The organism is Bacteroides sp. AM32-11AC (genome assembly GCF_003603515.1).
GTDB classification, from domain to species: Bacteria; Bacteroidota; Bacteroidia; order Bacteroidales; family Bacteroidaceae; genus Bacteroides; species Bacteroides uniformis.
On sequence record NZ_QTNH01000004.1, the window covers coordinates 173,015 to 224,990 of the forward strand.

General features: G+C 45.8%; 41 protein-coding genes (1 of these 41 only partly in view). 7 read left to right on the plus strand and 34 right to left on the minus strand.

Translation table 11 applies throughout. From position 1 onward, the window contains the following. Positions 1–227, minus strand: partial view of a DUF6377 domain-containing protein gene (locus tag DW800_RS05895; RefSeq protein WP_008664452.1) — the beginning only. 1,432 nt of this gene lie to the left of the window's left edge; only the first 227 of its 1,659 coding nucleotides appear in the window; its start codon is at positions 225–227; its stop codon lies off the left edge, out of view. 206 nt (positions 228–433) lie between these two features. On the opposite strand from DW800_RS05895, the gene DW800_RS05900 reads away from it, so the two are divergent. The 3 genes from DW800_RS05900 to DW800_RS05910 all read left to right on the plus strand — a co-directional run bounded on the left by DW800_RS05900 (position 434) and on the right by DW800_RS05910 (position 2,928). After that, entirely contained in the window at positions 434–1,735 is a 1,302-nt protein-coding gene (locus DW800_RS05900; RefSeq protein ID WP_117703285.1) for a GNAT family N-acetyltransferase, read from the plus strand. A 35-nt stretch (positions 1,736–1,770) separates the two neighbouring features. Beyond that, positions 1,771–2,238 (plus strand): hypothetical protein, encoded by a 468-nt coding sequence (locus DW800_RS05905; protein WP_008664449.1) that lies wholly within the window; start codon positions 1,771–1,773, stop codon positions 2,236–2,238. Positions 2,239–2,484: 246 nt separating this feature from the next. Then, positions 2,485–2,928, plus strand: a complete 444-nt coding sequence (locus DW800_RS05910) for an Hsp20/alpha crystallin family protein (protein ID WP_005827646.1) — start codon at positions 2,485–2,487, stop codon at positions 2,926–2,928. Between the two features lie 80 nt (positions 2,929–3,008). On the opposite strand, the gene DW800_RS05915 is transcribed toward DW800_RS05910, so the two are convergent. The 6 genes from DW800_RS05915 to DW800_RS05940 form a co-directional block, all read right to left on the minus strand. Continuing rightward, positions 3,009–4,145 (minus strand): acyltransferase family protein, encoded by a 1,137-nt coding sequence (locus DW800_RS05915; protein WP_117703284.1) that lies wholly within the window; start codon positions 4,143–4,145, stop codon positions 3,009–3,011. Positions 4,146–4,458: 313 nt separating this feature from the next. Beyond that, positions 4,459–5,574 (minus strand): ABC transporter permease, encoded by a 1,116-nt coding sequence (locus DW800_RS05920; protein ID WP_119957896.1) that lies wholly within the window; start codon positions 5,572–5,574, stop codon positions 4,459–4,461. Positions 5,575–5,686: 112 nt separating this feature from the next. Then, positions 5,687–6,790, minus strand: a complete 1,104-nt coding sequence (locus DW800_RS05925) for an ABC transporter permease (RefSeq protein WP_008664442.1) — start codon at positions 6,788–6,790, stop codon at positions 5,687–5,689. A 47-nt stretch (positions 6,791–6,837) separates the two neighbouring features. Further along, positions 6,838–8,295, minus strand: coding sequence for an ATP-binding cassette domain-containing protein (locus DW800_RS05930; RefSeq protein WP_016273870.1), 1,458 nt, complete (start codon positions 8,293–8,295; stop codon positions 6,838–6,840). Beyond that, positions 8,273–9,163 (minus strand): HlyD family secretion protein, encoded by an 891-nt coding sequence (locus tag DW800_RS05935; RefSeq protein ID WP_009038348.1) that lies wholly within the window; start codon positions 9,161–9,163, stop codon positions 8,273–8,275. Before DW800_RS05935 ends, DW800_RS05930 begins: the two co-directional genes overlap by 23 nt. 34 nt (positions 9,164–9,197) lie before the next feature. Then, a complete protein-coding gene (locus tag DW800_RS05940) occupies positions 9,198–10,460 on the minus strand; it encodes a TolC family protein (RefSeq protein WP_035448616.1) in 1,263 nt (420 codons plus the stop codon). Positions 10,461–10,651: 191 nt separating this feature from the next. On the opposite strand from DW800_RS05940, the gene DW800_RS05945 reads away from it, so the two are divergent. Then, positions 10,652–11,545 carry a helix-turn-helix domain-containing protein gene (locus DW800_RS05945; RefSeq protein WP_044468007.1) on the plus strand — a complete coding sequence of 298 codons (894 nt, stop codon included), beginning with the start codon at positions 10,652–10,654 and terminating at the stop codon, positions 11,543–11,545. Positions 11,546–11,547: 2 nt separating this feature from the next. Here the strand turns inward: DW800_RS05945 and DW800_RS05950 are convergent, their stop codons facing one another. The 5 genes from DW800_RS05950 to glmS all read right to left on the minus strand — a co-directional run bounded on the left by DW800_RS05950 (position 11,548) and on the right by glmS (position 20,547). Next, the gene (locus DW800_RS05950; protein WP_005827626.1) at positions 11,548–12,096 is read right to left on the minus strand and encodes a methylated-DNA--[protein]-cysteine S-methyltransferase; all 549 of its coding nucleotides are present in this window, start codon (positions 12,094–12,096) and stop codon (positions 11,548–11,550) included. 37 nt (positions 12,097–12,133) lie between these two features. Then, the gene (carB, locus tag DW800_RS05955; protein ID WP_034529837.1) at positions 12,134–15,370 is read right to left on the minus strand and encodes a carbamoyl-phosphate synthase (glutamine-hydrolyzing) large subunit; all 3,237 of its coding nucleotides are present in this window, start codon (positions 15,368–15,370) and stop codon (positions 12,134–12,136) included. 217 nt (positions 15,371–15,587) lie between these two features. After that, a complete protein-coding gene (gene carA, locus DW800_RS05960) occupies positions 15,588–16,664 on the minus strand; it encodes a glutamine-hydrolyzing carbamoyl-phosphate synthase small subunit (protein WP_117990779.1) in 1,077 nt (358 codons plus the stop codon). 8 nt (positions 16,665–16,672) lie between these two features. Next, on the minus strand, positions 16,673–18,556 hold the full coding sequence (locus tag DW800_RS05965) for an amidophosphoribosyltransferase (RefSeq protein ID WP_005837255.1): 1,884 nt from the start codon (positions 18,554–18,556) through the stop codon (positions 16,673–16,675). 146 nt (positions 18,557–18,702) lie between these two features. Beyond that, on the minus strand, positions 18,703–20,547 hold the full coding sequence (gene glmS / locus DW800_RS05970; RefSeq protein ID WP_055288634.1) for a glutamine--fructose-6-phosphate transaminase (isomerizing): 1,845 nt from the start codon (positions 20,545–20,547) through the stop codon (positions 18,703–18,705). A 365-nt stretch (positions 20,548–20,912) separates the two neighbouring features. Here glmS and gltB point away from each other — a divergent pair, with 365 nt between their 5' ends. The 3 genes from gltB to asnB all read left to right on the plus strand — a co-directional run bounded on the left by gltB (position 20,913) and on the right by asnB (position 28,678). Continuing rightward, a complete protein-coding gene (gene gltB, locus DW800_RS05975) occupies positions 20,913–25,466 on the plus strand; it encodes a glutamate synthase large subunit (RefSeq protein WP_373176924.1) in 4,554 nt (1,517 codons plus the stop codon). Positions 25,467–25,550: 84 nt separating this feature from the next. Then, positions 25,551–26,909 (plus strand): glutamate synthase subunit beta, encoded by a 1,359-nt coding sequence (locus tag DW800_RS05980; protein WP_035449289.1) that lies wholly within the window; start codon positions 25,551–25,553, stop codon positions 26,907–26,909. Positions 26,910–26,950: 41 nt separating this feature from the next. Then, positions 26,951–28,678, plus strand: a complete 1,728-nt coding sequence (gene asnB / locus DW800_RS05985; protein WP_117703281.1) for an asparagine synthase B — start codon at positions 26,951–26,953, stop codon at positions 28,676–28,678. A gap of 68 nt (positions 28,679–28,746) precedes the next feature. Here the strand turns inward: asnB and DW800_RS19600 are convergent, their stop codons facing one another. From DW800_RS19600 to DW800_RS19905, 22 genes are all read right to left on the minus strand, one after another. Further along, complete coding sequence (locus DW800_RS19600) at positions 28,747–28,839, minus strand: smalltalk protein (RefSeq protein ID WP_005837261.1); 93 nt, start codon at positions 28,837–28,839, stop codon at positions 28,747–28,749. Between the two features lie 40 nt (positions 28,840–28,879). Further along, positions 28,880–29,383 (minus strand): HU family DNA-binding protein, encoded by a 504-nt coding sequence (locus DW800_RS05990; RefSeq protein ID WP_005827604.1) that lies wholly within the window; start codon positions 29,381–29,383, stop codon positions 28,880–28,882. Between the two features lie 209 nt (positions 29,384–29,592). Next, entirely contained in the window at positions 29,593–30,936 is a 1,344-nt protein-coding gene (locus DW800_RS05995) for a nucleotide sugar dehydrogenase (RefSeq protein ID WP_117703280.1), read from the minus strand. A gap of 35 nt (positions 30,937–30,971) precedes the next feature. Then, positions 30,972–32,018, minus strand: coding sequence for an NAD-dependent epimerase/dehydratase family protein (locus tag DW800_RS06000; RefSeq protein WP_008664416.1), 1,047 nt, complete (start codon positions 32,016–32,018; stop codon positions 30,972–30,974). Between the two features lie 40 nt (positions 32,019–32,058). Then, positions 32,059–33,309: a DegT/DnrJ/EryC1/StrS family aminotransferase gene (locus DW800_RS06005; protein ID WP_117589588.1), complete on the minus strand. Its 1,251-nt coding sequence runs from the start codon at positions 33,307–33,309 to the stop codon at positions 32,059–32,061. Positions 33,310–33,329: 20 nt separating this feature from the next. Further along, on the minus strand, positions 33,330–33,920 hold the full coding sequence (locus tag DW800_RS06010) for an acetyltransferase (RefSeq protein ID WP_119957897.1): 591 nt from the start codon (positions 33,918–33,920) through the stop codon (positions 33,330–33,332). Between the two features lie 9 nt (positions 33,921–33,929). After that, on the minus strand, positions 33,930–34,538 hold the full coding sequence (locus DW800_RS06015) for a sugar transferase (protein WP_117589590.1): 609 nt from the start codon (positions 34,536–34,538) through the stop codon (positions 33,930–33,932). A gap of 12 nt (positions 34,539–34,550) precedes the next feature. After that, positions 34,551–35,642 carry a glycosyltransferase family 4 protein gene (locus DW800_RS06020; protein WP_119957898.1) on the minus strand — a complete coding sequence of 364 codons (1,092 nt, stop codon included), beginning with the start codon at positions 35,640–35,642 and terminating at the stop codon, positions 34,551–34,553. 247 nt (positions 35,643–35,889) lie between these two features. Further along, the gene (locus tag DW800_RS19895; protein ID WP_158589291.1) at positions 35,890–37,032 is read right to left on the minus strand and encodes a CDP-glycerol glycerophosphotransferase family protein; all 1,143 of its coding nucleotides are present in this window, start codon (positions 37,030–37,032) and stop codon (positions 35,890–35,892) included. A 343-nt stretch (positions 37,033–37,375) separates the two neighbouring features. Continuing rightward, positions 37,376–38,563: a hypothetical protein gene (locus DW800_RS06035; RefSeq protein ID WP_117881019.1), complete on the minus strand. Its 1,188-nt coding sequence runs from the start codon at positions 38,561–38,563 to the stop codon at positions 37,376–37,378. 580 nt (positions 38,564–39,143) lie between these two features. Further along, positions 39,144–39,566, minus strand: a complete 423-nt coding sequence (locus DW800_RS19900; RefSeq protein WP_243634907.1) for an acyltransferase family protein — start codon at positions 39,564–39,566, stop codon at positions 39,144–39,146. A gap of 8 nt (positions 39,567–39,574) precedes the next feature. Continuing rightward, positions 39,575–40,315, minus strand: a complete 741-nt coding sequence (locus tag DW800_RS06045) for a DUF6564 domain-containing protein (RefSeq protein ID WP_005836616.1) — start codon at positions 40,313–40,315, stop codon at positions 39,575–39,577. Next, positions 40,312–41,307, minus strand: a complete 996-nt coding sequence (locus DW800_RS06050; RefSeq protein WP_005829455.1) for an NAD-dependent epimerase/dehydratase family protein — start codon at positions 41,305–41,307, stop codon at positions 40,312–40,314. Before DW800_RS06050 ends, DW800_RS06045 begins: the two co-directional genes overlap by 4 nt. Beyond that, the gene (locus tag DW800_RS19605; protein WP_005829457.1) at positions 41,308–42,036 is read right to left on the minus strand and encodes a metallophosphoesterase family protein; all 729 of its coding nucleotides are present in this window, start codon (positions 42,034–42,036) and stop codon (positions 41,308–41,310) included. It lies immediately after the preceding gene. 3 nt (positions 42,037–42,039) lie between these two features. Then, positions 42,040–43,167, minus strand: coding sequence for a phosphonopyruvate decarboxylase (gene aepY, locus DW800_RS19610; RefSeq protein ID WP_005829459.1), 1,128 nt, complete (start codon positions 43,165–43,167; stop codon positions 42,040–42,042). 34 nt (positions 43,168–43,201) lie between these two features. Continuing rightward, complete coding sequence (gene aepX / locus DW800_RS06060) at positions 43,202–44,512, minus strand: phosphoenolpyruvate mutase (protein ID WP_005829461.1); 1,311 nt, start codon at positions 44,510–44,512, stop codon at positions 43,202–43,204. A gap of 682 nt (positions 44,513–45,194) precedes the next feature. Next, positions 45,195–46,361 carry a glycosyltransferase gene (locus DW800_RS06065; RefSeq protein WP_117881022.1) on the minus strand — a complete coding sequence of 389 codons (1,167 nt, stop codon included), beginning with the start codon at positions 46,359–46,361 and terminating at the stop codon, positions 45,195–45,197. A 20-nt stretch (positions 46,362–46,381) separates the two neighbouring features. Beyond that, positions 46,382–47,656 (minus strand): hypothetical protein, encoded by a 1,275-nt coding sequence (locus DW800_RS06070; protein ID WP_117881025.1) that lies wholly within the window; start codon positions 47,654–47,656, stop codon positions 46,382–46,384. A 21-nt stretch (positions 47,657–47,677) separates the two neighbouring features. Continuing rightward, positions 47,678–48,892, minus strand: coding sequence for a glycosyltransferase family 4 protein (locus tag DW800_RS06075; RefSeq protein ID WP_117881028.1), 1,215 nt, complete (start codon positions 48,890–48,892; stop codon positions 47,678–47,680). A gap of 4 nt (positions 48,893–48,896) precedes the next feature. Next, positions 48,897–50,024 (minus strand): UDP-galactopyranose mutase, encoded by a 1,128-nt coding sequence (gene glf / locus DW800_RS06080; RefSeq protein ID WP_117881031.1) that lies wholly within the window; start codon positions 50,022–50,024, stop codon positions 48,897–48,899. An 8-nt stretch (positions 50,025–50,032) separates the two neighbouring features. Next, the gene (locus tag DW800_RS06085; RefSeq protein WP_117881034.1) at positions 50,033–51,454 is read right to left on the minus strand and encodes a flippase; all 1,422 of its coding nucleotides are present in this window, start codon (positions 51,452–51,454) and stop codon (positions 50,033–50,035) included. Positions 51,455–51,583: 129 nt separating this feature from the next. After that, positions 51,584–51,976, minus strand: a 393-nt coding sequence (locus DW800_RS19905; protein WP_243634908.1) for an IS66 family transposase, incomplete at its 5' end; no start/stop codon positions are given.

Genomic DNA, 51,976 nt, shown 5'->3' on the forward strand with positions numbered 1-51,976 from the left:
TCCAGCAATGTGCCAAGAATGGCAAAACGTTCTTCATCCGGTATCTGTCGATGCAACTGTCTTTTCAGTTCCACCAGTTTCAGCTCTTTCTGCTCCATATATATGGGACGCTCCTTTATCGCCTGGTCCAGTTTCAGCAGCAAAGAATCCGCCCGGCTGCTGTCTGCAGCATGAAGGCGGCACATACAGATGGTACAAAGACACAAGAATATGATTATATTTTTCATCCGGCTTTCCGATTAGTTAAAGGCAATACTTTTTGAGAATCCTCATGCAAAAGTAATTAAAATACCATAAAAACCTATTCTACTATCATTAAAAGCTCGAAAGCAGAGTGATAAAAAGGCATACTGCAAGCAAAAGAATCAAAATATTGAATTACCTTTACGGAAAATCCAAAGAAAGACCATATCATAAATATCATCCGAGCATCATGGATATACACACATTTATTGCCAATTATCAGGAAGCTTTCGGCCAACACGCCGAACTCCCCATCGCCTTTTGGTATTCAGACCGAATGGAGGCATCTACAGAGAAAGTAACCGGTTGTCTCTTCAAATGCATGAAACAAGTCAGAGACGGCAAAACCGTCAGTCTCAGCAACAAAACAATTACCTGCGGAGGAGGCAAGTTCTATACCGGATTTACAGAAATGCCCGAGCGCGTCCCGGGGTTTGTCTCTTTGAAAGAGAAATACAAGAAGACTCCCGAAATGGTGGTAGATTTTGTCAATGAGCTACAGATTTCCAGAACTGACAAAGCCTATCTGCATTTTGCCCGCATAGACAAGATACCTTCCTTTGATGAAGTGGAAGGACTGCTGTTCCTGCCAACTCCCGACATTCTATCCGGACTGGCGACATGGACCTTCTTCGACAACAATGCATCGGATGCCGTAGCAGCCCCATTCGGCTCCGGCTGCTGTTCCGTCATTACCCAAACCATCATTGAAAACCGGAAACAAGGGAAACGTACTTTCCTGGGATTCTTCGACCCCTCCGTCCGCCCATACTTCGAAGCGGACTTATTGAGCTTCACTATCCCCATGTCCCGATTCAAGGAAATGTATCACACCATGCGCGAAAGCTGTCTGTTCGATACACATGCCTGGGGAAAAATCAAGGAAAGGATACAGCTTTCCCAATCAAGAGACGTACATATCCTCCCCTCTCCCATTTCCTTCCCCATCCTTCCGGACATTTATCTGCAGGAAATCAGAATGGAAGAGGCCGCAGCCATCTACCATGCCATCGACACACACCGGGATTACTTAAGAACATGGCTGCCATTTGTGGATAATATGCGCACAACAGCTGATGAAGAAGCTTTTTTACGTCAGGTACTATCTGCTCCTGCCGAACGAAATGAACCTATATTCGGTATTTGGAACCAGCAGCATGAAATCTGCGGACTGATAGGTTTCCATTTCTCCGATTTCGACAACCACCGTACAGAACTCGGCTATTGGCTACTGCCGGAATACCAGCACCGGGGCATCATTACTGAAAGTGTCCGCAAGCTGTGTCTGTGGGCCGTACAAGAAAAAGAGATAAAGCGGATACAAATTCGCTGTGCCGTGGGCAATGCAGCCAGCAACGCAGTACCGGTTCGCCTCGGTTTCATCCATGAGGGAACAGAACGTTGCGGAGAACTGCTGGCTTCTGGAGAATATACAGACATACATATATACAGCATCTTGAAAGAAGAAGTGCTGGCCAACCTCAAACGATAAAATATCAAATTATATATCAACTATTGAAATTATACATGGAACAACAACCTCATCTCAATGACCACAACAAGCAGGAGTACCCTCCTATGCATACAACGGAGCACATCATCAACCAAACCATGATAAGGTTATTCGGTTGCGGCCGCTCCATATCAGCACACATAGAACGGAAGAAAAGCAAGCTGGACTACCGTCTTGCCGCCTGCCCCACGGAAGAAGAAATAAAGAAGCTGGAAGAGGCCGTAAACGAGGTAATCGCCCGACAGCTGCCCATCACAACAGAATTCATTACGCAAGAGGAAGCGCAAGGACGTTTCGACTTGGAACGCCTGCCCGATGGTGCTTCGGAAACGGTACGTGTCGTGAAAGTAGGCGATTACGACGAATGCCTCTGCATCGGAGTACATGTGGAGAATACATCAGAAATCGGAACCTTCAAAATCATCAGTCACGATTGGAACGAAGAAGCCAAGCGTTGGAGAATGCGTTTTAAATTAGTCTGAAAATCTATCAATTTTAAATAAATAAGATAGCAAAATGGCATTAAACAAGCAAATAAGTCAGTTCTTCAATGACAAATAGTCAATAGAGTCAGCAAAGACCGGTTGGCATAAGGTTTGCAATATAGTTAGCGAACGACGGTTCAAGAAACGGACGGTGAAAAAAACAAAAGGCAGACACCCGAAGACAAAGAACCGGAGTTCAAAACTAAATAGCATGTTTAACTTAAACAATAGGAGACTATAACTATGATGCCTGTAAGAAGAAACCAAAATTGGTTACCGAGTATTTTTAATGATTTCTTTGACAATGATTGGATGGTAAAAGCAAATGCCACCGCCCCTGCCATCAACGTATTCGAAACAGCAAAAGAGTACAAAGTTGAATTGGCTGCTCCCGGTATGACAAAAGAAGACTTCAACGTTCACATCGACGAAGAAAACAACCTGGTCATCAGCATGGAAAAGAAAACAGAAAGCAAGGAAGAGAACAACAAGGACGAAAAGAAGGAAGGCCGCTACTTACGCCGCGAATTCTCATACACCAAGTTCCAGCAAACCATGATTCTTCCGGACGATGTCGATAAGGAAAAGATTGGTGCCCATGTAGAAAACGGCGTGTTGAACATTACATTGCCTAAGTTTACAGAAGCAGAAAAAGAAAAGGCCAAGAAATTCATCGACGTAAAATAACGCCCGACCATTAAAAAGAAAATCTCCCGCTGCACAAGATAATGCAACGGGAGATTTTTTATATCCATAGCTATGCGGAACTATTTCTTTTTCCCTTTCAGAAAACGGTCTGTCAGCCACTTGCGCACCGGTTCGTCGTACAGTTTCAAACAAGCATAAGCAAGAACAAAGGCTCCAACGAAAGTAAGTATCATATAAGGGATACCTTCCACCATTGTAGCGTTATTGTTGCATACCCAAGCCGTATAAGTATATACCAACGGATAATGGGTAATATAAATCGGATAGGAAATATCTCCCAGGAACTTGCATACGGCAGTAGAGCGCTTACCGGTCACCTTGCCGCCCGCTCCCATTGAAACAATGACCGGGAAGATGCAGATAATACAGAAAGCCTCGTAAAGCCCGTTCATCCAGTAACCATCCTCACCTCCGATACGGGGAATGGAAAGAACCACCACAATCAGCAGGCTGCACCACCAGAAAGCACGCTTTTCAAGCCGTATCAGCCAGCCGAGGCGTGACAGAAGCAATCCGCCGAAGAACGGATACATCAGCCGGACCATACCCACATACTGCTGTTCCCAGTTCAAGGCCCAACCACCCACAATATCGCCGGCAGGAGCAGTCAGACAACGGTATACCGTAAAACACCCTGCCACAAATACCAGCACCGACAGGGCCACCTTATTGAACTTGCGTACAAACAACGCATACAGAATATTACCGATATATTCATAATAGAGCGACCATGCCGGGCCATTCAACGGATGCATTTCCGTCCAGCCGCGAATGTCGAACTTCAGCGGAAGAGGAAGCAAGGTACAGCCCAGCAACATCACCAGCAGCATTGTTCCGATGGACGTATTCTCGATAGGTGGAAAACAAGGCGACTCCTGAAAATAGAAAAAGGCAGCGCCCACAATGCTTCCCATAATCACCATAGGATGCAGGCGGATGATACGGCGTTTGAAGAAAGTGCCCACGGTCATCCGGTTCCAACGGTCATCATAAGCATAGCCGATAACAAAACCGGAAAGCATGAAGAAGAAATCCACTGCCAGATAACCATGATTGATAATTTGAGTAAGATGGCTGCCACCTGCATGTGCTTCAAAAAGATGGAAGATAATAACCATGACAGCCGCCACGCCACGAAGTCCGTCAAGAATCTCATAATGCGGTTTCGAGGCAAGATAAGTAGTCTGTGTATTCATTTTGGTATAAGATATTTATTTATTCGCGTGCAAAGATAAGAGTTTTTTCCAATAAGGGAACTGATAAATATCATATAAACTCTATCAATCAATTACTAAGCAAAACAGATATTTTTCATCATTAGATACATATCACTATTTGCACCCTTTTTTCCGCACAAAAAACAGCTTTTATTATCCATAATAAAAGGGCTACACCTTTTCCTCCTCATGGTGTAGCCTTAAACACAAAAGGGTGTAGCTATCCAAGGCAAATGGTGTAGCCCTTCTTCAAAAAAGAGAGCCAAATAGGATAATAATAAAGAAAAATCAGTTAACTACTTTTCTTATAACTTTTTACCGCCCACAGATTGAAGACCAATGCAAAGACCAACACGGCTCCCAGTTGCGGAAGCAGTTCGGCAAATCCGCCACCACGGAGATAGATGGTACGCATCACCTCCACAAAATAGCGTAGCGGATTGATGCACGTAATCCATTGCGCCCACTCAGGCATACTGTGGATAGGGGTGAAAAGACCACTCATCAGAATAAGGATAAGCATGAAGAACCACATGACAAACATGGCCTGCTGCAACGTGGTCGAATGATTGGATATGACCAGCCCGAACCCCGACACCACCGGTAGAGAAAACAGCGCCATGCCGTAGATAGTGAGGAAATGTCCCGCCGGCAGAATGCCGTAAAGTACCCATGCCAGAACGAAACAGATGGTCAGCACCACAAAACCTATCAGCCAGTAAGGTATCAGCTTGGCGGCAATGAAAGTGAACTTGCCGACGGGGGTGACATTTATCTGCTCGATGGTGCCCGCCTCCTTCTCGCCCACCACATTGAGGGCAGGGAGAAAACCGCAAATCAGCGTCAGCAGCATTACCATGAGGGCAGGAATCATGAAAAGCTTGTAGTTCAGCGTGGGGTTGTAAAGATTCTGCGTAGTGATGTCCACCCGGGGAAGCGGCTTCCCGGCAAGCCCTTGCGAAGACGACTCCGAACCCAGTTCACGGGTATAGTCACTGATGATGGAAGACAAGTAGGATCCTCCCAGACTGCCCTTCGTGCCGTTCACGGCATTGGCCGCCACCAGCAGACGAGGCGCCTCTCCCTTCACCCAATCCTTTTCGAAATCACGGGGAATCTCCAGCACGACATCTGCCGAACCTGCTTCAATGGCCAGCAAAGCCTCATCGTATGTATCGGGAAGCGCTGTCAGGCAGAAATAAGTGGATGCACCGATTTTATCTACCAGACGGCGAGACAAGACGCTGTGGTCATTGTCCACTATATTCAGATTGATGTTCTTTATCTCCAGATTGGCGGCCCAGGGCATCAGTATCATAATCATGCACGGGAAAATGAAAATCAGCTTGGGCAGGAAGGAGTTGCGGAACAACTGCTTGAATTCCTTTTCAATGAGAAACTTTATCATAAGACGATATTTTAAAGATTTTAGACACAAGAACAAAAGAACAGATTTCCCGTATCCTTTTGTCCTTATGTTCTTCTGCCTGAATAATTAATACAAAATTCATATCCGCTCTTTACTCAAGCCGATGCTTGAATTTCTTGAAACTCACCGTTATCAGCAATACCGCCATCGTGGCAAGTATGCCGACCTCCATCAGCACAAGCGAAACATCCACTCCCTCAATCATCAGCTTACGCACCGCCTGGATATACCAGCGTGCAGGAAGCACAGCTGAAATGGCCTGCAGGATAACGGGCATACTCTCAATGGGGAATATCATGCCCGAAAGCAACATGGTGGGCATCATCAGCATCAGTCCGGACACCAGCATGGCGGCAACCTGCGTCCGGGTGACCGTAGAAATCAGCAGCCCCAGCGCCAGGGAGACAAAGATGAATAGCAGCGACACCACCACCAGCCAGAACAAGCTGCCCGCCACGGGAACATCGAGCACATAGACCGAAAGCAGAAGAATGGTGGTCAAGTTGACAAACGACAGCACAAAATAGGGCACCGCCTTTGCCAGAATGATGAAAAGCGGTTTGACGGGAGAAACCAGCAGGACCTCCATCGTCCCCGTCTCCTTCTCGCGCACAATGGAGATGGAGGTCATCATGGCGCAAATCAGCATCAGAATAAGCCCCATGACACCCGGCACGAAGTTGTAGGCACTCTTCATCTGCGGATTGTACAGCAGCTTGAGCTGGGGTACGATGGCAGCGGCATGCACTCCCGGCAGAAGCATCTCCTGCCCGGCAGAGGAGATGATGTTTGCGGCATAGCCTGCCTGCATAGTCGCCATATTGGGGTCTGTGGCGTCGGAGACAAGCTGCACGCGCGCCTCGCCGGTATAAAGCTTGTCCGAGAAACGCTCGCTGAAAACAAGCGCCATGTCAATCTCCCCTCTTCCGAAAGAAGCCTCCATATCGGCGGGAGAATGCAGGCGGCGGATGACGGTGAAGTATTCGCTTGCATCCATGCGGTCGATGATACGGCGGGTAACTACGTCATTCGACGGGTCGAGCACCGCCACACGCACGTTCTTCACCTCGGTGGTGATGGCAAAACCGAAAAGGATTATCTGCACGATGGGCATGCCCAGCAGAATCAGCATCGTGCGCCGGTCGCGGAAGATATGGAAGAACTCTTTTCGGATGAAAGATATGAATTGTTTCATTGTCTATATTTATATTTAGGCTCGGATAATGCGGATTTCACGGATTTTCAGTCGGCGGTTCGCACGGCTTGACGAGCCAGTTGTTGGAATACATCGTCCATCGTAGTGGCATTGAACTGCCGTTTCAGCTCCCCGGGAGTGTCGAGTGCACGGATGACGCCGTCTACCATGATGGAGATGCGGTCGCAATACTCCGCCTCGTCCATAAAGTGGGTGGTGACAAAGACGGTGATGCCCTCGTCGGCAGCCTGGTAAATCAGCTCCCAGAACTGGCGGCGCGTGGCAGGGTCCACCCCACCCGTAGGCTCATCCAGAAAGACAATCTTGGGACGGTGGAAGATGGAGACGGAGAAGGCCAGCTTCTGCTTCCAGCCCAGCGGAAGGCTTTTCACCAGTGTATCCCGTTCCTTTTCCAGCCCGAGGCGGAGGAGCAGCTCATCCGTCTTGGGGGCAATCTCCGCTTCGGGGATGCCGTAGATACCGGCAAAGAGGCGGATATTCTCCCACACCTTGAGGTCTTCGTAAAGGGAAAATTTCTGGCTCATGTAGCCGATGTTCTTCTTCACTTCTTCGGGTTGGGAAGCCACATCGAAACCTGCCACACATGCCTTGCCGCCGGTGGGGCGGCTAAGTCCCGTAAGCATGCGCATGGCGGTGGTCTTGCCTGCCCCGTTGGCTCCCAGGAAACCGAAAATCTCGCCCCGATGGACTTGGAAGGAGATGTGGTCTACAGCGGTGAAATTACCGAACCGCTTGGTCAACCCTTCCACCTCAATCACCTTGTTTTCGTGGTTTTCCACCCGTTCGTGCTGCAAGCCCGGAGGGCAGAGGATGCCCGCAAAGCGTGTCAGGATACGGTCGGGGGTATCGATGCCTTTTATCTCTCCTTCGTTGATGAAGGCGATGCGGTCGCATTGGCGCGCTTCGTCGATGATGGGGGTGGAAGCAATGATGGTGATACCCTGCTCCTTCAGTCGGCGAAGCATTCCCCAGAATTCCTTGCGGGACACGGGGTCGACGCCCGTAGTGGGTTCGTCCAGAAAGAGGACATCCGGTTTATGGATAAGGGCACAGCTAAGGGCGAGTTTCTGCTTCATGCCGCCGGACAACGCTCCGGCGCGGCGCTTGCGGAAAGGTTCTATCTGCCGGTAAATGTCGCGCACCAAATCATAATTCTCCTCGATGGTGGTGTGGAAGACGGTGGCGAAGAAATTGAGATTCTCCTCCACCGTCAAGTCCGGATAGAGGGAGAAGCGTCCGGGCATATACCCCACCCGCCTGCGGATGGCTTTGTAGTCCTTCACCACATCCAGACCGCAGACCGAAGCCGAGCCTCCGTCGGCAAGCAGCAAAGTGGTGAGGATGCGGAAAAGCGATGTCTTGCCCGCACCGTCCGGCCCGATGATGCCGAAAAGCTCACCGGGAGCCACTGACAGAGAGACACCCCGCAGGGCTTCCACGCTGCCGTAACGTTTGGAGATATTAGTTAAAGTTACAGCCTCCATACATTCCTATTTTCAGCATCCCGTCATTCTTCACGGCAATCTTTACAGCATAGACCAGATTGGCGCGCTCGTCTTTCGTCAGGATAGTTTTTGGAGTGAACTCGGACGTATCGGAAATCCAGGTGACGATGCCGGGGTATTCTTTCCGCACTTCCTTTCCATAATCCGCATAAACCTTCACTTGCTGCCCCAGCTTGATTTCGGCAAGCTGCTCGGAGGTGATGTAGGCACGGAGGTAAATCTGCTCCATATCCGCCACTTTGAAAAGAGGGGTGCCGGGAGCAGCCAGTTCTCCGGCTTCGGCATATTGGGCAAGGACGGTTCCCGTCAGCGGAGAGGTGATGTGGCATTTGCGCAACTGGTCTTCTATCTGCGCCACCTGGATGCCGACAGAGGAACTTTGCCACGTCAGGCTCCGGTCACTGTTGCGCAGGGTGGAGTTCTGTGCGTCGAGCTGCTTGCGGAGGACTTCGAGAAGGGACTCGGCATCATCCAGTTGCTTCTGGTTGGCGGCACCCACACGGAGCAGGTTGGACACACGGTCGCGCTCGCGCCGTGCCTGCACAATCTGTTCCTGAGTGGCGGCTACTTGCTTCAGGATATCAGGCCGCTGGCCTTCCACGGACTTGACACTGGCCTCCAACTGGAGTTTCTTCAGATAGAGTTGGACGGTATCTATAATGCCTACCTCCTGCCCGTCTTTCAGTGTCGTGCCTTCCTCGATGTCGAAACTCAGCAATTTTCCAGACGCCTCGGCAGAAACGATGACTTCGGTAGCCTCGAACGTTCCCGTCGCATCATATTTCGGAGTACCGCCGGTACAGGCGGCAAGGAGAAATAAAAAAGGAAATAATTTCAATGATTTCATACTATTTCAAGTTATAAATTACGGATTATAGTCATTAATTGTTCAGCGTATATTTCAGCTGCCAGATGTTCATCAGCAACTGCACCTCATGCAATGCCTTGGTCTGTCGTGCCATACTTTCGTTGGTAATCTCCCGCAGCATATCGGTCACGGTCATTGTCCCGTTCTGCACCTTGGCCTCGGCTGCACGGCGGATATTCCCACGCAGACGGATAATCTCGTCATCATCCGCCATCTGGCGGCGCATGGATACAATGCCCGCATCCTGCTGCGTAGCCTGCAGGCGAATGTTGAAAAGGAACACATCCCGGCCGGTCTCTATCTGTTGGCGGGTATTGTCTATCCTGCGGCGGTCGTTCTTCAACGTATACAGACTGCCGAAATTCCAGGACATGCGCACCCCCGCCATGTAATAGGCGTTGAATTCATCTTTCAGCATATTCAATCCCGGATTGCCGTATGCCCCTTGTACAAAAAGGCCGAAACGCGGCATCAACCGGGTGTTCAAGGCTGCCTCCTGCTGGTGGAGTTGCTCTCCCTGCGCATCGTACCAACGAAGTTCGGGACGGTTGTTCATCTGCCGGTCTATGTTTTCTTCGGCAGCCGGTTTCAATAAAACCGTTTCGGAAGAGAGGTCCTTGCCCGTAAAGGCAGCAAGCATGCTGAGGTATGCACGGCGGGTGGTCTCCAATTCCACACGGTGCTGCCTGGTGTTCAGTTGCTCTACGCTGACTGCATCCAGGTCGCTCAGGGTGGCGATGCCATTGGCTATATAGTCGGCTACCTGCTTGTGGGTTCTTCCTAAATCTTCTTGCAAGAGGCTGTTCTGTTTCAGCTGTTCGTCCAACAGCAGGATGCCGAAAAAGAGCTGGTTCACCCGGTCAGTCAAGGCATACATGTCTACATGCTGTTTTTCCAGTTCCACTTCCGAGGCGGCACGCGTCAATCGTTTTCTGGAACGTATATCCCCACCATCCCAGAGGGTCTGCTGCACTTCGAGCATCACCTGGTACTGGTCTTTCGAAGCAGTCTTGATGTCGAGATTAGGGATTTCGACCGGTAGCCGGGTGATGTCACTCTGGTACGTGGCCTTGCCGGATAGGGAAAACTGGGGCAAGTAACCTTTTCCGGCATTGGAGAGGTCGTACCCGCGTGCCTTTTCTATCAGTCCGTATTGCCTGACCAACGGATAATTGTCTTGCGCCCGGCGCTGGCACTCTTCCAACGTGAGCTGGGCATGTGCCAGCATGGCGGCAAGAGAAAGGGTAAAAAAGAAAACGGTTCGTTTCATATCCATTCTGTTTCTTGTTTATTCTACATGGTTTTGTTCTATACACATGCAAAGATAAAGGCATAACCCTATAACCTTACAATCCATTTGTGCGCAAAGATGTTCTAATAGTACGACATTTCGTAGAAAAAGACAAATAATAGGAACACTTTATTATCTTTGCGGTGGAAATATACATTATTCATAAAGGGAAAGATATGGAAAAGAACAAACCGATAAGCGTCGCATTCGAGGACATCCGCAACAATCCGGATTTTATAGAACATTCCGAATACAGATTTATAAACGACGATTTGGGAATGGTCATCAGTTTTCAAGCAATGGGATTCAGGCTATTCCGCACCCAGCAACCTTATCGTGCCAAAGAAGGAAGGATTGTACGCATCATGCAAGGTAAGGGCCGAATCTCCATCAATCTTATCGAATATGAAGCTACAGCCCACGATATTATTATCATCCCTGACAATTCGCTGATAGAAATATCGGAAGTCAGTCCCGACTACGAATTCCAAGTCATCATGCCCACTGCCAATTTTCTGCCCGTACTACAGAATTCCATTCTTTCGGAAGCTTATACACGAAACGGAATCCGCCTTTCATGCAACAACGAGGAATGGGCACACATCAGCAGCTTCTTCTCTTTATTGTGGAATATACTACATTGTTTGCCCTACCGCCGCGGAGCTGTACAGCACTTGATTGTCTCACTTCTCTATAACCTTAAGTATATCCACGAGCACACATGCAAGTCAACTCCGGCACGCCTTTCACGCCAGGAAGAGCTATTCCGCCGCTTCATCGCTTTGGTGAACCAACACAGCAAGCACGAACGCAACGTCAACTTCTATGCCGACAAGCTATGCCTGACACCGCACTATCTGAGTTCGGTGATACGTGAAACAAGCGGACAAACCGTGATGCAATGGATTAATCAAGCAGTTATCCTCGAAGCCAAAGTATTGCTGAAACACAGTAATCTACTGGTGTTTCAAATATCAGACGAACTGAACTTTCCCAATCCGTCGTTCTTCTCGAAGTTCTTCAAACGTATGACGGGGATGACACCGGCGGAATACCAGAAACAAACCTGACCTCAAAACAGCTGTCCTATACGGGAGCCTGACGGTCCGTCGCAAGAGTCCGCTTCCAATGCCAGCATCCCTTGTTTGGCTGCCAGTCCACCGGCATAGCCTATCAGCGTATGGTTGCTGCCCACCACACGATGGCAGGGGATGAGTATGGAGAGGGCATTTGCCCCATTGGCAGCCGCCACCGCACGTACGGCTTTCGGATTGCCCAGCTTTCGTGAAAGCTCGCCGTAGGACACTGTTTTTCCGTAAGGGATGTTCTGCAACTCCTGCCACACCGTCCGCTGGAATTCTGTTCCGACTGCAAGCAGTGGAACATCGAATATGGTCCGCTTACAGGCAAAATACTCATCCAACTGAATGATTGCCCTTGCAATCACTTCCGAAGTGCCTTCCTCATAATCGGCATGCAGCGCCTGCCGTATGCGCTTATCAACGGTTACTCTACGTTTCTCGTTCAGCATCCAGTCGCATAGGCAGAGTTTATCGCCGAAAGAGCCGAGGAGCAACTCGCCATAAGGAGATTGATAGTATTGGGTCAAAATTGTTTCCATCGAACTTAGTTTTCAGCAAAGATAGCAAATTAAATTATCATTTGTACTCCGCCCACGACTTGATAGCCAAATCATCCGGCGTCATCGTGCAGAATGCATTGATGAACGCACTTGCCAGACGGGCATTCGTTATCAACGGAATATTGAGGTCGATGGCGGCACGGCGTATCTTGTAGCCGTTATCCAACTCGCCTGCGGTGAGGTTCTTCGGAATATTGACCACCATGTCTATCTCCTTGCGGTGCAGCATGTCGAGTGCCTGCGGCTGGCGTTCGGGTTCGCTGGGCCAGTAGACGCGCGTATTCTCCACACCGTTCTCCGTAAGGAAGTTGCTGGAACCACCCGTGGCAAATATCTTATACCCCTTCTTCTGAAGCATACGCGCGGCAGAAAGCATGTCCACTTTCTGCTTCGGAGTACCGGTAGAAAGCAGGATATTTTTCTCTGGAATACGATATCCCACGGAGAGCATCGCCTTGAGAATGGCGCAGGAAGTATCGCTGCCGATGCAACCCACCTCGCCCGTGCTTGCCATATCCACACCCAGTACCGGGTCGGCCTTCTGCAGACGGTTGAAGGAGAACTGGCTCGCCTTGATGCCTACGTAATCCAAATCGAACAGATTCTTGTCCGGCTTCTGTACCGGAATGCCGAGCATCACCTTCGTGGCAAGTTCAATAAGGTTTATCTTCAGCACCTTGCTGACAAACGGGAACGAACGGCTGGCACGGAGGTTGCACTCAATCACCTTGATGTCGTTCTCGCGTGCCAGATACTGGATATTGAACGGACCGGAGATGTTCAGCTCACGGGCAATCTCGCGGCTGATGCGCTTGATGCGGCGCACCGTCTCCACATACAACTTTTGTGGCGGGAACTGGATAGTGGCGTCACCGGAATGCACTCCGGCAAACTCGATATGCTCGCTGATGGCATATGCGATAATCTCTCCATCTTGCGCCACAGCATCCATCTCCACCTCCTTGGCATGCTCAATGAACTGGCTCACCACTACGGGATGTTTCTTGCTGACATTCGCCGCCAGCTTCAGGAAGCGTTCCAGCTCCTCCCGGTTGGAACAGACGTTCATCGCAGCGCCGGACAATACGTAGGAAGGACGGACCAATACCGGGAAGCCCACCTTATCCACAAAGGCGTTGATGTCCTCCAGGGAGGTCAGCGCCCGCCATTCGGGTTGGTCTACACCAATGCGGTCGAGCATGGCGGAGAACTTGTCACGGTCCTCGGCATTGTCGATGCTCCTGGCGCTTGTGCCGAGAATAGGTACCTTCTGCGCATCGAGGCGCAGGGCAAGGTTATTCGGTATCTGACCACCGGTAGAGACAATCACCCCGTGGGGATTCTCCAGTTCGAGAATATCCATCACGCGCTCGAAGGTGAGCTCGTCGAAGTAAAGACGGTCGCACATGTCATAGTCCGTAGACACGGTTTCGGGGTTGTAGTTTATCATGACACTGCGGTAGCCTTCCTGGCGGATGGTGTTCAGGGCCTGCACGCCGCACCAGTCGAACTCTACGGAAGAACCGATGCGGTAGGCGCCGGAGCCCAATACGACAATGGACTTGCGGTCGCCGAGGTAACGGACATCATTTGCCGTGCCACTATACGTTAGGTAGAGATAGTTGGTCTGTGCGGGATATTCGGCGGCAAGGGTATCTATCTGCTTCACTACGGGCAGAATGCCTGCACTCTTGCGGAAATTGCGGACGGCAAGGATGGCTTCTTCGCCGTCCATTGCTTGTTCCAAGCCGAGGGCACGGGCTATCTGGAAATCAGAGAAGCCTTGTACTTTGGCTTTACGCAACAAGTCCACGGGAATCATTGGCAACTCTCCATCAGCCATAAAAGAGTGCAGTTCCCTGCTGGTATCCATGATGTTCATCAACTTCTCCAGGAACCAACGGTCTATCTTGGTCAATTCGTGCACCTGGTCCACCGTATACCCGGCACGGAAGGCTTTGGAGATGACAAAGATACGTTTGTCGGTAGGTTCGCGCAGAGCCTTGTCCAAATCGGCAATCACCAGTTCCTTGTTCTCTACGAAGCCGTGCATGCCCTGGCCTATCATGCGAAGCCCCTTCTGGATGGCTTCCTCGAAAGTACGGCCGATAGCCATCACCTCGCCTACCGACTTCATGCTCGAACCCAGCTCTTTGTCCACCCCGTGGAACTTGCCCAAATCCCAACGCGGTATCTTGCAGACCACATAGTCCAGGGCGGGTTCGAAGAAAGCGCTTGTGGTCTTTGTCACAGAGTTGTTCAAGTCGAACAAGCCATAGCCCAAGCCGAGTTTTGCCGCTACAAACGCCAACGGATAACCCGTTGCTTTAGAGGCAAGTGCAGACGAACGGCTCAAGCGTGCATTTACCTCTATTACCCGGTAGTCCTCGCTCATCGGGTCGTAGGCATACTGCACGTTACACTCTCCCACAATGCCGATGTGACGGATAATGCGGATAGCAAGTTCACGCAATTTATGATAGTCCGTATTGCTCAACGTCTGTGACGGGGCAATAACGATGGACTCACCTGTATGGATGCCCAGGGGGTCGAAGTTCTCCATGTTGCAGACCGTGATGCAGTTGTCGAAGCGGTCGCGCACCACCTCGTATTCCACTTCCTTCCATCCCTTCAGCGATTTCTCCACCAGCACCTGCGGGGAGAAGGAGAAGGCTTTCTCCACCAGCACATTCAGCTCTTCTTCATTGTCGCAGAAGCCCGAACCCAGTCCGCCAAGCGCGTATGCGGCACGGACAATGACCGGGTATCCCAGTTCCCGGGCTGCGCGACGGGCATCCGCTGCATTCTCCACAGCTTCGCTCTTGATGGTCTTTACATCAATCTCATTCAGTTTCTGCACAAAGATTTCACGGTCCTCCGTGTCAATGATGGCCTGCACGGGAGTGCCGAGAACCGTCACGCCGTACTTCTCGAAAATCTTGTCTTTATAGAGGGAAACACCGCAGTTCAGTGCCGTCTGCCCACCAAAAGCAAGCATGATACCGTCCGGGCGCTCCTTCTCTATCACCTTCTCCACGAAGTAAGGAGTGACGGGCAGGAAGTAAATCTGGTCGGCAACTCCTTCCGAGGTCTGTACCGTGGCAATGTTCGGATTGATGAGAACCGTGTAGATGCCTTCCTCCTTCAATGCCTTGAGCGCCTGTGAACCGGAGTAGTCAAATTCTCCTGCCTCACCGATTTTCAGTGCACCGGAACCGAGCAGCAGGACTTTCTTTATATTGTTTTCTTTCATTTGCATATCTGTTTATTAAAAATGTAATAGTAGTAATAAAACCTTATCTTTCTCTTACCTTACACAATCAGTCACTAATTGAATGGCATTCAGTATAGGACTGAAAGGTATTCACTCTGGGACTGAATGACATTCAGTATGGGACTCATTATACCGTCTTTTACATACTGATTATCAAGAGATTACGTACGCAACCATTCTTGATAAAATTCTCTTACTAAAGCAACTTCACAAAGTCATCAAAAAGAAACTCCGTATCCGTCGGCCCGCTGGCAGCTTCGGGATGAAACTGTGCGGAGAACCAGGGATTGCATTTGTGGCGGATTCCTTCATTAGAACCATCGTTCATATTGATGAAAAGCGGTTCCCAGTCTTCTGTTAGCGTGTTGTTGTCTACGGCATACCCATGATTCTGTGAGGTGATGAAGCAACGTTCCGTACCCACCATACGCACCGGTTGGTTATGGCTGCGGTGGCCGTATTTCAATTTGTATATCTTGGCGCCCCCAGCTTTGGAAAGCAACTGGTTTCCCATACAGATGCCGAAGATGGGCAGTTTATCGTTCTGCATTGCCTTGCGGATATGCTGCACGGCAGCATCGCAGGTATCGGGGTCGCCAGGGCCGTTGGAGATGAACAATCCGTCGAACTCCATCCCAGTATAATCATAGTCCCAGGGAACGCGAATCACTTCCACGTCACGTTTCAGCAGGCAGCGGATGATGTTATGCTTGACGCCGCAATCCACAAGGAGCACTTTCTTCTTACCGGTTCCTTCGTTGTAACGGATAACCTCCTTGCAGCTAACTTTATCCACATAATTCACATCGGCATAAGAGGCCTCAGGCATTTCATCCGATTCATCATCAAAGGCGATACGTCCCATCATCACCCCATGCTCGCGAAGCACCTTTGTCAGTTCGCGGGTATCGATGCCCGTGATGCCCGGAATCTGTTCGCGTTTCAGCCAGTCACCGAGGCTTTCCACCGCATTCCAATGGCTATAATTTTCGCTATAATCGCTTACAATAATGGCTTCGGCATGGATATGCTCGCTCTCCATAAAAGTGGCAAGCCCATTCGGTTCGAGAGTAAAAGGCGGCACACCGTAATTGCCCACCAACGGATAGGTGAGCGTCATCAGCTGTCCGGCATACGAAGGGTCGGTCAGGCTTTCGGGATAACCCGTCATGGCTGTGTTGAAGACCACCTCTCCCGCTACCGGTTTTTCAAAGCCGAACGACTTGCCGTGGAAGCGGCTCCCGTCGTCGAGGATTAGAGTTACATTTCTCATTGATTCAATTAAAATTGATAAACTTGTTCTATATAATCAATAAATGCCTTGTTCAGCAGCTTCACACCGCCCGGCGTAGGATAATCGCCGCTGAAGTACCAGTCACCCGGATGCTTGGGGCAGGCCTCATGCAGCCCCTCGAGAGGCTGGTAGACAATCTGCACTTTGGCTTTCGTCCCTTTCGGAGTAAGAAGCTCCACCATCTTGGCAGAGATTTCCTCATCAGTGAAAGGAGCATAAATCTCCTTCACGTAATTCACCATCTGTTCTTTGGGCAGGCCTACCTGCTCCTTGGACTTGCGGTAGGCGGCGGCAATTACATCGCGCATCTCGCGCTCCTTCAGCAGTTCCACAGCAGCCTTGAAGGCGATGAATTCGCTCATCTTAGCCATATCGATGCCGTAGTAGTCGGGATAGCGTACCTGCGGTGAAGAGCTTACAATGACTATCTTCTTTGGCTCCAGACGGTCAAGGATGCCGATGATGCTCTGCTTCAGGGTGGTTCCACGCACTATCGAGTCGTCGATGATGACCAGATTATCCACTCCCGGGACAAGGCTTCCGTAAGTGATGTCGTACACATGGGCGGCAAGGTCGTTCCGGCTGTTTCCTTCGGCAATGAAGGTACGCAGCTTGATGTCCTTGATGGCCACTTTCTCGCTCCGTATGCGCCGCGACAAGATATGCTCCAGTTCGTCGTGGCTGGGACTATGCCCCAAGGCGGCAATCTGCTGCACCTTCTCCTCGTTGAGGTAGTCGTCCAATCCCTGCAACATACCGTAGAAGGCGACTTCCGCCGTATTGGGGATGAAGGAGAAGACGGTATGGTCCACATCGTTGTCGATGGCTTTCAATATGTTGGGTACAAGTTTCTCACCCAGCAGTTTACGTTCCCGGTAAATGTCCACATCACTGCCCCGGCTGAAGTAGATGCGCTCGAAGGAACAAGGTTTCACCTCGCGCGGCTTGTTGATTTGCACGGTGCGCACCTTGCCGGCCTTGTTGATAAACATGGCTTGTCCGGGTTGCAGCTCCTTGATGGATTCGACAGGAACATTAAGGGCTGTCTGTATCACGGGACGTTCGCTGGCAAGCACCGCTATCTCGTCGTCCTGATACCAGAAGGCTGTACGGATGCCCCATGGGTCGCGTACGGCAAAAGTCTCTCCGCTTCCGGTAAGTCCGCACATCACGTATCCCCCGTCCCACTCCTTGCTCGAAGTGCGCAGTACGTTGGCAAGGTCGATGTGGTTTTCTATATAACGGGTGATGTCCATGCCTGCCAGCCCTTCCGCTTCGGCAAGGTTGAAGAGGCGCTCCACTTCGCGGTCGAGGCGATGTCCCAACTGCTCCAGCATGATGTAGGTATCGGCATATTTGCGCGGATGCTGGCCGATGGCGGTAATGCGTGCGAAGATTTCATCCACATTCGTCATGTTGAAGTTGCCGCAGAGGGCAAGATTCTTGGCACGCCAGTTGTTTCTCCGGAGGAACGGGTGCACGTACGAGATGCCGGACTTTCCGGTAGTGGAGTAACGCAGGTGTCCCATATAGACCTCCCCTGCAAAGGGCAGCACACGCTTGGCATAGTCCGCATCATGCAGCTGTTCCTTGGTCAAGTCCTTGAAGTGACCCTGCACCGTACCGAAAATTTCGGTAATGGCGCCCGAGCCGAGAGCACGCTCACGGAACATATATTCCTCGCCGGGACTGGCTTCCAGTTTCACGCAGGCCAGTCCGGCACCTTCCTGCCCACGGTTGTGTTGTTTCTCCATCAGGAGATAGAGCTTGTTGAGTCCGTACATCCATGTTCCGTACTTCTCTTCATAGTACTCCAGCGGTTTCAGCAGGCGTATCATGGCGACGCCGCATTCATGCTTCAGTTGTTCCATCTATCTATTTACAATTTACCATTTACAATGTACAATTTTAAGTGTACAATTTTCTTTTCCTTATTATAGCATACAATTACCATTTACATTTACCCCTCCCAAGCGCAGCCCCATTGTACATTGTAAATGGTAAATTGTACATGTCCTCATTCTACAGTCACCGACTTCGCAAGATTCCTCGGCTGGTCCACATCCATTCCCTTGCACACGGCAATGTGATAGGCAAGCAGTTGCAAAGGTACCGTAGTTATTAACGGATCAAGGCACTCCATTGTTTCGGGAAGCTCGATACAAGTGTCGGCTATTTTACTGATGACCGTATCTCCCTTTGTCACAATGGCGATAACCCTGCCTTTACGCGCCTTTATTTCCTGGATATTGCTCAGCACCTTTTCATAAAGCCCATTCCGGGTGGCAATGACCACTACCGGCATTTCGGCATCCACCAGAGCAATGGGGCCGTGCTTCATTTCGGCGGCAGGATAGCCTTCGGCATGGATATACGAAATCTCCTTCAACTTCAAGGCGCCTTCCAAGGCTACGGGATAACTGTATCCGCGTCCCAGATAGATAAAGTTGTGTGCATAGGTGAATATCTTGGAAAGTTCCGCTATACGGTCGTTCAGTTTCAAGACCTCCTTCATCTTGTCGGGGATATGTCCCAATTCCTTGACAATTGCCAGGTATTGCCCTTCGTCCATCGTCTTTTTCTCTTTGGCAAGTGTCAGGGCCAGCATGGTAAGCACCGTTACCTGCCCGGTGAAGGCTTTGGTGGATGCCACCCCTATTTCCGGTCCCACGTGGATATAGGAACCCGTGTGCGTGGCACGGGGAATGCTGGAACCGACGGCATTGCAGATGCCGTATATAAATGCCCCACGGTTTCTGGCAAGCTCCACGGCAGCCAGCGTATCGGCCGTTTCACCGCTTTGCGAGATGGCAATCACCACATCGTTGCTGTCAATCACCGGGTCGCGGTAACGGAACTCACTGGCATACTCCACCTCCACCGGAATACGGCAGAAGCTTTCAATCAAATGCTTGCCGATGAGGGCGGCATGCCATGACGTACCGCATGCCACGATGACGAAGCGTTTGGCCGCCAGCAGACGTTCCTTATAATCAATCACTGCAGAAAGAACCACGTTCGTACCCTCCACATTGATACGCCCGCGCATGCAGTCGTGAATGCAGCCGGGCTGTTCGAAGATTTCCTTCAGCATGAAGTGCGGATAACCGCCCTTCTCCAGCTGGCCGAGATTGAGCGCTACCGTCTTTACCTCGTGCGGACATTCCACATTCTTCAGGTTAACAACCTTCAGCTTCTCTCCCCGACGGATGAGGGCAATCTCTTCGTCTTCCAGATACACCACCTTATCCGTGTATTCCACAATCGGCGTGGCATCCGAAGCCAGGAAAAACTCTCCTTCACCGATGCCCACCACCAGCGGACTGCTCTTGCGTGCAGCGATTATCCCATCCGGATTGTCCTTGTCGAGCACCGCAATGGCATACGCCCCAATCACTTCCTGCAAGGCAAGTTGCACCGCCGTCAGCAGGTCAATATGGTTTGTCACCTGAATGTATTCAATGAGCTGTACCAGCACCTCGGTATCAGTGCTGCTTTTAAATACATAACCTTTGGCTTGAAGTTTTTCTTTAAGGACGGCGTAGTTTTCAATAATGCCGTTATGGATGAGGGCGAGGCGTTCGGAAGAGGAATAATGGGGATGGGCATTGACGGAACAAGGTTCTCCATGAGTGGCCCAACGTGTATGTGCAATACCAATGCTACCGGAAATATCTTTTTGAGCAACGAAAGTTTCAAGTTCCGAAACCTTACCTTTCGCTTTGTACACGTTCAACTGTCGGTTATCACTGATTAATGCTACCCCCGCACTATCATATCCACGGTACTCCAACCGCTTCAGACCCTTGATAAGAATGGGGTAGGCTTTCCTTTGACCTATATAGCCTACTATTCCACACATAATGTATCAGTATTTGATTTTGCGTTGCAAATATACATATTCTTAAGAACATAAAGTTAATCTTTCCACTATTTATTTATCAAAAGAATAGAAAAAAGTTGTTTTTACATCAAAAAGTTAAAGAAAGTATTATTTTAAAAGCAAAAGGCTCAATTTATAAATCCAAATCAAACCGTCTGATTTTGATTTAGGATTAAAAGAAAACAGAGGGTGTTTTCTATCAATTCATAACTTCATCTTCTATCGCAGGAATTTTGCAAGAAAGAAGGCAGGAATACATATTAGCATTTTGCAATTAATACCATATATTTGCCGAACATTTTGAAACCACAAACAATATTATACAGCAATAAAGAAAGCTTATAATCATGAAACAAGAACTTTTTAACAACAAAACAAAAGCAGAGGATTACCAGCGACAGCCCAAACAGTTGGGCTTGTATGAGGCATCCCATGAGCACGATGCCTGCGGAGTAGGCATGCTGGTCAATATCCAGGGAGGAAAATCACATGAACTGGTAGAATCGGCATTGAAGGTACTGGAAAACATGCGCCACCGTGGAGCGGAAGGGGCGGACAACAAAACCGGAGACGGTGCCGGCATCATGCTGCAGATACCGCACGAATTCATTCTGTTGCAGGGCATTCCCGTTCCCGAGAAAGGAAAATACGGCACCGGCCTGCTTTTCCTTCCCAAAGACGGAAAAGACCAGGCTGCCATCTTGAGCGTCATTATCGAAGAGATTGAAAAGGATGGATTGACCCTGATGCATCTGCGCAATGTGCCCACTTGCCCCGAAATATTGGGAGAAGCGGCTCTTGCCAACGAACCGGACATCAAGCAAATCTTCATCACCGGATTTACGGAAAGCGAAACCGCTGACCGCCGACTCTATATAATAAGGAAAAGGATAGAGAACAGAATACGCAAGTCGGACATCCCCACCCGCGAGGATTTCTACATCGTCTCGCTCTCTACGAAGAACATCGTCTACAAAGGCATGCTCTCTTCCTTGCAGTTGCGCAACTACTTCCCCGACCTCACCAACAGCTACTTCACCAGCGGACTGGCATTGGTGCACTCCCGTTTCAGCACCAACACTTTCCCCACCTGGGGACTGGCACAGCCTTTCCGCCTGCTGGCACACAACGGCGAAATCAATACCATCCGCGGCAACCGCGGCTGGATGGAAGCCCGTGAGAGTGTACTCTCCTCTCCCGCCTTGGGAGACATCCGGGAGATACGCCCCATCGTGCAACCGGGCATGAGCGACAGTGCCTCGCTGGACAATGTACTCGAGTTTCTCCTCATGTCAGGCCTGAGCCTGCCCCATGCCATGGCCATGCTTGTGCCGGAATCTTTCAACGAAAAGAATCCCATCAGCGAAGATTTGAAAGCTTTCTATGAATACCACTCCATCCTGATGGAGCCGTGGGACGGACCGGCGGCACTGCTTTTCAGCGACGGGCGCTATGCAGGCGGCATGCTCGACAGGAACGGACTGCGCCCTGCACGCTACCTGATTACGCAGGGCGGCATGATGGTAGTGGCCAGCGAAGTCGGCGTGATGGATTTCGAGCCGGGAGACATCAAGGAAAAAGGACGTCTGCAACCGGGCAAGATACTGCTTATAGACACCGAGAAAGGCGAAATATATTATGACGGCGAACTGAAGAAACAACTTGCCGAAGCCAAACCATACCGCACTTGGCTGGCCGGCAACCGCATCGAGCTGGACGAACTGAAAAGCGGTCGCAAAGTCTCCCATAGCGTGGAGAACTACGACAGCATGCTGCGCATCTTCGGCTACTCCAAAGAAGACGTGGAACGGCTGATTGTCCCGATGTGTACCACCGGTGCCGAACCCATCAACTCCATGGGCAATGACACCCCGCTGGCAGTACTCTCGGACAAGCCGCAACTACTGTACAACTATTTCCGCCAGCAGTTTGCCCAAGTCACCAACCCTCCTATCGACCCGATACGCGAAGAACTGGTAATGTCGCTGACCGAATACATCGGAGCCGTAGGCATGAACATACTGACACCCAGCGAAAACCATTGCAAGATGGTGAGGTTGAACCATCCCATCCTGAACAACGCCCAGCTGGATATTCTCTGCAACATCCGGTACAAAGGCTTCAAGACCGTGAAACTGCCCCTGCTCTTCGAAGTGGCAAAAGGGTGCCAGGGATTGCAGGAAGCATTGGCAACCCTCTGCAAGCAGGCGGAAGAATCCGTCAACGAAGGAGTGAACTACATCGTGCTTTCCGACCGCGACGTAGACGCCGCCCATGCCGCCATTCCGTCACTGCTTGCCGTGTCGGCGGTACACCACCATCTTATCTCCGTGGGCAAACGGGTGCAGACGGCACTGATTGTAGAAAGCGGCGAAATCCGCGAAGTGATGCACGCCGCACTGCTGCTGGGCTTCGGAGCCAGCGCACTGAATCCGTATATGGCTTTTGCCGTCATCGACAAACTGGTGAACGAAAAGGAAATACAGCTCGATTACGCCACTGCCGAAAAGAAATATATCAAGTCCGTCTGCAAAGGCTTGTTCAAGATTATGAGCAAGATGGGCATCAGCACCATCCGTTCTTACCGGGGCGCGAAAATTTTCGAGGCCGTAGGACTGAGCGAGGAGTTGAGCAATGCCTACTTTGGCGGACTGAGTTCACGCATCGGAGGCATACGCCTGGATGAAGTGGCACGCGACGCCATCGCCTTCCACAAGGAAGGGATGGAGGTTCTTAAAAAGAAGGGGGAAGCGGAGCTATTGCCGAACCGCGGACTGTATGCCTTCCGCAAGGATGGTGAGAAGCACGCCTGGAACCCGGAAACCATCAGCACACTGCAACTTGCCACACGCCTGGGAAGCTATAAGAAATTCAAGGAGTTCACTGCCATGGTAGACAGTAAGGAATCTCCCATCTTCCTGCGCGATTTCCTCGACTTCCGCCGCGCTCCTATCAGCATAGACCGGGTGGAACCGGTAGAAAACATCGTACAGCGCTTTGTCACCGGCGCCATGTCCTACGGCTCCATCAGCCGCGAAGCCCACGAAGCCATGGCTATTGCCATGAACAAGCTGCATGGCCGGAGCAATACGGGCGAAGGAGGCGAAGACCGGGCACGCTTCATGCCGCGCGAAGACGGCACCAGTCTGCGCAGCGCCATCAAGCAGGTGGCCTCAGGACGTTTCGGTGTCACCGCAGAATATCTGGTGAATGCGGACGAAATACAGATAAAGATTGCCCAAGGCGCCAAGCCGGGCGAAGGTGGGCAGCTGCCGGGCTTCAAAGTGGATGAAGTGATTGCCAAGACACGCCACTCCATTCCGGGCATCTCGCTGATTTCCCCCCCACCCCACCACGACATTTACTCCATCGAAGACCTGGCACAGCTCATCTTCGACCTAAAGAACGTGAACCCACGGGCAAAAATCAGCGTGAAGCTGGTGGCAGAAAGCGGTGTGGGCACCATTGCCGCCGGTGTGGCAAAGGCAAAGGCCGATTTGATAGTCATCTCGGGTGCAGAGGGCGGTACGGGAGCCTCTCCTGCATCATCCATCCGCTATGCCGGCATCTCGCCCGAACTCGGTTTGAGCGAAACGCAACAGACACTGGTGCTGAACGGCCTGCGCGGACAAGTGATGCTGCAAGTGGACGGACAGCTCAAAACAGGCCGTGACATCATACTGATGGCAATGCTCGGAGCCGAAGAATTCGGTTTCGCCACCAGTGCCCTGATTGTACTGGGTTGCGTAATGATGCGCAAATGTCACCAGAACACCTGCCCCGTAGGGGTGGCGACACAGAACGAAGAACTGCGCAAACGCTTCCGCGGACGCAGCGAGTATCTGGTGAACTTCTTCACGTTCCTGGCGCAGGAAGTACGCGAATACCTGGCGGAAATCGGTGTGGAACGCCTGGATGACATCATTGGACGCACAGACCTTATCGTCCGCAAGCCGGATGACGGAATCAGGAAACATCAGTTGATAAGCTTCGACAAACTACTGGCACGCGTAGACAATGAAGCCGCCATCCGCCACGTCACCGACCAACAGCATGGCATCGACCATGTGAAAGATGTAGAGATGCTACATGCCGCCGCCGAAGCCGTAGAAAACCAGAAGGAAATCTCGCTGGAGTACACCATCGCCAATACCGACCGTGCCTGCGGCGCCATGCTCTCTGGTGTCATTGCCGCAAAATACGGAGAAAAAGGGCTGCCCGAACATACGCTGAACGTGAAGTTCAAAGGCTCCGCCGGGCAGAGTTTCGGGGCATTCCTTGTCCCGGGTGTCAACTTCAAGCTGGAAGGCGAGGCCAACGATTATCTGGGCAAAGGTCTGAGTGGCGGACGCATCGCCGTCCTGCCCCCGGTACGGAGCAACTTCGAGGCGGAGAAAAACACGATTGCAGGCAACACCCTGCTTTATGGCGCCACAAGCGGTGAAGTTTACATCAACGGCCGTGCAGGCGAGCGCTTTGCCGTCCGCAACTCCGGTGCCACAGCCGTAGTGGAGGGTGTAGGCGACCACTGCTGCGAGTATATGACCGGCGGGCGCGTGGTAGTACTCGGACAGACGGGACGCAACTTTGCCGCAGGCATGTCCGGCGGTGTGGCCTACGTATGGAACCGGGACGGCAACTTCGACTATTTCTGCAACATGGAAATGGTAGAACTGAGCCTCATCGAAGAGGCCTCCTACCGCAAGGAACTGCACGAGCTCATCCGCCAGCACTACCTGTACACCGGTTCCAAACTGGCACGCACCATGCTCGATGACTGGCCACGCTATGCCGACCAGTTCATCCAGGTAGTCCCTATCGAATACAAAAAAGTGCTGCAAGAGGAGCAGATGCAGAAATTGCAACAGAAGATTGCAGAAATGCAACGCGATTATTGAATCGCGAATTAATAATGAAAGAATGAAAGACTGAGGAAATTCCCCTTTCATTCTTTAATTCTTTAACTTTTTAATTTGTTCATCATGGGAGATCCAAAAGCATTCCTCAATATCCCCCGCCAAGAGGCGGGTTACCGTCCGATACACGAACGTATCACAGACTTCAGCCAAGTGGAACAGACACTGAACAGCCACGACCGCAAACTCCAGGCCTCGCGCTGTATGGACTGCGGCGTACCCTTCTGCCACTGGGCATGTCCGCTGGGCAATAAAGACCCGGAATTCCAAGACGCGCTCTACCGGGGCAAATGGCGCGAAGCCTATCAAATACTGAACAGTACGAATGATTTTCCGGAATTTACGGGACGCATCTGCCCTGCCCTTTGCGAGAAGTCGTGCGTACTGAAACTCTCGTGCAACGAACCGGTCACTATCCGCGAGAACGAAGCCGCCATCGCCGAGGCTGCTTTTCGCGAGGGCTACATCACCCCCCTCCAGCCCGAACGCAACGGAAAGAAAGTAGCCGTCATCGGCGCCGGCCCTGCCGGATTGAGCGTTGCCGTACGGCTGAACGCCAAAGGTTACGAAGTTACCCTATTCGATAGCAAACCGATGCCGGGAGGACTGCTGCGCTATGGCATCCCCAACTTCAAGCTGGACAAAGCCGTCATCGACCGCCGCATGAAAATCCTCGAGGCCGAAGGAATCTTGTTCAAGATGGGAGTCCATGTCGATGTACAGAAACTGCCTGCCGGATTTGATGCCTACGCCATTTGTACCGGTACGCCCACCGCCCGCGACCTCTCCATTCCGGGCAGGGAGCTGAAAGGCATCTACTTTGCCCTCGACATGCTGGCACAGCAGAACCATATTCTGGATGGAGATACCTTCCCGAAAGACCAACTCGTCAACGCCCGCGGCAAACGGGTACTCGTCATCGGCGGCGGCGATACCGGGTCTGACTGTATAGGCACCAGCATTCGCCAGGGAGCCGTCAGCGTAACCCAGATTGAAATCATGCCCCAACCGCCCATAGGACACAACCCGGATACTCCCTGGCCGCAATGGCCCGTCGTACTGAAAACCACCAGCAGCCACGAAGAAGGCTGTACCCGTCGATGGTCCCTCGCCTCTACCCGGTTCATCGGGAAGAATGGCAAGGTATGCGGTGTGGAAGTGGAAGAAGTGGAGTGGCTTCCGGCAACAGACGGTAACCGCCCTACCATGAAATCTACGGGTAAGAAAGAGGTCATCGAAGCCGATATGGTGCTTCTTGCCATGGGTTTCCTCAAGCCCGAGCAACCGAAGTTTGCAGAGAACGTATTCGTGGCAGGCGATGCCGCCCACGGCGCCAGCCTCGTAGTACGTGCCTTGGCCGACGGACGACGAGTGGCAACAGAAATAGACCGTTACCTCGAACCTCTAAAAGAAAACAAGAAATGATTTCCCTTTCTTTAATTTTTAACCTTTAATTTTTAATTCTCATGTGTGGAATAGCAGGAATCTTCAACATACAGTCTCAAACTCCTGAGTTGAGAAACAAAGTGCTACGGATGGCGCAGAAAATCCGTCATCGCGGACCGGACTGGAGTGGTATCTACGTAGGCGGCTCCGCCATCCTCGCCCACGAACGCCTCTCCATTGTCGACCCGGAATCCGGTGGACAACCCTTATATTCACCCGACCGCAAACAGGTGCTTGCCGTCAATGGCGAGATTTACAACCATCGCGACATCCGTGCCCGCTATGCCGGAAAATACGCCTTCCAGACAGGTTCCGACTGCGAAGTCATCCTTGCCCTTTACAAAGACAAAGGCATCCGCTTCCTCGAAGAGCTGAACGGCATCTTCGCCTTCGCCCTCTATGATGAAGAAACGGACGATTACCTCATCGCCCGCGACCCCATCGGCGTAATCCCCCTTTATATAGGACGCGACAAAGACGGACACATCTACTTCGGCAGTGAGCTGAAAGCCCTTGAGGGTTTCTGCGACGAGTACGAGCCTTTCCTTCCCGGCCACTACTACCGTGGGCGCGAGGGCAAGATGCACCGCTGGTACACCCGCGACTGGATGGACTATGCCGCTGTGAAGGACAACTACACTCCTGCCGCCGAACGTAATGCCGCGCCGGCTTCGATAGGCCGGACAGCCTACAGCACACAAGTCACGGCTGTGCACGACGCACTTGAAGCCGCCGTACAGCGCCAGTTGATGTCCGACGTCCCCTACGGTGTCCTGCTCAGTGGCGGACTCGATTCTTCCGTCATCTCTGCCATCGCCAAGAAATATGCCGCCAAACGCATCGAGACAGACAACAAGGCAGATGCCTGGTGGCCGCAGCTCCATTCCTTCGCCGTCGGCTTGAAGGGTGCTCCCGACTTGATTAAAGCCCGCGAAGTGGCCCGTCATATCGGTACCGTGCATCACGAGATAAACTATACCGTTCAGGAAGGCCTCGATGCTGTCCGCGACGTCATCTATTTCATTGAGACTTACGACATAACCACTGTCCGCGCCTCCACCCCCATGTATCTGCTGGCACGTGTCATCAAAAGCATGGGCATCAAGATGGTACTCAGCGGCGAAGGTGCAGACGAGGTGTTCGGCGGTTACCTTTACTTCCACAAGGCGCCCACCCCGCAAGCCTTTCACGAAGAAACCGTGCGCAAGCTCTCCAAACTGCATCTGTACGACTGCCTCCGTGCCAACAAAAGCCTTGCAGCCTGGGGAGTAGAAGGACGTGTCCCCTTCCTCGACAAAGAATTCCTGGATGTTGCCATGCGCATCAATCCGGCAGTCAAGATGTGCCCCGGCAAGGAGATAGAAAAGAAAGTAGTCCGCGAAGCCTTTGCCGACATACTCCCCCAGAGCGTTGCCTGGCGGCAGAAAGAACAGTTCTCCGACGGTGTGGGCTACAGTTGGATTGATACGCTGAAAGCCGTCACTGCCGCTGCCGTCAGCGACGAACAGATGGCACATGCCGCCGAACGCTTCCCGATACATACCCCGCAAAATAAGGAAGAGTATTACTATCGCACCATCTTCGAAGAGCATTTCCCCAGTGAAAGCGCAGCCCGGAGTGTTCCCAGCGTACCCAGTGTGGCATGCTCCACCGCCGAAGCGCTGGCATGGGACGCCTCTTTCCAAGGAAAGAACGACCCCAGCGGACGAGCAGTAGCGGGGGTACACGAAGAAGCATACAAGGATTAAAAAAAGAGCTGCCGACAGATTTCCTGCCAGCAGCTCTTCTCATTTTTTATTTATCAAATCCTATCGGACTAAAACATCATTGTCTGTCCGCCAATCACACCTGCCACAGCACTCGCTACGGCAATAATAAGTTTCAAAATCACATTCCACGTTTTCTTCATAAAGATTATCCATTATCTGATTAATAATTCATAGCTACTGTTATCCCAGTGGATTCTCACCTTGGTCTCCATCCGAATCCGAACCTCCTCCTTCCGAACCGGAGCCGCCATCTGTAGAAGTCTTCCCCTTAAGATAATCATCCAAACTCACCAAATCCAGCCTTTCTCCAGCACGGGTAGCAGCCTTCGATATCTTCAGTTCCCTATTCGCCTGAAAACAGATACGGACGCTCTCCACACTCTTGGCTGTCACGTCATCAGCCTTTTCCTCACCTTTCGATTTGGCTGCCAGTATAAAGACACCCAGCCCGGCTATATTAACCGTCTTTCCTTCCAGCAACTGCTCTTTCAGCTTTTCCACAAAGTTCTGCATCGTACTCTTGATGTCACCGATAGACAGAGAAGAGCGGTCCTGCATCTTCTGTGCAATAAACGCCAAATCCACGCTTTGCCCCAATGTTACCAACTGCGGATAATACTTCTTGGGAGAGTTTTCAACCCTGGGGTCCGACGGTCTCTCCACCGTCCTGAAAATTACACTCATACTTTTTTCTTTAGAGATTTAAATTCGTTTTCCTATTCACACGTTTCGTTGATCAACGATGCAAAGGTGAGGATTAAAAACTATGTAGCCAAAGAAAAAAGGTGCTTGGGAGTAGTTTTTCTGAGAAAAGTGATAAAGTCTTAATTATAAGACGATTGATGCAAAACAAAAAGTCTCTTCATGAAACAGATATAAATAAGATACCTTATTTAATCACGTTTAAAAATATCTCTCGTATAGACTTTGTCAGCCACATCATCCAAACATGCATCATAGCGGTTGGCAATAATGGCCTGCGAGATACGTTTAAATTCCTCCAAGTCATTCACGATAAGCGAGCCGAAGAAAGTACTGCCATCTTCCAATGTAGGTTCATAAATCACCAGCTTGGCACCTTTAGCCTTGATACGTTTCATCACCCCTTGAATGGAACTCTGGCGGAAATTATCCGAGTTTGACTTCATGGTCAACCGGAATACACCAATAGTTACCTCCTTTTCTTTCTCCGCATCATATACACTGTTACTTCCGTATGCACCGGCAATGTGCAGCACCCTATCGGCTATAAAGTCCTTACGCGTACGGTTACTCTCCACAATCGCCGACATCATATTCTGAGGCACATCGTCATAGTTGGCAAGCAACTGTTTGGTATCCTTGGGAAGACAATACCCACCATAACCGAAAGAGGGATTATTATAATGTGTACCGATACGGGGATCCAGACCTACACCATTGATTATGGCTTGCGCATCCAGCCCCTTCATCTCGGCATATGTATCCAGTTCATTGAAATACGACACACGCAGTGCCAGATAAGTGTTTGCAAAGAGCTTCACCGCCTCTGCCTCTTTCATGCCCATGAAGAGCGTGTCAATGTTCTCTTTCAATGCACCCTCATGCAGCAGCCGGGCAAATATACGTGCAAGTTCTTCCACCTCAGGATTTCCGATGGCACGAACTGCCGCATTCTCTTCCGCTGACACCCGGCCTTCCAAATCAATCATCTTCGGATAACCAACGATAATACGCGAAGGATACAAGTTATCATAAAGAGCTTTACTCTCTCTTAGAAACTCCGGAGAGAAAAGCAGGTTAAATTTCTTTCCTTTCAATTCCGGTTTATACTGAAACATTGGTGCATACTTCACATAAAGCGAACGGCAATACCCCACAGGAATGGTTGATTTAATCACCATCACGGCATCCGGATTAACCTCAAGAACAAGGTCTATCACATCTTCTATATGATGCGTATCGAAAAAGTTTTTCTGAGGATCATAATTGGTAGGTGCCGCTATTACTACAAAGTCAGCCTCCTTGTAGGCAGACCTGCCATCCAGCGTAGCTGTCAGATTGAGTTCCTTTTCCGAAAGATACTTCTCGATATATTCATCTTGAATAGGCGACTTCTTATTATTAATCAGTTCCACCTTTTCAGATACCACATCCACAGCAGTCACTTTATGATGTTGTGCCAGCAGTGTCGCAATAGACAGTCCTACATATCCGGTACCGGCTACAGCAATCCGCAGTTTCTCAAAATCTTTCATGTCAGTTCAATTGGGTTATATAAATCAATGATGGATTATTTCATATAAAAGTCCTTATACCATTCAGCAAAATTTCTGAGGCCTTCCCGAAGCGAAGTATTCGGTTTGAAACCGAAATCCCGTCCCAAAGCAGTAGTATCCGCATAAGTCACAGGCACATCACCCGGTTGCATCGGTACTAATTCCTTATGTGCCTCGAAGTCATAGTCGGCAGGCAATACACCTGCCCTTATCAGTTCCTCCTGCAATATTTGGACAAAATCCAGTAAGTTCTCAGGATGATTATTGCCTATATTATAAACTTTATAAGGCGGTATAGGCAGACCATCTTCACCCATCCTACGTTCAGGAGCTTTTGCCATCACACGCATCACGCCTTCTACGATGTCATCCACATACGTAAAGTCGCGCTTACAGTTCCCATAATTAAATATCTTGATTTTCTCACCTTTCAGCAACTTATCGGTAAAACCAAAGTAAGCCATATCCGGACGACCTGCAGGACCATATACCGTAAAGAAACGGAGACCTGTGGACGGAATGTCATAAAGTTTAGAGTAAGCATGTGCCATCAGTTCATTACTTTTTTTTGTAGCAGCATAGAGGCTCACGGGATTATCCACCTTGTCATCGGTAGAATAAGGCACCTTTTTGTTCGAGCCATACACGCTCGACGAAGAAGCATAGACCAAGTGTTTCACCCCCTCCCTGCCCTCATCATACGAATGGCGGCAGGCTTCCAATATATTATAAAAGCCAATCAGATTGCTTTCGATATAGGCACCCGGATTCGTGATGCTATAACGCACCCCCGCCTGTGCTGCCAAATTCACAACAATTTGCGGCTGATACTCATCAAACAGCTTGTCGACAAGTGCTTTGTCGGCTATGTTTCCTTTGACAAAGACAAATCTGTTTCCAAACTTCGTCAATTGCTCCAACCGCCATTGCTTGATGTTCACATCATAATAGGTATTCAAATTGTCCAAACCCACTACAAGGGTATCGAGCTGTTCCTCCAGCAGGCGCATACAGAGATTGCTGCCGATAAAACCGGCAGCTCCAGTTACTAATACGTTCATGGTTATGATTGATGGATTAATGCGCTTTGCGCAACTACACTTAGAGAATGGCTTCCTTTATCTTTTCAACGATGTATTTCACATCTTCATCTGTCACCCACGGACCTGCTGGCAAACAAAAACCTACCTTAAAGATTTCCTCCTCCACTCCGTTGGTGTAAACCACTGCATCTGCATATACAGGCTGCTTGTGCATGGGCTTCCACACCGGACGGGTTTCAATCCGGTTTGCCGCCATAAACACACGCAATGCCTCCACGTTGTCATTGGGCTGACAGTCTGTCGTGGCACTCTCCACAGCTTTTATCACACCGGCAGCACCGCCTACGGCTGTTTTTATCACCTCTTTATAGGCATTCTCCTGACCTTGTACCCTCACATTGGCATCCAGCGTAGCCGTACAGAGCCAGTAATTAGAGTCATAACACGAATCGGCAGGTTGCCGATGGATATGCACGCCCCTCACCTCTTTCAACAGTTCCTCATAAAGAGCCTGCACATGCTTGTGATGGTCGATATGTTCCTGTACCACCGTCATCTGTCCGCGACCGATACCTGCACAAATATTACTCATACGATAGTTGTAGCCAATGGCCGTATGCTGATAGTAAGGATAAGCATCACGCGCCTGCGTGGCATACCACATGACGGTATTCTTGTCCTCCACGCTCTGACAAACCAAGGCGCCACCACCCGAAGTCGTAATCATCTTGTTCCCGTTGAAACTCAACACACCGAACTTACCGAAAGTGCCCAATATCCGTCCGTCAAACTTAGAGCCAAAGCCCTCGGCAGCATCCTCCACTACCGGAATATCGTAACGGTCGGCAATTTCCATAATCCGTTTGCAATCGTAAGGCATACCGTAGAGAGCCACCGGAACAATCGCCTTTGGCTTCTTTCCTATCTTGGCGATACGGTCTTTTATCGCCTCCTCCAGCAGCACAGGGTCCATATTCCAAGTTTCCGGCTCAGAACCTACAAACACAGGCTTGGCACCCAGATAAGTGATAGGATGCGAAGAGGCACAGAAAGTAAAGCTCTGTACCAGCACTTCATCTCCCGGACCGACACCGCAAGCTATCAATGCCAAATGTACTGCTGCCGTACCCGCACTCAGTGCCACCACTTCATGTGTGCCGCCCGTAAACTGTTTCAAATCCTCCTCAAAAGCATTTACATTAGGTCCCAAAGGTACTACCCAATTGGTATCAAATGCCTCCTTCACATATTTCTGTTCCAATCCGGCTTTGCTCATGTGGGCGAGGCAGAGATAAATTTGCTTGTCCATAAGATATATATATATATGATTTACAAAACTATATTCTTGATTACTTTACATCGGTTTCCTACCGCTAAAACCCCATCCGGAATATCCTTTGTGACAACTGAACCAGCACCTACAATACTCCATTTCCCAATCTTTACTCCAGGAATGACTACACTACCGGCACCAATCCATGTCCCCTCACCCACTTGTACATTACCGCAAAGTGTACAATGAGGAGAAATATGTACATAATCCCCAAGCCTACATTCATGATCTACCGAAGCACCTGTATTAATGATACAATGACTCCCAATACGACAATCTGACTGAACGATAGCCCCCTGCATTACAACAGTACCTTCTTTTATTATAGCCTTTTCCGAAATAATTGCCGAAGGATGAAAAATCCGGCCATATTCCACTTGTAGCTTTTCTGCTATCTTTCTACGAACACCATTATTCCCGATACTGATTATCAACGGACCACAGACTTCCGACGAACGTAATACGGGATAGTCAAAAAGAGTATGGATTTTTTCATTATCATCAAACAATGCTTCAATCGGTTCATTATTCGCACGCAATATATCAATGATCACTTTGGCATGACCACTGGCACCATATAAATACATTTTCCAATATTAATTATTTCCAGTAAAAGCCTCCATCGTAACCGAAGTTTCCGAACTAATACCTTCGCGTACAAAGACCTTCTTTATTGTCATAAAAATGATTTTCAAATCAAGTAAAAAAGAGCAATGATCCACGTACCACACATCTAGTTCAAACTTCCGTGTCCAACTGATGGCATTGCGACCGTTCACTTGTGCCCAGCCCGTAATCCCCGGACGGACTTCATGACGACGCGCCTGTTCCTTGCTGTATAACGGCAGATATTGGGGAAGCAAAGGACGAGGGCCTATCAGGGCCATATCCCCTTTCAATACATTTATCAGTTGGGGAAGTTCATCTATCGAAGTGGAACGTACAAAGCGTCCTACTTTAGTCAAACGCTGAGCATCCGGAAGCAGATTTCCATCCACATCCCGCTCATCCGTCATAGTCTTAAACTTGATTACTTTGAATATCTTTCCGTTCTTTCCCGGACGTTCCTGCATGAAAAATACGCCTGCACCTTTGTTGGCAAAGTACAGCCAAAGTGTAATGATAAGTAAAGGAGCAAACAATACGCCTAAAGCGATAAAGATTACACAAAAGTCTGTAACTCGTTTAAAAAGTTTTTTGTACATAAGCTATTACAACTAGCTACCAATACTATCTATAGCTTCTAAATAAGCCTTTACTATAATATTTCTATCAAATTGTTTTTCAACTTTTTTTCTTGCTGCTATGCCCATGTTTTTCTTCTCTTCAAAAGACAAATCAAGAAACTTACGGACTTTACCTATAAGATCTTCGGAATTCTGTTGTTCAACAATAAACCCATTAACTCCATCATCTACAATTTCTTTGCAACCACTACGATTGGTCGTGATGACAGGTCTTCCACTCGCACAACTTTCCAAAAGAACATTCGACATACCTTCAGGATAATAAGTAGGATGAACGATACAATGCACGTTTGCAATAAAAGGACGGACATCAGAAGTCATCCCATGATAAATTATTGTCTTATTATTATTCAACTTTTTCAATTTCTCCTGATATGCATCCTCACAATAACCCAAAATATGAAATTCCGTATTAGGATACTCTTCACGAATAGCAATCGCAGTATCAAGGTATTGTTCTATCCCTTTCTGTTTCATTATACGACTAATAAAAATAAATTTCACCGTGTCATCATTTGGATAATCCATCAATTGAAAACGGATTAAATTTACACCCGATCCTGGGATTATAGAACCACAATCAGGAGTCAGATTGTGCATTTCACAAAATCTTTTATTTTCCTCATTTTGGAAAAAGATTCTTCTTGATTTTCTCAAACCAATCTTATAAAGCAAAAATACAATCTTCTGAATTCTTGATGTTTTTTCAACAGCAGTTCCAAGTCCAGTAATATTCACAATTTGAGGTATACCATATAATCTGCAAACCATCCCTCCATAAACATTGGGCTTGATTGTATAGGACAAAACCACATCTGGTTTTTCTTTCCTTATAAGATTTACATAATGGCATATCAACATAAAATCTTTTACAGGATTAGTACTTCTACGGTCTATTTCAGTCGTCACACATTTTGCTCCTATAGCTTCCAACTCATTCATTCTTTTATCAAAAGGCGCAGAAATAGTTGTGAAATGCCCCTGTTCAATAATAGCTTTTACTACTTCAAAGCGAAAACTAATCAACCCTGCCACATTATTAGCTAACAATAATATCCTCATCTTAATCCCTATATTTTACAATTCTCGCAATATTTCCTTACAATTACAAACGACCTATATAGCGTACCCGCTATTTATTAAGCAGTCACGCCTATATGAGTCTTAGAAAAAATCAGCAAAACTTTCTTACGATGCATACTCTTTTTCTTCCTTACAAGAAGACATATAGTAACATGAAAACATAACAATGATGTCCTCAATATACAGGAAGACAAGAAGATCCAATCTATTATAAAGAGTTTATTTATTATTGAATGTTGTTATAAATCAAATCAAGAGCCTTGCTGGTTGCATTTCCATATTCTGTTTCATACTTATTCTTGAACGGAATAACATACTCCTCGACTACCTTTTTAAAATCTGCCTCCTTAATCACCTTAGTCAGTTCACCTTGATCTTCCTTATACAAAAGTTCCTTACGAATGTCAAAATACAGACCTCTGATGGCATTATACTTATCATAATCGTATGGCCACAAGAAGATTGGTTTATCCATAATGCAGTAGTCGAAAATAATGCCCGAATAATCAGAAACAAGAAGGTCAGAAGCAATCATAATGTCTTCTACGACCTCATAATTTGTTACATCAATAAAGAAATCATTGTTCTGTTTTGTATCCGAACTGATGACTGGATGAGCTCTATATAACAAAACATAATCATCGCCCAGATTCTGTTTCCAAAGGTTTACATCCACATCAAATACCTCTTTAAAGTTAGCCTCTTCTCTAAATGTTGGTGCATACAAAATAGCCTTCTTTCCTTCTGGAATTCCAATTCTCTTGCGCAATTCACTTCTGTAGTCTTCCGTATAATGCACCAAAATATCATTCTTAGGCATACCGATTACGTGCATCTTGCCTATTGGTATTCCGAACATGCCAGCATACACATACTTCTCAATATCAGAAGATGCAAAACAGCAATCCCACTTGAATGTTGATAAAGTCCTGAAATTAGCAGAATCAATAGCATCTTTACCATCCAACTTACATAATACTCCATGAGTTGTGTGCATATAGTAAGTATTGATGCCTTTAAAATTGAGTGCTCGTTCCACAATTACGTTCGTCACCCAAACTCTAGCCCTCAAGGCTATATTGAAATACTTAAGGCTGTTGACGTTAACCGTATTTGGAATGAATGGATATTTCTCGGGATTCTTAAAAGCCCAATATATGATATAGTCCTTGAAACGTTCATCCTTCAACATGGCCTCATAAATCACTCGCGTACTATCGGAATAATGACGTCCACCATAACATACAAAAAGCATGAGTTTACCGTCTGGCTTCAAGAACAACTTGTACAAATTTACCAAACCTGACATTACGTAATAGTAGACGTAATAAAGTAATTTACTTCTTTTTATCTTTGTTGTGATATCCATATTTATTACATTTTTCATTTGAACAATCGGAGATATAGAACTGTAATTATTTTATTACGCGTATCCTTATACCACTTATGAAAAATATTATAGGAACTTTATGCTTCATACAAAAGGACTGGAGGAACTTGACATGAGGTAAAGCCTTGGTCTGGTACTGAAAATAAAAACTTGCTAAATCTTCGCTGCTATACATATCTTGCTAATTTTAATTTACAACGAAGGCTAACATTTCATTTTGAACTTTTTAAAGTGCTTACATAGCTGTGTATATCATAAAACTATAAGTTAAAGATTATACAGAAAATTAACAACAATCTATTATCTGCCATTAGTTTACAAATTATTGCACAAAAACAAACACTTGAGGTTTAATTATCTGATTGATAATTAAATCTGCTACATTTTCAATATCCACAAACTTTACCGACTTAGGCAAATCAACATTAAACGACTTCTTTACCTTAGCTACAAGTTCATCAGTATAGACGAGAGTAGCGTCAGTTATATTCTCTACTCCATCACAATAAATTGACTCACGGTTAGCTTTACGCATCTGGTCTATAGTCCATACAGACTCATCAAACTTGGCAGTAGCAGTTACTCCATCAATAATTATAGGATAACCACCAATTTCACCATTTACCCCAGGAGTATGTATTTTGACTTGTTTTTCCTCTCGAAGAGCAGTAAGCACAGAGAATATGATATCAAAATTACTGGAAGCATTCATCATATTGCGCTTCTGATCTACAGGCATTGCTATAGAACAGGATTTAAGAAGTTCTTCCTTATTAAAATCCATATCCTTGCCTTGAAACTTTATATCAAGCAAGATGTCCTGACCTTCTGCATGACCTTCCTTAGAAATGACAACATCATGAAAATGTGATACCGCAATAGTTACATCAATGTCATTAAAATTCTTTATACCATATTTCTCTGCAATATAGAATTTTATACGAGGCACAAGATGATTCAAATTACCACTACCAAAGTCAAAATAAGCCTTACCCGCAGACTTTAGCCAAGGAATAACAGCATCGGAATATGAAGTATTGATTGAGATTGCCTCACAGTTGGCCTTATCGTATGCCTCCATTATATTCTTTGCATATCGAATAGAAAGCGGAGTCCAAATGCCGTATGCACGAAGATTACTCCATGAGATGCTACCATACTTCAAACCAGAGTAAACTCGACTACTATTTACTATGAAGTCAGGCTTTTCTGCTTCAAGTACAGCTGCAATGCTGTTCACATCGTTAAGGTCGCAGTTATCAACCACCTTAATCTCGCTACGGCACTGGTGACGAATGGTTGAAGCAGTACGAATAATATTTATATCCATCTGCATCTTTTCTGCATTACGTCCTACCACAACAAGACGAAGTTGTGAATCACCTAGTGATACAAGATAATCCAACAAGTAGCATCCAACGCTACCCAAACCAATAATCATAATAGTTATTGGCTGACTATTTTCAACCTTCCCTTTGAGAAGGGAAAGTTTTCTGTTCAGTATTTCCATTTTAATAAAGTAGAAAACGGGTTTGTAATAAATTTAGAATCAACAAATCGTAATAGAACTGTTGTAAGGACTAATATGCAAACACAGAGAAACAAGGCCTGGTAAAAATTAACTTGCAAATAGGTTGATAATATGTGTGCAAACATGCCTTGTATTACATAATATGCTAAAGTCTTTGATCCATAAGCACATATCGACTTGGGGAGGTTCACAAACATTAAAACAGCGAATGTAGTAATAATTGATCCAATATAAACCAATACTTTCAAAACAAGAAGCATTCCTATATTTTGATTGTACAAATTTGACATGTGCCACACATTGGCATTATTAAACTCTAATACATGTAGTATACGGCCACTATAGATGAGACAAAAAGCAAAATATACTAAAGAGGCTATAGCCAAAACAAGCTTTATGCATTTTGAAACATCAGGAATAATAGGTAGACCTTTTACTCTTCTCAAGAAACCCATCATAAAGAATGGTAGAAACATACACGACCGTTGGAACGATAACAGGTTACCAAATTGTTTCAACGGAAGCATGTATGCAAATACTGCCAACAAGCAACTGAATATCAACAACTTCCCCCCCCCTCATCTCCATCATATCGTACAACAATTTTGCCAACTAGCTTATTGGTAATCAACAAAAAAACTATAATATACCAAGTTATTAGGCTGATTAAATACCAGCCTGAGTTCTCCGGATTTAGTAAAGGGATGATACTTCCATAATAAAAACATTGAGGAATCATCACAACCAAAAATGTTTCCAAAAGCATAAAACCTTTACTAATCAGTTTTTCTTTATCCTTAACATTTGCATAATAACCACTGATAAAGACGAATAATGGCATATGAAAAATGTAGATTATAGAATAGAGCTTATTGGCAATAGGATTGCTTAAAGCAGGTTCTATTACATGACCGAATGTAACCAATACAATGAGCAACCACTTTATTCCATCTATTCTGTAATCTCTTTCTAATATAGCCATATTCATTTTTACATCAATTTTCTTACAATATCATAATCTGCAACAGTATTGCAGTTGAACCAGTCAGTGAAAGTCACTACATCATACTCTTCACTATTCATATCACTAAAGTAAGCCTGAATTATTTCAAGATTAGTACCTTGAAGTTGTTCTTTTGTAAGCGAATCAACAGTCTTCAAAAGCCTCTCAGATGAAGAAAATTTCCACATCTGACCACTGTTGAAGATTGCCTTGAATGGCTCTGATACAGTTAATGTCTGATGATTCGTATCATATAAATACCTTGGTTTGCCATCAACGTTAATGTATAACGCAACTGCCTTATTCGAGTAGATTGGTTCTCGGTTAATGGTAATCACACTCTTTGGCGAATTATACACTTGCCTGAAATCTGTAGCCATAAAGAACAAGTCGCCTTCTACGAAAGTCACATCACCTGCCTCCTTTATTGCCTCTATACCTTTGTATAAACTGTAGCCGGAGCCATAGTCTTTGAAATGCTCGTTGTAAACAAGTTCTATTTTTTTGCCATAACCAGAGAGTTCGTTCTTTACAAATCTTCCCAACTTCTCATAAAGGTAGCCCCCCACAAGGATATATTTATCGTACTCACCACAATTCTTCAGCAATTGAGCAAGAAGAGCGTATTGAGGTTCATCGGTATAATACAAGCATTTGAGGGTTTCTTCCTTAGTGTCGCGATTAAAACGCGTAGCCGTTCCAGCAACAGTTATAATCAAATATTTCATTTCTTGATACTATTTACACACATCGTGAGGCCTTCATCGAGAGTGATGATAGGTTTCCAGCTAGTACGGGTACGAATCTTGTCCGTATTGAGCAATCGACGCTCAGGATCAGACTTTCGGTAACCTTCGAAACGGATATCCACATCGTTGATGCCCATTTTTATTGCAATAGTCTTGACTAGATCAATAATGGCAATTTCCTCTTCAGTAGCCACATTATAAACAGTACCATCAAGAGCATCCTCAGAAGCGATGAGCTCCATAACGGCACGACAGCTATCAATATTATGAAGGAAGGTACGTTTGTTCACCTTCGAGTTTTCAAGAAGGGTTACGGTATGGCTTTCAAGCAGATTATCAATGATATGAGGGATAATGTGCTCTGCAAAACGCTCGTGCCTGCTATATACATTAGCAAAGCGAATAGAACAACCTTTAATTCGTCCCTTGCCAACAGCATCTTTCATAAAGAATTCAGTCATCAACTTGCCGCAAGCATAACTTGTACGTTGGCTATGTTCCGCTGTTGACATTGCCAAATAATCAGATTCTTTCACACCGCCATTCTCATTCCAAGACTGCATTGAGTAAACCTCCGAAGTTGAACAATTAATGTAAGTATCAGCCCTCATAGAAATGGCACGCTCCAAGAAATCCTTCATAGCAAGGACGTTAGTCTGAAAAGTACTCTCTACCTCATAGAAATGCTTTGTATGGACAACAGCAGCACAATTGATAAACACCAGACGGCCATCGCACTCAATTTTGAGTTCTTTCGCCTTATCGCATACTTCATCCATCTGAGCGACTTTGTTAATGTCGTAATTATAGAAGATGAACGAGGGATTGTCAATAATGTCTTTAACGGTATCAATAGAACTTGCAAAGAAGTTGTCGAAACCGATTACCGTATGACCCTGAGAAACAAACTGACGAGACAGTTCACTACCCGTCATGCCAGTAACACCACTTATTACATATAAGTTCTTCATTTATATTCCAAATTTTAATCGTTCGCTGTAAAAAGTATCTATCTCTTTGGGGAAAAGAGATTGTTCAGCTTCAATATCGTAAGGAACTGCATTGAAATGGGTTTCCCCCGTTTTAAAATTGATATACACATATTGTGCATATGGATTCTGATTGCGAGGTTGTCCAACTGAACCTGGGTTGATAAAAGTCGTACGTTTCTGATTGCGCATGATTGGATTGTCAACTTTGAAGAATACATCTATCTTAAAAGGTTGATGAATGTGACCGCTCAATACGTAGTCAAAATCCTGATACTTTTCATCTTCCACTTTTGCTGGAGTCAGTTTTCCCCAATAGGGATCATCAATAGTTCCATGTAAAAGAAGTACTTTCTTACCACCAATTTCCAACTCTTGCATTGGCTCTTGCATCACATTGCTTATATAATCAATAGATGTCTGAGTGAGATGGTTTCTTGTGTATTTGGACATCACACGAGCTCTTTCTGAAGAGAAACATGAGAGTTCCCCATCAATCAAAGCCTTCTCGTGATTGCCCTTCAAATTGGCAAGTAATGGAATATTAACAGTTTGTATACGTTCAATAATTTCATTTGAACGCATACCATAGTCGATAAAGTCACCTAGACTAATCATGGCATCTGGCTGATAGTGTTTCTCAATATCAGCTAGAACCGCCTCAAAAGCAGAAAGATTGGCGTGTATATCAGCAAACAGAATTACTTTCATACTTTACTTGTTAAGAAATTCCATAAAAGCCTCTTTGTTCTGAATAGGAGTTGTAGTTGGACGGCCAAGGTCCTTGCGGTTTCCCTTTTTTACGCAAATCTGAAGGAAAACAGGACCTTCTGCGTTCTTGAATTCTGCAAGTTTTGCTTCAAGTGCCTCCATAGTTTCTACACTATAAGCAGCCTTGTAGCCTACAGCTTGAGCAATTGCACAAAAATCAATCTTGAGACCAACAGTAGGCTGACCACCAACAGAATCGTGTGCGCCATTGTTGAACACAATGTGCACATAATTCTTGCATTTCATGCTGGCTGTAATAGCCATATTACCCATGTGCATGATGCTGGCTCCATCACCATCAAAACAATATACTCGACGCTCAGGCTTTTGGAGAGCTATGCCGAGAGCTATCTGGGAAGCATGGCCCATCGCCCCTACAGTAAGGAAATCACGTTCATGACCTTGGCTCCAAGCAGTACGTGCCTCAAAGAGCTCGCGAGAAATCATACCAGTAGTTGATACGATACAAGCATTATCTTCAATGTTTGAAGCCACCTTCTGAATCGTCTCTTCGCGAGACATTGCCAGTTCGTTTACCTCAACGCTCTGAAGCTTATAGGTATCGAAAGTATCCTTCTCTATCACAAGGGCATAGCACTCGTTGGTTGCCTTCATGAAGTCGACAGCTATTTTTATCTGCTTTGCAGCTCCCTCTTCATCCTTTGGCAGAATAGCATAGTTGATACCCATGGTATTAAGCAAACCGATTGTCACCTTACCTTGCTTCACATGCTGAGGTTCATCGTGAACTCCAGGGCGCCCTCTCCAACCGATAACGAGGAGCACAGGAATGTTATAAACGTCCTTGTCGGTAAGAGAGGCAAACGGATTAATGATATTGCCTTCACCAGAGTTCTGCATATAAACTACAGGCACCTTACCTGTTGCCAAATGATAACCTACAGCAATACCCATGGCCCCTCCTTCGTTAGCAGCAATAATATTCTGCTCAGCAGGAAGGTGGTCGGTAATATATGCACAAATGTTCTTGAGCAACGAATCAGGAACACCAGCATAAAAGTCTATACCTTGTTCCTTGAGTATATTTACAAAAAATTCGGGTCTTACCATTTGTAAAATAGTTTAAGGGGTAAGAAATTAATGTTTACTTCTTCTTTGTGCCTGGAATAAGATTAAGAATCTGTTTGATAGGCATACAGTACTGCTCAGATGCTTCAAGCGAACGGCTAGTATAGAGGATGGTTTCTGCACATTTAACCATTGCAGGATAAGCAGAACGAAGCATGTGATTAGCATAAATCACTACATTAATACCCCATTCAGCAAGTTCCTCTTCTGTGAACTGGTTATAAGTAGTAGGCACAACGATGATAGGAGTATGAGCATTCTTCTCGCGAAAGCGCAAGCAAAACTCCTTGATGTCCTCTCCAGACTTCTCTTTGGAGTGGATCATTATACCGTCAGTACCTGCCTCTACGTAAGCATGACAACGCTCCAAAGCATCATCTACAGTCTTACCAGCAATGAGAGACTCACAACGGCTGACAATCATGAAGTCACGAGTAATCTGCGCCTCCTTACCCGCACGGATTTTAGCCTGAAAACCTTCGATTGTATCCTGAGTCTGTACAGCATCAGTACCAAAAAGTGAATTCTGTTTCAAGCCTACCTTATCTTCAATTATAACGCAAGAGATTCCCAAGCGCTCAAGGGTGCGAACGGTAAAACCGAAGTGTTCAATCTTGCCACCAGTATCGCCATCGAAGATAACAGGTTTTGTGGTTACTTCAAGGGTATCATTGAGGTCATGGAGACGGGTAGTCAAATCGACAGCCTCAATATCAGGCTTACCCTTAGAGGTAGAGTCGGTAAGGGAGGAAGCCCACATGCCATCGAATTCACGCTCCTGACCATTCACCTCTACCTTAGTATGTTCTGCTATGAGGCCAGTAAGACCATTGTGACTTTCAAGAATACGTACAATCGGTTTAGCTGCAATAAGGCGACGGAGAGAAGAAAGACGCATCTGAGGAGTTACACCAAGAGCATCAATCTCTTGTTTGATACCAGAAGCAGAGATGTTTTGGGTGTAAGGAATCTCGATAACCTCACCACCCAACTTTTCCATTACTTTGAATACCTCATCACGGATATACTTGTCAGGACCAACCTGCCAATCATCACCATGAATGATGTAATCAGGCTTGTACTTAAGGAGATTAGAGACATAGCTCCAATCATCCTGAGGGACCACCCTTGATACGTTCCTGATGCTCTCAACAACGTTCTTTCTTTGCTCCCAAGTGAGATAAGGAAGTCTACGGTGGTTAGCAATCGCCTTATCAGTGAACAAACCGATTATCACATCGCCATACTCAGTAGCTTTGTTAATGATGTTAATGTAACCCGGATGCATGATATCGCCTATCATACCAAGATAAACTGTCTTTGCCATTATTATTTAACATTTTTCAAATTATTATAAAGAGCATCTATAGTCAATCACCTCAATTTCTCCTGCTTGAGAATAAGTATACTACACATAGATAGATTTACCATAAGTTCGGCTACACTTCTGAACCACTCAATAAGTTTCTCCATTTGCGGAGAGCAAAGGAACTGTAGGACTCTACCATTGTGCTAAAAGAAGAATGGATATACCATTGAGTTGGAGTAACAATGATGATGCGGAAGTTCTGTGGCTTTCTGTCAATTGCAACGAACACTCCCCATTATGAGAAGCATAGTTATAGGTTTCAACAAAAAGACAAGCCTTACTTTTGTCCGCAAACAAGAACTTGTCTGTATTAGAGAGAATCTCAGTAAGCACTCAATTTAGGGCATCCCCCTTTGAAAGGGCACTTTTCAGTGCCCTAAATGAAAGTAAAAACTTTACAGATCTTCACTGCTATACATAATTCTATAAATTGGGTGGGCAGCGAAGTTATCACTTTCAATTAATAGCCATTTTTTGACTGCTTACAGAATCTCAAAAGCTCGTGATTTCTTTTATTGGTCAATATACCATCAAAGTTAGATAGTCTTGCAGTATGCGATCCCCATATTGTCGTTATTAGCGAATCCAAGTTTACGATAAATTCGAGAATAATATAAATTCATAATGTCGATTTTATCTTTTATTTCTTACGAAATTCATTGATAGCCTGTGCAAAGAAAACAGTTCGCTTTTGCTCAAGTAATTTCGGTTCGTAATTCTTTGAACGCTCAAAGTTAATCTTTGCCTCAAACTCCATCTTATCTTTGCTAAAGCCTTTGATTATATTTACTAAAGTATCAATCTCTGTACCATCGTAAGTAAAAAGCGAATCACCATCTATGAGTTCTGGTATACCACCAACAGAAGAGCAAATACAAGGAACAGCCTTGGTCATAGCTTCTAAGATGGTACGAGGGAGACCTTCTGAACGACTGGGATGTACATAAATATCAATAGTTTCGAACCATTTTTGAACATCATCATGCTTAAACTCGCCTAGAAATTCAATCTGATTAGCAATCCCCAACTCGGCAGCTAGATTGCGTAGACGATTAGGTTTACCTGTTCCAACCATTTGAAATATGTAGTTGGTGAAACCTTCGGCTTTTAGTTTTGCCAAAGCCTTGATGATAGTATCCTGTCCTTTCAACTCTGTATCTACTGATCCTACAGTTCCCAGTACAATCGTTCCCTCTTGCTTCTGAATCTTATTCAAACGTTTTGTCAATGACAACTCATTAATATCAAGGAACTCAATATCCGAACAACCAAGGCTCTTGCCTTTGCATGGGTAGTTACTCTGCAGATAATCCTGTGTAACATAGCAAGCATAGTTAGCTTCTCGAACCATGCGATGGGTGTAATAAGAAAGAGGATAGGCTGACAAACGAACCAATAGACGAGAATGGGCAATCGTATTACGGAATATGTCCTCATTCACTACTGCCATATAGGGTATATGCTTCTTGAGACAAATAGTGCTGGCAAATGAGGCAGCAATGCCACTACGCAAATAGCAGAAATCTGCATCCTTGAGAACCCGTTTCATCAAGCGATTGATAGCAAGAAGGTTCTTCGGATTACGAAACTCCGGTACCTGCTTGTAAGTGATACGAGGGTTAGTTACATCCTTGTATTTAGCCACCTCCTGAGCACAGTTACGATTGATGATGCCTGTATATACTGTCAAAGTATCATTCTCATTTAAGCCCGCAAGAAAACGTGAGAAGAAGTGCTCCGATTTGGAATGATAGAATTGGCCATTGTAATGGTCAATTTCCTGATCTTGTATATATATTACGTCCATTACAAGCTATTTAAGAATATTCAATAAGTTGTTCTAGTTCGATGTAGGCTTGATTTTCTTTTGAAAACAAAGAAATACAACCAAGCATAAAACAAAACCATTACTATTAATTCAAATCCAAAGAATAAATATATCAACACGAAAACACTTCCTGATATATTTAGCATTGCCACATTAGACCGCTCTGACACTCGTACAATTCCAATAATAAACAATAGCGAGAGTATACAGCCTAGTAGTCCAAAATTTGCTATATATTCTGACCAGATATTAACTTGGAAGTTGGAACCCTCCATAAATGTCTCTGCGTGTCCGTTGTAGGCATAGGCCGTTAAATAATTAAAAAAACCATATGGCTTATCTTCCCATAAAAATCTTGGAATGTAACAAGTTATATCATATAAAAGAGTAGCACCATCGTAAGGCAGCATATCCGCTCCATTAAGACGGCTATAAATAGATAATTTCACCTCAGACTCACGGCTAAAATATGCATCGTATGTTTCATAAAAACTATCATCAGTATTTTTAGTTGTGAACATAGAATATACAGCAAAGTAGGCTATAAACACACAAGAAAGTAACGCGCCTTTTTTTACCAGCTTCCAATTAGATTGAGTCTGATTTTTTATAAAATCTACTAGTAATATACCTACAATTAGAAAGGCCAGCAGACCTCTTTTTCCATCTATCCAAATACATATGACACTAGAAAGAAGCATTATAATATTTTTACTTGTGCTCCCTTTAATTAAATAATAATATACCAGTATCGATAGAAAAGACAGATAGATAATATACGGCATTACCAATCTATGATACAAATATTCTACAGCCAGTGGATTATACGAATGAGTGTAAAAATACGAAAAATTCGTGTAGATTTCGGGCGTTGGCGCCAGAATAACTGCAGCTACTGGAGCGAACATCAACAACACAATACATAAACGGTAAAAGCTATTTATAGCTTTTGTCCTTTGAAACATAATATTTACTCTTTTATGTGCAAACTTTTGTGCTGTTGACGTCAATCCTACCATTACAAAAATAGCAAACAAATTATAAAGATATGCAGTGTTTTCATCAGTCAGTGCATTATATAAATATTTAGTATGGGTACCTAATGAATTTACATCATTGAACATATCTACTACCAGCGGCAATACTTGAATAATAAAAAACAGTATACTACATAGGTGTAGTATACTATATCTATTTTTTAATACTGCCTTTAGTGATACAAATAGATAAAAGAGGTCTATTATTATTGTTATTAATGTAAAAAATAGTAACATAATTAAAAACAGCTACTATTATTAGCAAATATTCTTTACGGTTTCTATATATCTGCTTATATAATGCTCCATTGTAAAATGTTCTATGAACAAGTTTCGAAGTTTCTTAGCTTTGACTTTCAATATTCCATTTTCCAACTCATAAATCATTTTGTTGAATTGTGCTTCTTGGTCTTTTATGTCTCCATAGTTATACAAGAAAATACCATACTCCTCTCCGTACCTTTCGAAGAATTTGTTACCACCAGTTCTAGACATAAGAATAGGAATCCCCTCTCTCATGACTTCTAAAGTAACAAGATCAAAATACGTTTCCTTATTGGGCAAAATAAAAATATCCGATGAAGATACCAAACGATTACCATAGTTAATCCAACCTAACTCTTTCCAGTTTGGATGATCAAGTCTGGTTAATGGTTCCTCGTTTCCTGCTATAACAAACTCAAATCTACTATCTTTTGACAAGATATGCTCTGCAAAGAGTTTCAGTTGGTCGTAACCCTTAATTTCATTATGACGCCCCAAATAGCATATTAGATATTTAGAGGAATCTATACCTAATTCTTCTCTATCTAGCGGTTTTGAGATTGGTTTGTCAAGTATCGAACTCTCGCAATAAATGAATTTATCGGTATTGCAATCCTTATAATCTTTTATCTCTTTTTCTACATAATATGGTTCGAGTGCACCTTGCACAGGAAACATTATATAATCCGCTTTTTCCCATCCTTGTAATTCTTTCTTCAAAATTTGTTTTTTTATTAATCTTCGCAAAACAGACCACTTATAAACAATATTCTCTACATCCTCACATGCCTTTGGTTGCGGAGAATGCGTAGTCAGTATAATCTTACCTTCATAAGACCTAAGAAGTTCAGAAGCTCTATACAAATCTCCAGAATTATGAAAATGAATAGCGTCAAAATCATTCAGATTTATACCAGATATAGATTTTGCACTTAGTTTCTTATTCCAATACATTAAGCATCTGAAGGTGCGAAAATACCCCATAAGTGAGAGAATATCCAACTTATGTATTTTCTTCATCAAGTCCTTATGGTTAGTATTTACAGACCTATCAACATTAGGAATGCCTAAATCATCCTTCAAAAAATGTATTTCTGCATCTTTAGTTGGATGCTTCAAAAGGTATTCTCTAATATTGTATAAATATCCAGCAGGACCTCCAGAGTTTTTTAATACATAGTTCAAATCCCATATCAACACTTTTTTCATATACTCAAATATTTTCAATATTCAACACTTGCTCAATCACAGGAGCCATATCAAAATATCTATACTGGCCAAGGCGACCGCCAAAGATAACGCCTTCTTCTTTTTCAGCTAACTTGCGATACTCTTTAGCAAGGGCATTGTTGCGGTCATCGTTTACAGGATAGTATGGTTCCATACCTTCCTCGTATTCGGTTGAATACTCTTCGCTAACAACAGTCTTTGGACAATCATAAACTTCCTGACCAAACATCTCAAAGTGCTTGTGTTCAATGACGCGAGTATAAAGTTCATCGTGACTGGTATAGTTCACAACGGCATTACCTTGGTAGTTAGGTGTATTTTCTACACGAGTCTTGAAGTTGACGGTACGCCAATCAAGCTTACCTAACTTATAGTCGAAGTACTCATCTAAAGCACCAGTATAAACAAGCTTGCTAGCATAGTTCTTCCAATCCTTGTACTCTGAATTGAAGAAATTGACCCCAGTCTTGCATTCCACACCCTCAAGCAATCCTTCGATGAGTTTATTGTAGCCACCGATAGGAATACCTTGATAACAATCATTGAAGTAGTTGTTGTCAAAAATCATACGAACAGGCAGACGCTTGATGATAAATGTGGGAAGATCCTTACAGCTACGTCCCCACTGTTTCTCCGTGTATTCCTTGATGAGTTTGTAGAAAATATCCTTGCCTACAAGGCACAAAGCCTGCTCAGCAAGATTTTGAGGTTCGCGACCACCAAGAGCAGCTACGGCCTCTGACCTCTGATCATCAATCTTTTTCTTTGCCTGTATAGGTGTATGTACCTCAGGCCACATACGGTTGAAAGTATTCATATTGAAAGGTAAGTTGTACAACTCACCCTTGTAGTTAGCTACAGGACAGTTAGTGTAGCGGTTAAACTCAACGATAGAATTCACGAAGTCCCACACCTCCTTGTTGTTGGTGTGGAAGATATGCGCACCATACTTATGCACGTTTATGCCCTCAATGGACTCACAATATACATTGCCACCGAGATGAGGACGTTTTTCAATCACAAGCACTTTCTTCCCTGCTTGTTTAGCTTTGTATGCGAATGTAGTTCCGTAAAGACCAGAACCCACTATGAGGTAATCGTAATGTGGCATAATATATATTATTTTTTGCACTTATTTTTGAGCAAAGTAATAGTTTCGTTTCCTGAAGCAATACATAAAAATAAGTATGTAATACTACCTAATAGAACAGCAATTACAGTTTGTATATAGATATTATCAAACAATAACTTAGTCACATATACTACAGAAACCATAGCTACCAGCGGAAGAAACGTCTGCTTGACAATTGATTTAAGAGAAAGTGGTATGTACTTGTTAACATAATACAATTGATATGCTGCAATAACAAACTCTGTAACAACAGATGCAATAGCCGCTCCATAATGTCCATATGGCATAATTAACAAAACATTTAGCACCACATTGATTATTGCTCCGATAATTGTAGAATATAAAACTATTGTTTCTTTTCCTAATGAGACTAATATCTGATATCCTGTGAAGTTACTAATAGCAATAGTTACAACTGAAACAGTGAGTATTTGCATAGATAATATTGTTGCTTCAAACTCCTTACCAAACATTATGAGAGTACAATCTTCTGCTAGTAGCATAAGCCCTACGGCTACAGGCAAAGATAAAGTAAGTAGCATCGACAGCCCCTTGAAAGCCAGCGACTCAAATTCCAGCTCTCTTCCATGACTTAAGTAGTAGTTTAGTCGAGGTAAGAAAACCGCACTTGCTGCAGCTATCATGACTCGTGCTATTCCAACGGTCTTTGCAGAATTTGTATAGTAGCCAACAATTTCATCACCCTTAAAAAGACTCAACATTGTAGTATCTGCGAGCGTGTATATCTCAATAGCAATCGTTGTAGCTAAAAGTACAAATACAGGTTTTAAATGGCGGCTGACATCAAGGCCATTATATTGGAAATCTACATATTTATGTAAATTAACAACATTAAAAATGTAGTTAGAAACAAGACTCAGGGTAACAATTAAAGCATATATAGGAAAATCGTTTGCATTATGAACAAATATAAAAACTGACGCTAAAGCAAGCAGCTTAACAATAAAACTGCGAAACATTATATAACGATATTCTTCTATACCTTGATAGAACCAGTCAATATTGAAAATATTTGCAAATAATTGAATGCCAACAATAAATGATATGAGTAATTTGTCTTCAAAATAGTCAATTCCTAAAACTATGCCCAAGTATACACATATACATATCAATGTACTGATCGCATTTATTACTGCAAGTTCTGAGAATGTTTTGCTTCGCTTCTCCCTTTCATCAAAGCATTCTGCTATCTTTTTCACTCCATATGTGGGAAGTCCCAAAGAGGCAATTATCACAAAATATGACACTATATTTTGTGCCGATGCGACCTTGCCTACCCCAACTGGCAATAGCACACGTGATACATATGCCATAGTGACCAAAGGGAACAATGCGTTCAAACTCTTGTAAAGTATATTATATATTGCGTTAGAACCTAATGTTCTCATTTATTTCTTGCTTGTTGTTTATTTCTGGATTAAACAAGCGGCTGTAAGCACTCAATTTAGGGCATCCCCTTTTGAAAGGGCACTTTTCTGTGCCCTAAATCGAGTTTTGTTAATTAATTAGTTTTGAAATTAACATTGGCTTGTAGCCAAAGTGATTTTGTCAGGAACCATGTTAACATAATCCCGGCATCCGTTAAAGATTTTTTTGAAAAAAGTTCCGATGAAGTTCCAGACAGAACTGCCATGAAGCTTTACCGTTCCTATCATACTGTGATAAGTTGCAGCCATCCCAGCACCGGCATCACTACCATATTTAAACCGGGCTGATTTCAACTCATTGCCGATAAATACATAAGCATTGTATCCGTCGGACATAATACTCTTCAATTCTGCATCACCCAAAAAGTCTGTAAGTACATCACGACCGCGCGAGCCATTCTCATAGAAGAAAATGGCTGTTTTCTGAGCCTTGTTGACCAGCACCCAAATGTAGCACTTCTTATAGTGATCATATTTACGCAC

Bases quoted from the DNA above. Each gene is read 5' to 3' on its own strand.
- DW800_RS19895 (WP_158589291.1), bottom strand. From the start codon at position 37,032: ATGGATATCACAACAAAGATAAAAAGAAGTAAATTACTTTATTACGTC.
- DW800_RS06010 (WP_119957897.1), bottom strand. From the start codon at position 33,920: ATGTATTTATATGGTGCCAGTGGTCATGCCAAAGTGATCATTGATATA.
- DW800_RS05935 (WP_009038348.1), bottom strand. From the start codon at position 9,163: ATGAAATCATTGAAATTATTTCCTTTTTTATTTCTCCTTGCCGCCTGT.
- DW800_RS19605 (WP_005829457.1), bottom strand. From the start codon at position 42,036: ATGAAAGTAATTCTGTTTGCTGATATACACGCCAATCTTTCTGCTTTT.
- DW800_RS06020 (WP_119957898.1), bottom strand. From the start codon at position 35,642: ATGAGGATATTATTGTTAGCTAATAATGTGGCAGGGTTGATTAGTTTT.
- DW800_RS19600 (WP_005837261.1), bottom strand. From the start codon at position 28,839: ATGAAGAAAACGTGGAATGTGATTTTGAAACTTATTATTGCCGTAGCG.
- glf (WP_117881031.1), bottom strand. From the start codon at position 50,024: ATGCCACATTACGATTACCTCATAGTGGGTTCTGGTCTTTACGGAACT.
- DW800_RS06035 (WP_117881019.1), bottom strand. From the start codon at position 38,563: ATGGAAATACTGAACAGAAAACTTTCCCTTCTCAAAGGGAAGGTTGAA.
- DW800_RS05950 (WP_005827626.1), bottom strand. From the start codon at position 12,096: ATGGAAACAATTTTGACCCAATACTATCAATCTCCTTATGGCGAGTTG.
- carB (WP_034529837.1), bottom strand. From the start codon at position 15,370: ATGAAAGAAAACAATATAAAGAAAGTCCTGCTGCTCGGTTCCGGTGCA.
- DW800_RS06005 (WP_117589588.1), bottom strand. From the start codon at position 33,309: ATGGACAAGCAAATTTATCTCTGCCTCGCCCACATGAGCAAAGCCGGA.
- DW800_RS05925 (WP_008664442.1), bottom strand. From the start codon at position 6,790: ATGAAACAATTCATATCTTTCATCCGAAAAGAGTTCTTCCATATCTTC.
- DW800_RS06075 (WP_117881028.1), bottom strand. From the start codon at position 48,892: ATGAAAAAAGTGTTGATATGGGATTTGAACTATGTATTAAAAAACTCT.
- DW800_RS05965 (WP_005837255.1), bottom strand. From the start codon at position 18,556: ATGGAACAACTGAAGCATGAATGCGGCGTCGCCATGATACGCCTGCTG.
- aepY (WP_005829459.1), bottom strand. From the start codon at position 43,167: ATGGTAAGACCCGAATTTTTTGTAAATATACTCAAGGAACAAGGTATA.
- DW800_RS05900 (WP_117703285.1), top strand. From the start codon at position 434: ATGGATATACACACATTTATTGCCAATTATCAGGAAGCTTTCGGCCAA.
- aepX (WP_005829461.1), bottom strand. From the start codon at position 44,512: ATGGCAAAGACAGTTTATCTTGGTATGATAGGCGATATCATGCATCCG.
- DW800_RS06045 (WP_005836616.1), bottom strand. From the start codon at position 40,315: ATGAAATATTTGATTATAACTGTTGCTGGAACGGCTACGCGTTTTAAT.
- glmS (WP_055288634.1), bottom strand. From the start codon at position 20,547: ATGTGTGGAATAGTAGGCTATATAGGTCAAAGGAAAGCCTACCCCATT.
- DW800_RS05905 (WP_008664449.1), top strand. From the start codon at position 1,771: ATGGAACAACAACCTCATCTCAATGACCACAACAAGCAGGAGTACCCT.
- DW800_RS05940 (WP_035448616.1), bottom strand. From the start codon at position 10,460: ATGGATATGAAACGAACCGTTTTCTTTTTTACCCTTTCTCTTGCCGCC.
- DW800_RS06050 (WP_005829455.1), bottom strand. From the start codon at position 41,307: ATGAAGAACTTATATGTAATAAGTGGTGTTACTGGCATGACGGGTAGT.
- DW800_RS06000 (WP_008664416.1), bottom strand. From the start codon at position 32,018: ATGAACGTATTAGTAACTGGAGCTGCCGGTTTTATCGGCAGCAATCTC.
- DW800_RS19900 (WP_243634907.1), bottom strand. From the start codon at position 39,566: ATGGCTATATTAGAAAGAGATTACAGAATAGATGGAATAAAGTGGTTG.
- DW800_RS05990 (WP_005827604.1), bottom strand. From the start codon at position 29,383: ATGAGTGTAATTTTCAGGACGGTGGAGAGACCGTCGGACCCCAGGGTT.
- carA (WP_117990779.1), bottom strand. From the start codon at position 16,664: ATGAGAAATGTAACTCTAATCCTCGACGACGGGAGCCGCTTCCACGGC.
- DW800_RS05915 (WP_117703284.1), bottom strand. From the start codon at position 4,145: ATGAATACACAGACTACTTATCTTGCCTCGAAACCGCATTATGAGATT.
- DW800_RS05930 (WP_016273870.1), bottom strand. From the start codon at position 8,295: ATGGAGGCTGTAACTTTAACTAATATCTCCAAACGTTACGGCAGCGTG.
- DW800_RS06015 (WP_117589590.1), bottom strand. From the start codon at position 34,538: ATGTACAAAAAACTTTTTAAACGAGTTACAGACTTTTGTGTAATCTTT.
- DW800_RS05980 (WP_035449289.1), top strand. From the start codon at position 25,551: ATGGGAGATCCAAAAGCATTCCTCAATATCCCCCGCCAAGAGGCGGGT.
- DW800_RS06065 (WP_117881022.1), bottom strand. From the start codon at position 46,361: ATGGACGTAATATATATACAAGATCAGGAAATTGACCATTACAATGGC.
- DW800_RS05920 (WP_119957896.1), bottom strand. From the start codon at position 5,574: ATGATAAAGTTTCTCATTGAAAAGGAATTCAAGCAGTTGTTCCGCAAC.
- asnB (WP_117703281.1), top strand. From the start codon at position 26,951: ATGTGTGGAATAGCAGGAATCTTCAACATACAGTCTCAAACTCCTGAG.
- DW800_RS06070 (WP_117881025.1), bottom strand. From the start codon at position 47,656: ATGTTACTATTTTTTACATTAATAACAATAATAATAGACCTCTTTTAT.
- DW800_RS06085 (WP_117881034.1), bottom strand. From the start codon at position 51,454: ATGAGAACATTAGGTTCTAACGCAATATATAATATACTTTACAAGAGT.
- DW800_RS05910 (WP_005827646.1), top strand. From the start codon at position 2,485: ATGATGCCTGTAAGAAGAAACCAAAATTGGTTACCGAGTATTTTTAAT.
- DW800_RS05995 (WP_117703280.1), bottom strand. From the start codon at position 30,936: ATGAAAGATTTTGAGAAACTGCGGATTGCTGTAGCCGGTACCGGATAT.
- DW800_RS05945 (WP_044468007.1), top strand. From the start codon at position 10,652: ATGGAAAAGAACAAACCGATAAGCGTCGCATTCGAGGACATCCGCAAC.